This window comes from Agrobacterium sp. AGB01 (assembly GCF_014851585.1).
In the GTDB taxonomy this organism is placed as follows: Bacteria; Pseudomonadota; Alphaproteobacteria; order Rhizobiales; family Rhizobiaceae; genus Agrobacterium.
The window spans coordinates 979375-1036770 of sequence record NZ_JACVAB010000001.1; the positions used below are offsets into that span (position 1 = coordinate 979375).

The window sequence follows — 57396 nt, forward strand, 5'->3', positions numbered from 1 at the left end:
GCGGTAAAAACAGGTTAATTATTTCCTAATTTCCGAAGCGAGAAGCAATTTCTGACGCAAGTGTTGCACCTTCGTTACGGTATTGCTCTTCGGCCACCACGGCAGCCTGTGTGCATTCGGTATAAACAGCAGCAAATGAGCGGTATCCACGGTTGAAGGCGGCGGTCAATTTCTGCCGTCTTTCCGGTTCGTTGGCCGTTTCTGCGGCCAAAAGATCGCTCATCGCCTTGCGCCAGTCTTCCTTGACGTCCTTCTGACAAAGGTTGCGCAGGTAATGCACGGCACCTGTGACTTCGGCCAGACGTGACAGCTTTTGATCATAAGCTGTCGAGGCTGAATTGGCAGGCGCAGAACCTGATGGAGCAGAGCTCGACGGGGCTGACGGTTGCGCAAACGCACCCATGGCAACAAACAGCGTTGCGCAAAATGCAGACGATGCTGAAAGTCGTGACCGTGGTTTGCTCATTGTGGTTTCATGCCGCGATTCTGTAATGAGTGCAATTGCTTGGCCACGCGTTCACAGCATTCCAGAACGCTTGGCGGAACCGGCAGATCGCGCACTTCCTCCACCGTGTACCAGCCGGGATCTGCCGCATCATCATTGGCAACCGCTTCTGCCGTATGGTCTGCTTCCACCAGAAATACCGACAGGAAATAGTGGCTAGAGGCGGCGCCGCTTGCCGTTTCAGGCTTCAGATCATAGGTGGCAAAAAGCTGTGGATTGCGCGCCTCGATGCCGGTCTCTTCCAACAATTCGCGCAGTGCCGCGTCTTCCGGTCTCTCACCCGGCTCTGCCTTGCCGCCGGGAAAGGCGAACATGTCGGCCGATGGCGGGTTCTTGCGCCTGACCAGCAACATGCGGTCACCGCGAGTGACGATTGCGGAAGAGGCGGGACGAGGCTGCGGCATGGAAAAGTACCTGTGCGTATGATGTCTGCGATACATGCTTAGTCGTTCAGGAAGCGCTTTGGAATGTCTGCATGGAAGGGAAACATTGCAAAACAGGGGCGTGCTTCGGCGATGACACGTTTTATCGACGGGCGATGCATCAGCCGTTCGAAATAGCGATCCAGTGCTGGTTTGCCCGGCCCGATAGGATGGACGATAGACGAATAGAACAAGGCAGGGGCACCAGAACAATCTGCCAGTGTGAATTCTTCCCCGCATATCCAGATTTTGCCGGTGAGTTGTCGTTCCAGCATTTCATAGGCGGTATTCAGGGTCTGCCGCGCTTCGTTCACCCCAAAGGCATCCTGATTGCCTTCCGGCCTTATTTTGTCCGTGACAATTTTCTGCATGGGAACGCTGATATAGAGGTCAAAGAACCGGTCCCATAACCGCGTTTCCAGCTGTGCATCCGGGGCGCTCGGCAATAGCCTTGTGTCGCCGGGGTAGTGCTGCTGCAAATATTCGATGATGATGCTGGTTTCACCCAGCACCTGATGACGCCGCTGGTCCTCCATCACCGGTATTTTGCCGACCGGCCAATGGTCGATAAGTTTTTGCGTGGACTGCGCGTCGGAAAAATCGATCAGTGATTTTTCAAACTCGGTGTCGTTCTCGTAAAGTGCAATCAGCACCTTGTGACAGAACGAGGCAAGCGGATGCATGTGCAAGGTGAGTGTCATCGCTCGGGTTTCCCAAGATTGCACCTGGACTGGTGTGTTTTAGCAGCAGCCCCAAACCGCTATCATAAGCGGGGAATCACTATGTCTTTCGTGTGACGCAACATCTCATCCGGGCCGAAAACCGAACCAATGAAGATTTATCTGATCTATGCCGCCGCCGCATTGGCCGAAATTGCCGGATGTTTTACCTTCTGGGCATGGCTGCGGCTGGAAAAATCGGCGCTATGGCTGGTACCAGGCATGGTCGCTTTGGCCGCCTTTGCGTGGTTGCTGACATTGGTGCCGTCTGAAGTGGCGGGGCGGGCTTATGCCGCTTATGGCGGCATGTATATTGTTGCCTCACTTTTCTGGTTATGGGGTGTCGAAGGCCAGTCACCTGACAGATGGGATTTTGCGGGCGGCGCCATCTGCCTTGCTGGTGCCAGTCTCATTTTGTTCGGGCCGCGTGCCTGAGATCATTTTGCCGATGCCGTGACACTGGTTGCCGAAGGAAAATAAAATGTGCGGACGATTTGTATTGCTGGCAACGCCCGACGAACTCGCTGAGTTTCTAAGCCTCATCGAGCTTGATGACTTTCCCGCACGTTACAACATTGCCCCCACACAGCCGATCCTTGTCGTGGTAGAATCAGAAACGTCGCAGCCGGGCAGCAACCTGCCGAAACGGCAGGCGGTGCTGGCGCGTTGGGGGCTGTTGCCCGGCTGGCTGAAAGATCCCAGTGATTTTCCCTTGCTGATCAATGCACGAGCCGAAACCGCAATTGGCAAGGCGTCGTTTCGTGCGGCCATGCGCCACCGTCGTGTGCTTGTTCCGGCCAGCGGTTTTTATGAGTGGCGACGTCCTGACAAAGACGAGGGCGGCAAACCGCAGGCCTATTTCATCAAACCGAAACGCGGTGGTGTTGTTGCCTTTGCGGGTCTGCTCGAAACATGGTCATCGGCCGATGGTTCCGAGGTCGACACGGCGGCCATTCTCACCACCTCGGCAAATCGGTCGATCAGCCGTATTCATGATCGGATGCCTGTGGTTATTGCGCCGGAGGATTTCAGCCGCTGGCTGGACTGCAAGACGCAGGAACCACGTGAGGTGGCTGACCTGATGGTGCCAGCGGATGAGGATTTTTTTGAAGCCATTCCCGTATCCGACAAGGTGAACAAGGTCGCCAATGTCGGCCCTGATCTTCTTGAGCCGGTTGAAGAAACGCTTCCACAGAAGAAAAAGAAAACGGGGCCGGACTCTGGCCAAATGTCACTGTTTTAAACGGCGACATACCCTAATGCGCTTTGGCAAGCTCCGAAAAGCCGCTGAGAATGTCGAGGTCTGCAAATACCCGGTTTCGGCCATTGCTCTTGGCCATGTAGAGCAGTTGGTCGGCAGCATTCAGCTGGTTGTCGAAAGGCTCACCCTTTTCAATTTCGACAACGCCGAGTGATATCGTCACAGCGATTTCGGTGCCCGTCAGCTTTACGCCGGCGGTCTCAACGGCATGCCGCAGGTTTTCGCAAAATGAACGAGCCTGTGTTGCATCGAAACCCCTCAGGAAAATAGCAAATTCCTCACCGCCAATACGGGCGGGAAGATGTTTGTTTGTCTCGCAGCTTTCAGCCAGCAGGGCAGCAATATTTCTCAACGTGCGGTCGCCTGCATCATGGCCGTAGGTGTCATTGATCTTCTTGAAATGATCAATGTCGAGAATGGCAAGCGCACCTTTGCCATTGTTCTTTTGCAGATCCGCCATCATCAACTTGGTCTTCTCAAAGAAGGAGCGACGGTTTGGCAGGTTGGTCAGGTGGTCACGTTCGGCCAGATGCCGCAGGCGCTTTAACTGCTTCAGCGTCTCAATGTTGTTGTCGATACGGCATTGCAGTTCTTCCAGCACAAACGGCCGGTAGATGAAGTCCGATGCGCCAGCTTTCAAAAAGCTTGCTGACAGCAGGCGGTCCGTCGAGGATGACACGCCGATAATGCGCAGGTCTTCCGAGCTGCGATATTCGCGAACCTTACGGGTCAACTGATAACCGTCCATGTCTGGCATGTGGTAATCGGTAATCACCAACTCGATTGTCTCATCTTCTTGCAGAATATCGAGTGCCTGTTTGCCGCTGAGGGCTTCTATAACGCGAAAGTTCTGCCGTTCGAGTATTTCAACCAGCCCGGAACGGGCAGAGCGAGCATCATCCACAACGAGAACGGAAAACAGCCGGTTGGTGATAATCCTCTCAACTGTTTTGATGACAGCATCCACCGTCCGATGGCCGTCCTTGATGATGTAGTCGATGATCTTCTTTTCGGTGTAACGCTTGCGCGCCTGTTCATCGAATGTCGCGGTAAACACGATTGTTGGAATTCTGGCGGCCGAAAGCAACCCAAGAATCTCGCCATCAGGTGCGTCAGGCAAGTTCAAACCGGTCAAGGCGATGGTGAATTCGTGGTCGGCAATCAGCGCAGCGGCCGCGCTCATCGTATCGCAATGAATGACCTCGGCACTGGTTTCGCCTTCCAGCCGTTGCTTCAGCAACATCGACAGCGCAATGGAATCTTCGACCAGCAAGATCTTGTGGGGCAGGGCGTTCACGTCAGTATAGTGCGCATCCCGGTTATCCCGTACGTAAGACATTGCATTCCCCCTGGCCGTTACTCTTCACGAGTCAGATAATGAAGGTGGATTACCAATATCTTAGGATAACTTAACACGGACGAAAGGTCGCAGCACTTTCCAATTCGTATGTGCGGTTTCTCAACGTATTTCCAGAAACCCTCGACGCGGGGCTTGATAATGCAGCTGGGAAGCCAGTAGTAAATTTGTCATTGTCCAATGATGCAGAGCCCGCCTCGCGGATGGTTGAGAGCCCCGCTTAAATTTCAGGAAAACAGAGATATGCCGCCTTTAATGTCTGCCAGCCTTGCCGGTTTTCTTTTGGGAGGTTCGCTGATTGTCGCAATCGGAGCCCAGAATGCCTTCATTCTGCGACAGGGGCTTATCCGCAATCATGTCTTCCTGCTGTGCCTGATCTGCGCGCTGTCCGACGCCTTACTGATTGCCGCAGGTGTTGCTGGCCTTGGAACGCTAGTGTCGCAGTCACCCATTTTGATTGCGGTGGTGACGCTGGGTGGTGCGCTCTTTCTGGCATGTTACGGTTTTCTGGCTTTCCGCCGTGCCTTGAAGCCGGGCGTCATGCAGGCAGATAATTCACGAGGGCTGGGCCTGCGCGCGGCGGTCATGACCTGCCTGGCATTCACCTTCCTTAACCCGCATGTCTATCTGGATACTGTGGTTCTGCTGGGCAGCCTGTCAGCGGCCTACGAGGGAAGTGCGCGTGTCGCCTATGGTGCAGGTGCGGTCGTCGCATCATTCGTGTGGTTTTTTGCCTTGGGATACGGCGCGCGTTATCTGGCGCCGTTATTTGCCCGTCCATCCGCCTGGCGTGTGCTGGATGCCATTATCGGCGTGGTCATGAGCCTCTTGGCTCTCAGTCTTCTGGTCCGGTTCGTAAAGCAATTCGTGCTGTAAAAGCAGTGGCGGCAGGAAAAGGTGCTGGCTCACCAGAGTGAGCCGGTATTCCTGCGGATCAATCAGGCCTTTTTGGCCGGTGCTTGGGCTGGCTTGCTCTTCTGCATCATCGATGCGGCGGCAACAGCTTTCAGACCCAGTGGCTTGTAGTGGCTGTTCAGATCAGGTTTCGGCGTCGGGTTGGTAGTCTTGTTTTCACTCATTGTCTCTCTCCTCGAATAGTCCATGGTCTTGATATTTGGCAGATTCGTTGCCGTGTTGTTTCATGACCAATCATGACAAATTCGAGGCGATTACAAATCAATTGAAGATTGCAGCCTGCGACAAATCGTGCGCGGATGCTGTCAATCTTCAATCAGAGGTACCTTTTTTCTCTCAGATACCGCGGTCTAGGCCGTCACCGCTATCGCCGTGACTGTCCTCTTCGATTGTCAGGGTGCCATAGCGCTTGTGCCAGACGCGGGCACTGAACGGCAGGAAGAGGAGATAGGCTGCAACGGTCACCGCCAGCACTTCCCAGGTAAAGCTCATCAACAATGCAACATAGAGCACGACGATCAGCATCAGCGGCAGAACGATGTCGCGCCGAATACGGGTTTCGGATTTGCCAGACCATACCGGCAGGCGGCTGATCAACAGATAACCAATCAAAACTGTGTAAGCGCTGGCAACATAGGAAAAGGGCGCCGTTGGCGGCATGCCGAGAAAACCGAGATAGACCGGCAGCAATACCAAAAGTGCGCCCATCGGGGCTGGGACACCGACAAAGAATTCATTCTGCCAGGGTGCCTTGATTTCACGTTCAATCATCACGTTGAAACGTGCCAGTCTAAGGCCCGCGGCAATGACGTAGATCAGGGCGGCAATCCAGCCGAAGCTGCGGGCCTGATCCAGCATGAAGGCGTAGAGCACAAGCGCCGGCGCAACACCAAAATTGACGATATCGGCCAGCGAATCCATTTGTGCGCCGAACTTGGAGGTCGCCTTCATCATGCGGGCCACACGTCCGTCGATACCATCGAGGAACGCCGCCAGCAGAACCATGCCGACTGCCAATTCGAAGCGGTTTTCGAAGGCAAGCCTGACACCGCTAAGCCCCGCACAAATCGCCAGTACCGTGATCAGATTGGGAATGACCAGCCGCATGGGGATTTCCCGCAGGCGTGGCCCACGGGCATTATCCTGCCCATTCTCGTGTTTGCCGTTCGGTGCCGGTTCTGCGGGGGTAGAGGTTTGCATGAAGGCGTCCTTGCGGTTATCCGTCAGTTGCGGCGGCTGATGACCGGACCCTTGGTCGCGGCAAATTCAGCGAGAACCGTTTCACCGGCAATGGCGGTCTGGCCGACAGACACGCGCGGCTCGGTGCCGGCTGGCAGGAAAACGTCAAGACGCGAACCAAAGCGGATAAGGCCAAAACGCTCACCGGCATCTACAGGCTCGTTTGGCTTGACCCAGCAGACGATACGACGGGCAACCATGCCGGCAACCTGCACGACGCCGATCTGGCCGTGACGGGTTTCGATAACCAAACCGTTGCGCTCGTTGTCTTCGCTTGCCTTGTCGGCTTCAGCGTTGAGGAACAGGCCTGGGCGGTAGGCGATATTGACGATGCGGCCACGAACCGGTGCACGGTTCACGTGGCAGTTAAAGACGTTCATGAACACCGAGATGCGCAGCATCGGCTCTTTGCCAAGCTCCAACTCATGCGGCGGAACAACCATCTGGATTGCGGAAACCTTGCCGTCTGCCGGGCTGATGACGAGGTCATCATCCTGCGGCGTGACGCGCTCAGGGTCGCGGAAGAAGTAGGCGCACCACAGGGTCAAAACCAGACCAACCCAGAACAGCGGCTCGGCAATCCAGCCTAGCACCAGCGACGCCACGAAAAAGGCAGCGACGAAAACGTAACCTTCCTTATGGATCGGTACGATGGTGTTACGAATGGTATCGAACAGGTTCATAGGTATTTTTCTCCGATTTTTATATTTCTTGCATGCCGCCCGGAAGCATCGATTGTTTCCAACGTGCGCGCCAAACCAGACCCATGCTGACTACAGGCAAAAGGCCGGATGGGCAATGCGTCAGACCAAAGCATCAACGGTTTGTGTGTGCTCTGCCTGCGATAATAAGGGGATAATAGGGATTATCTCCCCATGTCGCAAATTACCGCATGTCTCCCAAAAGTGGTTTACCGGTTTTGGGGTAAAGACATGCCGCAGACAAGAGCGCGGAGGCGCATGTCTCCCAAAAGTGGTTTCCCGGTTTTGGGATAAAGACATGCGGCAGGTCCGGCACAGGTCACGTTGCTGTCGCAAGGTGGTTCAGTGTGCCGGTGTTCCCCGGTCGACAATGCCGAGGTCGTCGGTCTCGCGCACCTGACGCAAGCGCTCTTCGGCACGGCTTGCTTCGCGCTGGCGATCCCACATTGATGCATAAAGACCATGGGCCGCGATAAGGTGAGGATGTGTTCCGCGCTCAACGATGCAACCATCCTTCAGCACGATGATCTCGTCGGCATGAATGACCGTCGACAGGCGGTGCGCAATGACCAGTGTCGTGCGGTTTTGCGAGACGATATCCAGTGCACTCTGGATTTCCTGCTCAGTATTGGTGTCGAGCGCCGATGTTGCCTCGTCAAGAATGAGGACAGGCGGAGCCTTGAGAATGGTTCTGGCAATGGCAACACGCTGCTTTTCACCGCCTGACAGTTTCAGGCCGCGTTCGCCCACCATTGTCTCGTAACCCTGTGGCAAGCGTTCGATAAAGCCGCTGATCTGCGCGGCGTCAGAAGCAGCCTTCACGTCGCTGTCAGCGGCAGACGTGCGGCCGTAACGGATGTTGTAAGCAATCGTATCGTTAAACAGCACGGTGTCCTGCGGTACGATGCCAATGACGGAGCGTAGGCTCTTCTGCGTCACGTCACGGATTTCCTGCCCATCAATGGTGATCGTGCCATCCTGAATATCGTAGAAGCGATAAAGAAGTCGCGAAATGGTCGATTTGCCGGCCCCTGAAGGGCCAACAATTGCAATCGTCTTGCCAGCCGGCACGTCAAACGAAATGCCCTTGAGGATCGGACGGTCTGGGTCGTAGGCAAAATGGACGTCCTTGAAGGAAATCGCGCCACTGCCGATAATCAGTTCCTTGGCATGTGTGGCATCGGTAACTTCTGCTTCCACTTCCAGCAAATCAAACATCTGCTCGATGTCGGTCAGGCCTTGACGGATTTCGCGGTAGACGAAACCGATGAAGTTCAACGGCACGGATAGCTGCAACAACAGCGCGTTGATAAACACGAAGTCACCAATGCTCTGTTCGCCACGCTGTACGGCCAGTGCCGACATGACCATCATCACCATAGAGCCGATGCCGAAAATGACGCCCTGGCCGAAGTTCAGCCAGCCAAGCGACGTCCAGATGGCGGTCGCGGATTTTTCATACCGCGCCATCGCGCCGTCGAAACGGTTGGCTTCCATGTCTTCATTGCCGAAATATTTGACGGTCTCAAAATTGAGAAGTGAATCGATGGCCTTTGTATTGGCGTCGGTATCGCTGTCATTCATCGAACGGCGAATGCCAATGCGCCAGTCGCTGGCCTTCACCGTGAACCACACATAGGTCCAGACCGTGATGACTGTTACCAGCACATAGGTAAAGCCATAGGTCCACCACAGGATGACGGCGGTGAGCAGAAATTCGATGAAGGTCGGGGCGGTGTTGAGGATCGTGAACCGGACAATGGTTTCAATGCCCTTGGTGCCGCGCTCGATGATACGCGACAGGCCACCTGTCTTGCGCTCCAGATGGAAGCGCAGGGACAACTGGTGCATGTGCACGAAGGTCTTGTAGGCAAGTTGGCGCACCGCGTGCTGGCCAACGCTGGCAAACAGCGTATCGCGCAACTGGTTGAGGCCAACCTGTAACAGACGAGTAAAATTATAGGCGATGACGAGAGCGACCGCCCCCAGCAGAAATACCGGTAACAGGCTGGTCGCATCCTGTTTGCCATTCAGTGCATCTGTTGCCCATTTGAAGAAATAGGGAACAAGGATCAAAACCAGCTTGGCAGCAACAAGAAACAATGTGGCCCATACCACTCGCATCTTGAGGTCGGTTCTGCCATGCGGCCACATATAGGGCCACAGGTTCACCAGTGTGTTCAGCGGATTGCTGGAATCCGCGGAGATAGTTTTTTTCTTGTCTTGCTGCATGTTCTGGCTCCGACCACTGCCGAAAGGCCGACAGCATAACGGCGGCTGTGATAGCCGCCGTTGAGTGCGAAATAAGTGCTGAACTTGACGATTGCAATCCTACCGGAGGATTTTACCGCCCTTAGCCACCGGTCAAACGCTTGCGGTGCAGTTCTTCTGCATTCGGCAGTGCCTTGTCAGGCAGGCCGAAAATCTGGCCGGGCTCAATCAGGTCAGGGTTTTGGATCTGGTCCTGGTTGGCAAGGTAGATCGTGGTGTAACGAACGCCCTGTCCGTAAACGCGGCGGGAAATCTGCCACAGCGTATCACCACGGCGAATGATGACGGCATTTTCATTATGGGCAAGCGGTGCCTGCTCAAATGTCTTGGGGCCTTCATTGCTCTGTGGAACAGGCTCGGAGGTCAGTTCGGCAATGCGGGCTGCAAGACCTTCAAGGGCATTGCCGACGGCTCTTACGTCATTCGGCAGCTTGTCAAGAACAGCAGCAATCTCGCTGGCACGGTTTGCCGTTGTACCAACAAAAGCTGCGAAACCTGCCTCTGCAGAGGCCGCTGCACGGAACTCCGACAGGGACTTCAGCGCAAACGAGGTGGCGGAACGAGCCGCAACCATCTGTTCCATCTGCGGTGTCTTGCCGTCAGCATATAGCGCCTGCAACAGACCGAATGCCTTGGCGACTTCTTCGCGCAGGTTCTTGAACACCGAAACATCGCTGAGCGGGCTTTCGGCGGCCGCTGTGCTGGTGGCCGCAGCAGCACCGGGCTGTACGGTCACGGCAACCTGTTCGCCCTCCGGGCGTGCAAATGGAACATTGACTCGCACCAAAACCTTGCCGGTGCTGTCGAGCATTTCGGTGCTGACGGTGTGGTTGCCGACGCTGAGATCAATCGTGCCTTCAACGACAAAGCTGCCAGACGCCAGCGTGGTTGTGGTGCCAATTTCCTTGTCATCCACCAGTGCGCGGATGGTAGAACCGGCAGGAGCCGAACCGGCAACGAAAATCTTGTCGCCTTCGAATTCAACTGCGGTGACCTGAATAGCTGCCTTCTCGCTTGTGCCTGCATCGGTTGGCGCTGTTCCGTTAATTGCAGGTGGCTGTGCTGCAACTTCGTCGGAGCCGGCAGGAAGACCGGGCAGGGCCGCGGTTTCAGCTGGTGTTGCCGCTTCGCCCGTGGCAGGCGTGGCTGGTACGGTTGCTGCCGGTGTCTGCTCAGGCAGGGTCAGCAAGCGGCTCGCTTCGCCAGGCTTGGTGACCATGGCCAGCAGGTTGCCTGCCTTGTCTTTCGGAACAGAAACCGTGGCGATTTCATCAGACTGCAGAACCTTTCCGTCCTTGTCTGTGCTGCGCAAGATCAGCTGATGATCGCCAGGAGGCAGCGGATTGTCGAGAACGGCCGCAAAGTCTCCGCTCTGGCCGATGTCGGCCTTGGAGATGACCTGACCATTGTTGAGAATTTCGAGTACCGAACCGGCCTTGGCCTTGCCGGCGATAACGGCAGAGCCATCCGGCTCAACGCGCAGCACGTCAAACACCGGAAGGTCATTGGAAGACTGCTGGTTATCTGCCGGTGCCGCAGCAGGGGCAGATGTCGGCGCGACAGGTGCGCCATCATCGGTACCTGCAAAAATACCAGCCAGACGGCCGATCTGTGCGGCAGCATCCTTGGCGCTGACTGGCAGCTGACGCAGGAACGTTCCAGCACGCTCGGCTGCTGCACGCGCCGTGGTGATCAGTTTGGATGTCGTGTCATCCAGTGTCTCGGGAATATCGACGTCAGACAGCTCCTTGAGCGCAGCTTCGACCTTGGTGCGGGCTGTGGCGTAGTCTGCATCAGACGGGATGGCGCCATTGGCAAACAGGCCGGTCATCTGGTTGATAGAATCCGTTGCAGAGGCCGCAAGGCGTGCAACCTTGTCGGCAACCTTGGAGGTTTCTTCCGCTGCATCGTTAAGAATATCGGACGCACTCTGGCCGCCCAATTCGACGGCATCCTTGACGGCAGTGCCCGCATTGTTGATGGCATCACCAATCGGCTTGCCGTCCTGCGATATCCGTGGAAGCACAAAGAACACCATGAGCAACGTCGCTACCGCGAGCACGATAAGCGCCAGTAGGCCGGCCCGTTTGTTTTTCATCCTTTGAGTCTCCGGATATGTCTCTTTTCTATCAATCGGAATTGCTAGCTTTTTCCACCCCTATACACAAGCGTTTGCAAGGGAAAACAGCGTTTTCGGGCAATTCATTCACCCATATTTTCTTGACGGATGACGAAAGGCATTGTTCCTTCGGTCCATGACCAGTGAAAAACATTCGATTCGATCCATCTGCGTATATTGCGGCTCTCAACCCGGTCGTGATCCGGCCTATATGGAAGCCGGTCGCGCGCTTGGAAAAGCTATAGCCGACAACGGTCTTCGCCTCGTTTATGGCGGCGGCACAAAGGGCATAATGGGCGCCGTTGCAAGCGGCGTACTCTCCAATGGTGGCGAAGTGACCGGTATTATACCGGAGTTTCTTGTCGACATGGAGGCGACCCGCCATTCTCTCGGACAATTGAACGAGTTGATTGTCACCAAGGACATGCATGAACGCAAACACAAGATGTTTGAACGTTCAGACGCGTTCGTCACCTTGCCGGGCGGTGTTGGCACTTTGGAAGAGATCGTGGAGATCATGACCTGGGCGCAACTTGGCCGTCACGCCAAACCGATGGTCTTTGCCAATATCAACGGTTTCTGGAATCCGATGCTGGAGCTTATTCGCCACATGCGCGACGAAGGGTTCATTCACCGCGCCCATATGCTGAACCCGCTGGTGATTGACGAAATCAAGGATATCGTTCCGGCTATCATTGAACGGGCAACGGCACAGGCTAACCCGGATGGCGATAGCTCGGTTATCTCCCAGCTATAACAAGCACTTTACAAAAATGACTTTCCTGCCTCGTGGAAGACAGGAAAGTCTCATGCTTTAGCGGCCTTTGAGCTGCCGCAGCATGGCGAATGTATAAATCACCAATGCAGTCCAGATCAGGCAGAACGAGACCAGTTTGGCCGTGCTGAAATGTTCGTTGAACAGGAACACCGCAATCAGGAAGACGATGGTCGGCGCGATATATTGCATAATGCCGATGGTCGAAAGCTGCAGCAGCTTGGCGCCATTGCCGTAAAGCATCAGCGGTATGGCCGTCACGGCACCAGCAACCAGAAGCAGGATCGTGTCACTGGAGCTATCGGCCAGGAAATGGCCGCTGCCCGTCATGCCAAGATAGATCATGTAGCCAATGGCAGCCGGGCTGAGCAGCAGAACCTCGAGCAAAAAGCCCTGATTGGCGCCAACCGGCAGTGTCTTGCGGAAGAAGCCGTAAAAACCCCAAGAACATGTCAGGCCAAGCGCTACCCACGGCATGGTGCCAGCATCCCAGGTCAGGATCACGACGGCGACCGCGGCAAGAGAAATGGCTGCGATCTGCATGGGAAGCAGACGTTCTTTCAGCAGCACCGCGCCGAGAAAGATGCTGAACAGCGGGTTGATGAAGTAACCCAGGGCCGCATCGATTGCGTGACCGGCACCAATCGCCCAGACATAAATGCCCCAGTTGATGGTGATCAGCGTTGCCGTCATGCAGGCAAGCAGAATGGTGCGCGGCGACCGAAAGGCCGCCTTGAGGTCCTTGGTCTGGCCCAGCACAATCAGCACGACGGCCGCAATGGGAATCGACCAGAGAACCCGGTGGGCCAGCACTTCTGCTGGTGAGATATGCGCCACTGCCTTGATGTAGAGCGGCAAAATACCCCACAGAAGATAGGCGCTCAACGCAAGGCTGAATCCGCGCGTGCTTTCGCTGCGTGGTGCAGCGGGGGTGATGCGTTCGATTTCCATTGGGGTTTCCTGCCGGATTTTTTTATTGAGAACGCAATAGTCCAGTCCGGCAGAATAAGCCAATTCATTTCAGTGAACCATCGATCAGCAAAGCTTCACCGTGCTGACACACGTTCAGGCCGTTATTTGCCGGCAAATTGGTCAAGGGCGCGGATGGTGCGATCCAGAATGCCCGGTTCTGAGAGCGCGTGTCCCGCACCTTCGATGACATGAAGCTCCGCCTTCGGCCATGCCTTGGCCAATTGCCAGGCATATTTCAGCGGGCAGGGCATGTCGTAACGACCATGTGCGATGACGCCGGGAATGTCTTTGAGCTTGTGGGCATTCCGCAACAGCTGCTCTTCTTCAAGCCAGCAGTTGTTGACGAAATAGTGGTTCTCCAGGCGCGCAAAGGCGATGGCAAATGTATCGTCACCGTGTTTGGCCAGAAGATCGTCGCTGGGCAGCAGGCATATGGTGGCACCTTCCCACTGGCTCCAGGCTTTGGCGCATTCCAGTTTCTTGGCCTCATCGTCGCCAGTCAGGTACCGGTGATAGGCCAGCATCAGGTCGCCACGTTCCTGTTCCGGAATGGGCGCAATGAATTTTTCCCAGCGATCGGGATACATCTCCGAGACGCCGAACTGATAATACCAATCCATCTCCGGCTTGGTCACGGTATAGATGCCACGCAGGACCAATTCACTAACGCGGTCTGGATGGGTTTCGGCATAGGCAAGTGCCAGTGTCGAGCCCCATGACCCACCGACCACCAGCCATGTGTCGACACCGACCATCGCACGCAGACGCTCGATGTCATCAACAAGGTGCCAGGTCGTATTGGCTCCCAGATGGGCGTGCGGTGTCGAGCGGCCACAGCCGCGCTGGTCAAACAGAACGACATCGTAGAGCGCCGGGTCGAAGATACGCCGCTGCATGGCGTTGACGCCGCCGCCTGGGCCGCCATGTAGGAAAACCGCCGGTTTTGCGCCGGGTGTGCCGACCCGTTCCCAATAGATCGTATGCCCGTCACCGACATCCAGCATGCCCGTCGCATAGGGCTCGATCTCGGGATAGAGGGTACGAAGGTCATTGCTCATGCTTGGTCCTCTGGCGGCCAGACTTCAGTGTCATGGTCGGGATGCTGGAAAGAAATGATGGTGGCTTCATCCACGCTCTGCTGGACCGACGGTTTTTCAAAAAGATGGTCGATCCATGGCATGCGATGTTCGAAATTGACCTGAACCTGTGGCTCCAGCACCTCTGGCGTGTCGAACGCGCCAATGGCCAGCTCTACACCGCCGGGGTAATGATAGGTCAGGGGCGTGCCGCATTTTTCGCAGAAGCCACGGTGGATCTTGGCAGAAGACCGGAACAGCTTTGGCTGACCACGTGTCCATGTCAGATGGGCCTGATCGGCGCTGACAAGCGCACCGAAAAAATTGCCAAACTGTTTCTGGCACATGCGGCAATGGCAGATTGATGGTCGTCCGATCTTGCCCGCATGAAACCGCACTGCGCCGCACTGGCAGCCACCGGAAAATCCGCTCTCTTGCATGATGCGCCTTTGCTTACTTCAGGACTACATAGGTTATGACGGCACTAGTCACGATCACGATCAGAGCGCCCTTGGCAATCACCCCATAGAGCAGCCACGTGGGCATTTTCATGCGTGTATCTTGCGTGGTCATGCTTTTGTGTCTGGCCAATTTGTCGTGTCGTGATCAGGGTGTTGGTAAGATGTCAGATTGACCAGATAATCCACAGAGGTCAAATCTTCCTCGGTCGCGACGGCATGCAGGCGGTGCAGATCGTCCACAAAGCCAACCTTGTTTTCGACACCCCACTGGATAACAGGCGGCAGCAAGGACGGATTGTCGAAGGCACCGGCGGCAATGGCCATGCCATCAGGCGCTTCATAGGTTAGCGGTGTGCCGCAGTCGGCACAAAATCCGCGCTTCACCACATCGGATGACTGGAACCGTTTCGGTTCACCTCGCGTCCAGCTGAAGTTCGCTTTTCGCACCGACACCAGCGGCGCATAATAAGCGCCAAATGCCTTCTGGCACATGCGGCAATGGCAGATGGAGCTGTCTTTCAGGTCACCCTCGGCACGAAAACGTATCGCGCCACACTGGCATCCACCGGTGTAAATCGTCATGGCTGGCTTCCTTGTTTCATCCGCAAAGCATGAAGACTAACATTGTCGATATCTTGCAGGACATCGTTGTTCCAGAAACGCAGGACGGTCGATCCGTGTTGCAGTTCAAGTTTCCTATATTACTGATCATCGCTCATCCGAGCGATGATCTATTGAAGATCGAGCCGGACAGGGAAGGCGCTGTTAGCGCTTTAATTCCCAGGTCGTCACCCGTTCGCCAGTTTCCTTGTCCTTGCCGTCCTTGAGCTGAATGCCCTTTTCAGCAAGCTCGTCACGAATGCGATCCGCTTCAGTGAAGTTCTTGGCTTTCAGCATTTCAAGGCGCAATTCCACCAGCGAATCGATAGCCGCAGCAACGGCTTCATCCACTTCCGCCTTCTTTGGTAAGACACCGAGAAGGGCCGCACTGGCAGCAAAGACCGCGATCTTTGACCGGTCGGCGTTGGCGGCCTGCGCCAGAGCATGCAACGCCTGTACGGCAGCAACCGTATTCAGGTCATCGGCAAGCGCATCCAGAACCGTTGCGTCAGGTGTGGCATCGCCCGGCTCAGCCGCTGGCCACTTCGCCAGCAACCGTTCGGCCTCTTCCAGTCGCTTGACCGAGAAGTCAATCGGCTCGCGGTAATGGGTCATCAGCATGGCGAGGCGCAAAACCTCGCCCGGCCACTGCCGGTCGCCGAATTTGTTGGTATGCAACAATTCGTAGATGGTGAAGAAGTTGCCGTCCGACTTGGACATCTTGCGGCCTTCAACCTGCACGAAGCCGTTATGCATCCACAGATTGGCCATCACATGCGTGCCATGCGCGCAACGCGACTGGGCAATCTCGTTTTCATGGTGCGGGAAAATCAGGTCGAGACCGCCGCCGTGAATATCGAAAACTTCGCCGAGGTAACGGCCGGACATTGCCGAGCACTCAATGTGCCAGCCCGGACGACCACGACCCCACGGGCTTTCCCAGCCGGGTTCGTTATCGCTGGACAGCTTCCACAAAACGAAATCGGACGGATGTTTTTTGTGAGCATCGACGGCAACGCGGGCGCCAGCTTGCTGCTCATCCAGCGGTCGCTTAGACAACTGGCCGTAGTCGGTCATCGAATGGGTGTCGAAAAGCACTTCACCGCCCGCATTGTAGGCATGACCGCGGGCAATCAGCTTTTCGATGATATCGATCATCTGGGCGATATTGTCGGTCGCACGCGGCTCGATGGTGGGCTCGAGATTGCCAAGTGCAGCAACATCCTGATGGAACTGCTCTGCGGTCTTCTGGGTCACCGCATGAATGGCGTCATTGAGCGGCAGGTGCGGGTAGTCACGCAGCGCACGCGCATTGATCTTGTCGTCGACGTCGGTGATGTTGCGGGCATAGGTGACATGCTTCTCACCATAGACATGGCGCAGCACACGGAAGAGCACGTCAAACACGATTACGGGCCGCGCATTGCCAATATGGGCAAAGTCATAAACGGTTGGGCCGCAGACATACATGCGCACGTTCTGTTCATCGATAGGCGCAAATGCGGCCTTTTCGCGGGTCAGGGTATTATAAAATTTCAGGTTCATTTCAAATTCTCCCGAACAGAACCGTAACTGGCGCGGGTGCGTTTGTCATCTTGCCGTTGAGAAGATGCGAAACAGCCGGGCCGGTTTGGAGACTAGATAACGTGCTTTGAGTGACGTGACTGTGCAGGTGTCTGCACAAAATCCGCTTAGCTGTCTGAACAGGAACATCGTGCGCCGCGAACATCAAGAATGATCTTCGAGTCGATGTCGCAAACCGTATCAAAACCATGGTTGAAGGGCGCCATTTTCATGGTCAGCCTTATGGCGCGCCCGATAGATTTGGTCAAGAGCCTGCAACCTTGCTGCGGTGTCATGCCTCCTGGAACAGGTCTCCACTTGGGAGGTATGTTTTGGCAGGTCTTATTCCGGCAGACGGTAGTCCAGGAACTTGTTGTCACGCACAGAGAAAAGCTTGCCGGTTTCGGTCTGCTCAGGTGCCAGCAATGGCAGCAGGGTCTTTGCAACATCGGACGGTGTCGGCAGCGTCGACGGATCTTCGCCTGGAACCGCCTGCGCGCGCATGGCAGTGCGTGTTGCACCGGGATTGACGCAGTTGATGCGTAGCGCAGTCTTCTGCGTTTCTGCAGCCCATGTGCGGCCGAGCGCTTCCACAGCAGCCTTGGAGGCGGAGTACGCGCTCCAGAACGGGCGACAGGAATGGGCAACGCCCGACGACAGCAGGATGGCGCGACCGGCGTCAGATTTGATGAGCAGCGGCTCCACCGAACGGATCAGACGCCAGGTCGAGGTGACGTTGATGGTCATGACCTTTTCAAAGACTTTCGCCTCGATATGGCCGATGGGGGAAATCACACCCAGCACACCGGCATTGGCCACCAGAATATCAAGCTTGCCCCAGCGTTCGTTAATGGAGGCGCCAAGACCATCGATGGCATTCATATCAGCGAGATCGAACGGCACCAGCGTGGCCGAGCCGCCTGCGGCCTGGATGGCATCGTCCAGTTCCTCAAGTCCGCCAACCGTACGCGCGCAGGCGATGACGTGCGCGCCAGCTTTTGCCAGTTCCAGTGCGGTGAAGTAGCCGATGCCGCGTGAAGCACCAGTTACCAGTGCGATCCGGCCAGTAAGGTCGATGGTCATGTGTCTCCCCCGAAGAGTAAATCAGTCTGTGACTGCCGTCTTATGAGGAAGCGACATGGGCGGCAATAGGCCAGAAGGTCGCAAAGCAACTGCCACAAACAAAAAGCCCGCGCAGTGGGCGCGGGCTAAAGCTTGGTTTATCAGCCGTTGCTGGCCAACATCGATATCTTGCTGCCCATGGCCTCGCCGTTCTGATCGAGAAGGCGGGTCGGGTAATCACCCGTGAAGTAATGATCGGTGAATTGCGGACGCGCATTGTTGCGGTCCTCACCACCAACGGCGCGGTACAGGCCGTTGATCGACAGGAAGGCCAGCGAATCCACGCCGATGAACTTCGCCATGTCCTCGACATTGGCGTACTGGTTTGCCAGCAGCTTGTCGGCGTCAGGCGTGTCGATGCCGTAGAAATCCGGGTGGAAGATCATCGGGCTGGCAACGCGGATGTGAACTTCCTTGGCGCCGGCTTCGCGGATCATCTGTACGATCTTGACCGAAGTCGTGCCACGGACGATGGAATCGTCGACCAGCACAACGCGCTTGCCTTCAATCATTGCACGGTTGGCAGAGTGCTTCAGCTTGACGCCGAAAGCGCGGATCTGCTGGGTAGGCTCGATGAAGGTGCGACCAACATAGTGGTTACGGATGATGCCGTATTCGAACGGAATGCCGCTTTGCTGGGCAAAACCAAGCGCTGCAGGCGTGCCACCATCCGGCACGGGCACAACGACGTCACCTTCGACCGGGGCTTCCTTGGCCAGGTTCATACCCATGTTCTTGCGGGTGGTGTAAACGTTGCGACCGCCAACCACGGAGTCAGGGCGTGCAAAATATACATATTCGAACAGGCACAGCCGTTCCGGCTGCGGCTTGCTTGGCTTGCGGGCGTCGATAGTGACCGAACCATCCGGCTGCACTTCGCAAATGATCACTTCGCCGTTTTCAACATCGCGCACGAACTTCGCGCCGATAATGTCGAGCGCACAGGTTTCCGAACAGAAGATCGGCTTGCCGTCCAGTTCACCCATGACCAGCGGGCGAATACCGGTGGGGTCGCGTGCGGCAATCAGCTTGGTGCGTGTCATGGCCAACATCGAATAACCGCCTTCCATCTGACGGATTGCGTCGATGAAACGGTCAGATGTTGAGCTGTGGCGCGAACGGGCGATTAAGTGCAACACAACTTCGGTATCGGAGGTCGACTGGCAGATTGCGCCAGTAGCGATGATCTGTCGACGCAGGGTCAGGCCATTGGTGAAGTTGCCGTTATGGGCAATCGAAATACCGCCTTCTTCCAGTTCGGCAAACAGCGGCTGCACGTTTCGCATCGCCACTTCGCCAGTGGTAGAATAACGAGTGTGACCAATGGCGATATGGCCAGGCAGGCGGGCGAGGGTTGCAGGGTCGGTATAATGATCACCGACCAGACCCATATGGCGTTCCTGATGGAAGCGCTTGCCGTCGAAGGAAACGATGCCGGCGGCTTCCTGTCCACGATGCTGCAAGGCATGCAGGCCAAGAGCGGTCAGCGTAGCTGCGTCCTCATGCCCCAAAATGCCAAACACGCCACACTCTTCATGCAGCGTGTCGCCATCGATAACATCTTTGATCGTGGAATGCGAAAGCGGCTGGTTCATGCGTCTTGCCTTTGCTCCCTACAGTACCGTGCCTCATCTCATAAAGCGTTCGAGGTACTGTAATATTTTGATCTTCGCCCAACCTTCAAATAGTCGTGATTTGAAAGTCATGCGCCCAAAAAACAAAGACCTGACCGGTGAAATATTTCTCCGGGAAGGTCCGTTACTGCTCTGTTGAAAAACCATACCACATGTAAGGCGTCTTGCGTATCACGCAAGACGCAACACAGTGTCAATTGTTTGTTGCCGGTGCGTTGGTTGCAGGGGCCTCTTCAGAAGGCGCCTGTTCCGTTGTCGCGTCCTGATTACGGCCCATGATACGATCAAGAACTTCCGGCTCGATGTTGCTTGGCAGCACAGCTTCCAGCTTCTGCACCAGCATGTCGAGGAATGGCTTGGACTTGGCCTGGGTCATCCATGTCGGCTGGATCTTGACGTCAACCAGCCAGTTCCAGAATGCCAGTGCAACGACCAGCAGCAGAAGGCCGCGGGCCACACCGAACAGGAACCCAAGCGTACGGTCCAGCGCGCCGATGCGGCTGTCGATGATGAAGTCGGCAATCTTGGACGTGATGAACGAAATAACGATCAGCGCAACAAGAAAGACCACACCTGCCGAACCGGCAATCGCGATGCGGTGGTCATTGGTGTAGTTGTTGGCGTAAGGCACCAGAACCGGGTAGAGATAGTAGGCGGCAGCAGCCGAACCAACCCAGCTTGCTATGGACAGAACTTCGCGGGAAAAACCGCGCACCATGGCCAGAACGGCTGAGAAAAGTACAACGGCGAGAACAATACCGTCGAAAATCGTGATGGGCATATACCAGCTCCAAAGGTCGCGGGGCTTTATCAAAGCACCGTCTTGCCTGTTTGCGATCCTCTTACACCACAGGCTTAGCCAGCGAAAGGATCAATATTCATCTTCCTCAACCTGTTTGAAGCGGTTGGCGGAACCTGCGATGCGCGCAACGAGATCCGGCAGGCTTTCAATTTCTGCCCATCGGCCATTGCCGGTTTTAGGCAATTCCGCCGATGCTGTTGGAAGCAGCGCCTGGGTAAAGCCCAGTTTTTCCGCCTCCTTTAACCGCTGCACCGTGTGCGAAACGGGTCTTACCGCTCCTGACAGGCTGACTTCGCCGAAATAAACACAATCGGCCGGAAGGGCAAGACCGGCAAGCGACGAAACCAGTGCGGAAGCCACAGCCATGTCGGCGGCCGGTTCCGAAATGCGGTACCCGCCGGCGACATTGAGGTACACATCGTGCTGGCCAAGTCGCACCCCGCAATGGGCTTCCAGTACCGCCAATATCATCGCAAGGCGTGACGAATCCCAACCGACAACGGCGCGGCGCGGTGTGCCGAGAGAGGTGGCTGCCACCAGCGCCTGCACTTCAACCAGGACAGGGCGGGTGCCTTCCATGCCGGCAAAAACCGCAGCGCCCGGGGCTTTTGCGTTGCGTTCACCCAGAAAAAGCTCCGATGGATTGGAAACTTCCCGCAGTCCCTTGTCGGACATTTCGAACACGCCGATTTCATCCGTCGGTCCGAAACGGTTCTTCACCGTCCGCAGGATCCGGTAGTGGTGACCGCGGTCGCCCTCAAAATAAAGCACCGCATCCACCATGTGTTCGACGACACGCGGACCGGCAATCTGGCCTTCCTTGGTCACATGGCCAACAAGCACCATGGCGGCACCGGTCTGTTTGGCAAAACGGATCATCGCCTGTACGCCGGTACGTACTTGGGTGACTGTGCCGGGTGCCGAATCGGCGGTGTCGCTCCACAGGGTCTGGATGGAATCGATAATTACCAGATCCGGGCGCTTGCCTTCGGAAATTGTCGCCAGAATATCTTCGACATTGGTTTCTGCCGCCAGCAGGACATCGGTTTGTGCCGCACCCAGACGCTGCGCACGCAGACGAACCTGTGCCACTGCCTCTTCACCTGACACATAAATAATGCGCTGGCCGCGCCGGGAGAGGGCTGCGGCGGCCTGCATCAGCAGCGTCGATTTACCAATACCGGGATCGCCACCGATCAACACTGCTGAGCCGCGGACGAAACCGCCACCGGTGGCGCGGTCCAACTCGTCCATGCCGGTTGCAATGCGCGGTGCTTCTTCTGATTCCCCTGATAGTGCCGTCAAAGCGACCGGACGACCTTTCTTGGGTGTTTTGCCAGGCCCTGAGCCGATGCCACCCATCAGGTCATCTTCAATGATGGTGTTCCACTCACCGCAACCTTCACACTTGCCAACCCAGCGGGTGTGCACCGTGCCACAGTTCTGGCACACGAATTGGGTTTTGGTCTTGGCCATGCGATTGTGGCTCCCGGCAGTATCTTGAATGAGAACAAATAAAGAACTTAATGCCGGGATAAACGCCTGCCGTCGGCTTTGCAAGCCTGTTGTTTAAAGGCGGTGCGGTTTTAATTATTCGCCGTCGAACAAATACTGCCGCTCATAGCGTAGACCAAGACCCGTCAGCATTTCATAGCCGATGGTTCCTGCCGCACGCGCGACCTCATCCACCGGTACATTTGAGCCGAACAGTTCAATGTAATCTCCAGCGCGCACGGCATTGTCAGGCACATCGGTGACATCGAAAATGGTGAGGTCCATGGTCACGCGACCGGCAACTGGTACCCGGTGGCCGTTGATGAAACCATAGGCGCCACCATAACCCATTTCCCTCAAAGGAATGCCGGAACCGGAAAGCGAACGCTGATAACCGTCGGCATAACCGACTGATGCTATGGCAAGGCGGCTGGCGCGCTTGAGCAGGAAAGTGCCACCGTAGCTGACGGTCTGTCCTTCACCGGCTTCACGCACCTGAATGATACGGGCTTCCGCCTTGGCGACCGGGCGCATCGGATTGTCCACGTCATTGACGGCTTCGCCACCGTAGAGCGCGATGCCGGGACGGGTCAGATCGAAGTGATAGTCTGGACCCAAAAATATTCCAGCAGACGCTGAAAGGCTTGATTCGACACCTTCGAAAGCAGCGCTAACCTTACGGAATGATTCAAGCTGTGCCTTGTTCATGGCAGAAGAGGGCGTGTCCGCCGATGCGAGGTGAGATAGCACGAGAACCGGGTCGAAGCTGGCTGGCCGCGAGATATCGTCGGCCAGAAACAGTGCCTCATCCAGCGGCAATCCAAGACGGTTGAAACCGGTATCGACATGAAGGGCGAAGGGATGATCACCCCGTTCGGCAAGGGTCGACATCCAGAAGGCCAGTTGCTCTTCCGACGCGACGACAGGCACAAGATCATTGTTGAATAAATGAGCTTCCTGTCCCGGCCAGATGCCTGACAGCACGAAGATACGGGCCTCGGGAGCGTGCGGACGCAGCGTCACGCCTTCGGCAACTGTTGCCACGAAAAAGTCCCGTGCCCCGGCGTGGTACAGCGTGGTGCCGCAATCTTCGATACCCATACCATAGGCGTCGGCCTTGACCACCGCGGCGGTCCGCGCCTTGCCGGAGCGTTTTTTCATGTCGCGCCAGTTATCCGCCAGTGCACCTAGATCAACGGTCAGCCGCAGCGGCGCATGCTCGAATTCGTCATAATCGGAAAGGCTTTCGTCGAAATCGGTCATGCTGTCTCGCAATGCTGCTCATAAACTATTTGCGCCAAAGCCTATCACTTTTGTTCAAGACGGTAATGACGGATTGATTTATTCTTTCACTATGCACAGCGTTTCGCAGAAACAGGCCCTTGACGATATGCCGCTTGCCACGACGGAAACCACACGTTTCTGGCGCGACAGGCGGTTCAGGGATATGGAGTGCCTGAGCGCGACTTTCCTGACGCATGAATATTCCCCGCACGCGCATGAGACCTTCAGCATTGGCGCCATCGAATCCGGCTCGCAGATATCGACGATCAATGGCACCCGAGAGCAGACTGGCCCCGGCAATCTTTACCTGATCAATCCTGGCCAGATCCACGATGGTGCTCCGGGAGGTGAAGGTTATCGCTACCGGATGATCTATCCCGACATGGAGTTGTTGCAGGAGGTGATTGAGGACGTGACGGGCAGGGCGTTTCATGGCACGCCGTCTTTCCCGCGCTTTTTGCCAAAAGACCCGCAAATGGCCGCCGCGTTCCAGATTGCCCATCAGCGGCTCGAGCAGAAGTCCGGTGCGCTGGAGGCCGATGAAGGAATGTTCAGCGTACTGGCAGAACTATTTCGTCGCCACGGCAGCACGATCATCCTGCCGGTGGAAACGCGCGAACGCACCGCAGTTTACCGGGTAAGGGATTATCTCACTGACAATTGCGAGATCGACATCGGGTTGGAACAACTGGCGGCCATTGCCGGGCTCAGCCGCGCGCATTTGATCCGGGCGTTTCGTAAAGAGTTCTACATTACACCACATGCCTATCTGACGGATGTGCGTATTCGCAAGGCGCGTCGTCTGTTGCGGCTGGGCTATAATCCCGCCGCTGTGGCACTGGAATGCGGATTTGCCGATCAGGCGCATTTCACCCGCCACTTCAAAGCGCGCACCGGCATTACGCCGGGTCAGTTCCGCGCTGCCTGAGACCAAATCGTCTGGCAACGGTTCTGGGCTGTTCTCGGTCCCCATCACTTTTGTTCAAGACGCACCCATCATCCTTCTCTACCTGCCATCTTCCAGAATATCGGAGATGATGATGGCAAAGATTGTGAAGTCGGGTGACATGCTGGCGGGGTTGCGGGCCGCAGCGCCTCTTTTGGTGGCGATGGTACCGATTGGCGCGGTGTTTGGTGCGGTCGCGGTTTCAAAGGGGCTGTCGGCACTCGAGGCCTGCCTGATGTCGCTGTTTGTCTTTGCCGGCGGCTCGCAGTTCGTTGCCATGGATTTATGGACCCATCCGGCAAGCTGGGTGGCGCTCGGTTTTGCCGCTCTGTTGGTCAATCTGCGCCACGTGCTGATGAGTGCGTCCATCGCCTCGAAGCTCGATGGGTTCAGCGGCTGGCGCAAATATGCCGCCATGCTGGTACTGACGGACGAATCGTGGGCGTTGTCAGAATTCCGTGCGATGACGGCCAGGCTGACACCGGCCTTTTTTGCCAGTGCTGCGCTATCGATCTACGCCGTCTGGAATGTCTCGACACTGGCTGGCGCCTTGCTTGGCTCGGTCATGGGCGACATGACGGTGATCGGGCTCGACTTTGCCTTTCCCGCCGTGTTCATCGTGTTGCTGATGGGGTTCTGGAAGGGCACCGAAACCGGACTTGTGCTGCTGGCCAGTGCGCTGACCTCATGGGTGACACACCTCTACATTCCCGGTGCCTGGTACATTGCCACGGGCGCACTTGCCGGGCTGGCCGTGGCAGCCTTTGGACGGACGGAAACTTTGCCGGATGAGAACAAGGCTGATGCGGAGCAACCAGCATGAGCCTTGATACATCAACATTTTTTGCCATCCTTGCGATGATGGTCGCAACCGTAAGCACCCGTATGGGCGGTTTGCTACTGGTCCGCTACACCAATCCCGGCCCACGCATGAAAAAGGCGCTGTCATCGGTGCCACCAGCGGTGCTGATGGCCGTGGTGACGCCAACCGCCTTGTCAACCGGTACGGCGGAAAGCATTGCCTGTCTGGTAACGGCTGTGGCCGCACTTCGCCTGTCACTTCTGCCGGCGGCTTTTGCCGGCGTGGCAACGGTCGCAGTCCTGCGTTCAATCGGTTTTTGAAACCCTAACATCAGGCTGCTACGGGTTGAAATGCCCGCTCGCGACCTTTACTGCGGTTATTCACCTTGAGTTGTCTCAACCTGGGGAGTGCCGTTTATGCGGAATAACTACAGGGCTGCAATCGGGCCGCTTCTTCGCATTTATTCTGACTACTGGAAGAATGCCCGGCTGTCGATTTCCCTTCTTGTCGTGACTATCCTTGCGGGATCGATACTGGCTGTCACAGGCCCTTATGTCTTTTCCCGGCTGGTGGACGATCTGCCGGATACGCCGGTGCGCTGGATGCTGGCCTTTACCTTTTATGCGCTGCTGACAGCCGGTGCCATGGGCGTGCAGCGCTGCACGCAATACATGGCCGTCATCCATTCCGAACGGCTGGATTACATCGCTGCGACCGGTTTCTTCGAGCGGATCATCAACAAACCGCCATCGTTTTTTACCGATCACAATCCGGCAGAAATCCAGTCGGCGCAAACGCAAGGCGCATCAGCAACATCCATCTTCATGCAGATGATGTTCATTTCGTTTTTGCCTGGGATTTCGGCTTTCCTGTTTGCAACGCTGATGCTGGGCGCGGTCATCAGTTTTGACGTGCTGCTGATCGTATGTCTCTACGGTGCGATCTTTATCGGTCTGACACTGGTCTCCAACCGCATCACCGGTCCCTATCTCGAAAAGGCCATTGATGCCGGACAGCAGAATGCCGGTTTTGTCGGTAATGCCATCAGCATGATCGAACCTTTGCGGCACACCGCCAGTACGGAATGGATGAAGGCACGCTTTGCCGAAAGTGCAGGTTCGATCTACGACAATTGGCGGCTCTATTCGCTGCGCCGTATCGTGTTCGTGGCAATGATTTCGCTGGCGCTGGCTCTGCAATTCATCATCACCTTCTACCTGCTTTTGCCACGCTATGAACAAGGGCAATTGTCCGTGGGTGACATCGTGCTGTTCAACATGCTGTTGTTGCAGCTGAATGTGCCGTTTGAGCTGATTGGCCAGTCGATCAACGAAACAGTCAGGGCGCTAGCCCGTTTTGCGCCCTTTGCCCGCATGTGGAATGCACCGGAAGAGGAAAGGGCGGGCGGGGAGGCCGGACTGGTTCTGTCGCAGGGCGTGATCGAATTTGAGGATGTCGGTTTCCGCTATGAAAATGGACGCGGCGTTGAAAATGTCTCGTTCCGTGCGTCGCCCGGACGGCTCACCTTTATCACTGGCGAAACCGGTTCGGGAAAATCGACCCTGTTCAAGCTGCTGCAAAAAACCATGCTGCCGCAAAAGGGGCATATCCGTATCGATGGCCGCGATATTGCAACGATCGACCGAGATGACTGGTTTTCGGCGGTTGGCATCGTTCCTCAGGAAGTGCAACTGCTCAATGACACTCTCACCGCCAACATTGTTCTGGGACGTCCCTATGACGAAGCGCGGCTGCGCCGTTCAACCGAGCGTGCGGCGATCCTTGAGCGTATCGAGGCCATGCCACAAAATTTCGAAACCAAAGTTGGAGAGCGTGGCTTGAAGCTGTCGGGAGGGGAGCGCCAGCGCATTGCCATTGCACGGGCGCTTTATGCAGAGCCGGTCATTCTGTTGCTGGATGAGGCAAGCTCCGCGCTTGATGATGAAACCGAACGCGAGATCATGGACCAGTTACGCAAGGTCGATGCCGACATGACCATCATTGCGATCACCCATCGCCAAAGCAGTATCCGTCCACAGGATCAGGTCATCGCTTTGCCTTCAGGCGTTAAAGCAGAATGAGAGCGTTATCCCCGATATTCGGAATCAATTTCTGAGAGCGCCAGCTCAAGACATTGAAAACGAAACGCCCCGCTGAAAAGCGGGGCGTTTCGTATCAGTGTTCTTCGTACTGGCTGAAGGATGGGTCGGCCAAATCCGCAAAGCGGGTGAATTCCGACTGGAAGGCCAGTTTAACGGTGCCGGTCGGTCCGTGACGCTGCTTGGCGATAATCACGTCAGCCGTGCCCTTCACCTTGTCGAACAGTGCTTCCCACTCCGCATATTTCGGATCATCCGGATCACGCGGTTCCATGTTCTTGACGTAATATTCCTCACGGAACACGAACAGCACAACGTCGGCATCCTGCTCGATCGAACCAGATTCACGAAGGTCAGAGAGCTGCGGCCGTTTGTCTTCGCGGCTTTCCACCTGACGGGACAGCTGTGACAGCGCGATGATCGGAACGTTCAGTTCCTTGCCCAGCGCCTTCAGGCCCGTGGTGATCTGGGTGATTTCCTGCACGCGGTTTTCACCGCTTTTGCCGGAGCCGGTCATCAGCTGAATATAGTCGACTACCAGGCAATCAAGGCCGCGCTGGCGCTTAAGGCGACGCGCACGTGCCGACAGCTGGGCAATGGAGATACCACCGGTCTGGTCGATATAAAGCGGAACCTTCTGCATCATCTGGCTGCAGGCAACCAGCTTTTCGAAATCGGCTTCGGTGATTTCACCACGGCGGATTTTCGAGGATGACACTTCTGTCTGCTCGGAAATGATACGTGTTGCCAGCTGTTCGGACGACATTTCGAGTGAGTAGAAACCGACGACGCCGCCGTTCTTGGCCTTGAAGGAGCCATCCGGCTGGATTTCCTGCTCGTAGGCAGCTGCGATATTGTAGGCAATGTTGGTGGCAAGCGAGGTCTTGCCCATACCCGGACGACCCGCAAGCACGATAAGGTCAGAACGCTGCAAACCGCCCATACGGCCATCAAGAGAGTGGATGCCGGTGGAAATACCCGACAGGTTGCCGTCACGTTCAAACGCCTGGCCCGCCATGTCGATGGCCAGCGATACCGCGTCATTGAATGACTGGAAGCCACCGTCATAACGGCCGGTTTCCGCCAGTTCGAACAGGCGGCGTTCGGTATCTTCAATCTGCGTCTGCGGTGGCATGTCGAGCGGCGCGTCATAGGCAATGTTGACGACATCCTCACCGATCTGGATCAGCGCGCGGCGCAGCGCCAGATCGTAGATCGCGCGGCCATAGTCTTCCGCGTTGATGATGGTCACGGCTTCGGCAGCAAGGCGCGCAAGGTACTGCGCAACGGTCAGATCACCCACCTTGTCATCAGATGGCAGGAAGGTCTTGATCGTTACCGGGTTGGCAGTCTTGCCCATGCGAATGATGTCGCCGGCGACTTCGAAAATCTTGCGGTGCAGCGGTTCATACAGATGAACCGGCTTGAGAAAGTCCGAAACGCGATAATAGGCGTCATTGTTGACGAGAATAGCACCCAGAAGGGCCTGTTCGGCTTCAATGTTGTTTGGCGCTTCGCGGTAATGCGGTTCGGCCGGGGAGACCGGGGCGATCTTTCGTGCTGCATCATTCATTGTCTAATGGTCTCCCTGTATCTGCGTCTCATGTGCGCTAACACAGCCGTCCGAAAACCGGGGTGCGGGTTTCGGAAAGCAGCAGACGCAAATGCATTAATTATCGCGTTGGTACATCCAGCTTGACACACACGCTCACTTAACGATGTGGCGGTACCGGCCGGGACAGTCAATGATATAGTTGCAACACTGCCAAACAGCCGCATTTCAGGGGGATTTGGGCGATCACATTTTATGTTGTCCCCATCAATCCACAGCCCTTTCGGCGTTGAGTGCAAAACCCCAAAACGAATCAAACCGCGTCAGCCTTGAATTTATGGCATGGCTGCCACGTCAGCAAAGCATCTTGAAAATCGTCAGTATCACGTATAAATAGGCAATAAATAAGTAGCATGCTAATTATAAGGAAGTCATATCGTGTCGCGACAAACCGACAAGGAGCAACTGCTGGATGAAATGTCATCCTTCAATCGCAAGCTCAGGACGTTTTTCGATGCGCGGGTAGGCGAGCAGGGGCTAACACTGGCGCGGACGCGGGTGCTTTTTGCTCTGTCGCGCCGCGGATCATTGACCCAGAAGCAGCTTGCCGAAGAGCTTGAGATTGAAACGCCTACTCTGGTGCGCGTTCTCGATGGTATGGAAAAACAGAACCTCATCGAGCGCCGTGAAGAGGCCGGCGACAGGCGCGCCAAGCGCATTCACATGACACCGGAAGGCGAGGCGACTGCCGCCACGGTCAATGCAACGGCTGCGGATCTGCGCAAGCGAATTACCACCGACATTTCTTCTGAAGATATTGCCACCACGCTTAAAGTCGTGCGTAGTCTTATCAGCAATATTCAGGCTCTTTCTTCAGGTGAGGAAGACAGATGAGCACGAGCGGTACATTGTCTGCGCAGGCTGAGGATGAGGCATCGCCCGCAATTGCGGATCAACAGGTCGTGGTCGCAGAGCCACCACCTGTGGCACCCGCTCAACCACCTGAGAAATCCCTGCCGGAAAAATTGATCTATATCGCCGCTGGCCTGCTGTTTTTCGTTACGCAGGGTCTGGGCATGAATATCGTCACGGCCAACATGTATCAGCTGCAGGGCGAGTTTTCAGCTACGGTTGCCGAAGTCGTCTGGCTGTCTGCTGCCTATATGGCGCCCTATGCCAGCCTGTCGATCGCGCTGTTCAAGATCAGGGCACAATATGGTCTGCGTCCCTTTGCCGAACTGAGCATTATTCTGTTCGTCGTGGCCTCCTGTCTCAACCTGTTTGTCACAGACCTGCATTCGGCGATTGTCGTGCGCTTTGTCAGCGGCATGGCGGCGGCACCGCTATCGTCGCTCGGCTTTCTCTATATCCTTGAAGCCTATCCGGCGCACCGAAAATTGTCTTTCGGTCTCTGCACGGCGCTCACTGGCACGCTGTTGTCTGCGCCTATTGCCCGCATCATCTCTCCCTCACTGATGGAGATCGATGGCTGGCGATCGCTTTATACGATGGAACTCGGCGTGGCGCTGATTGCGCTGCCAGCCATCTACCTGCTGCCTTTGACAGCACCACCTCGTGCCAAGATTCTCGAGCGTGTCGACGTGTTGAGCTATCTCTTTCTGGCTACGGGCCTTGGCTGTCTGGCCTTCTTCTTCTCGCTTGGTCGGTTTTACTGGTGGCTGGAAGCAAGCTGGCTGGGTCTGTTGCTTGCGGCTGCCGTCGTCTGCCTGACCTGCATGGCCTTCATCGAATTGCACCGCAAGAATCCGATGATAGACTTGCGCTGGATATTCTCGCGCCAGAACCTGCATATTGCCGCTGTTCTGATTATCTTTCGTGCCGTGACCTCAGAACAGTCGACCACGGCCGTCAGCTTCTACCAGCAGCTGGGCATCATGAATGACCAGACGGTAACCCTCTATGGCATCATTCTGCTGGCAACGATCCTTGGTGGCGCGTTCTGTGCCTTCCTGATGGTAACGAAATATGTTGATACAGCCCACGTCATCGCGCTCAGCCTGATTGCGATTGGTGCTTTTCTGGATAGCCAGGCGACAAACCTGACCCGGCCGGAACAGATGTATTTCAGCCAGGCGATGATTGCGGGAGGTGCTGCAATGTTCTTGCCGCCTGTCATGGCCAAGGGATTTGCCAGCGCCATGGCCAAGGGCTTGCCCTATCTCGTCAACTTCATCGCCATCTTCCTGTTCACGCAGATCAGTGGCTCTTTGATGATGACGGCGGCACTCGGCAGCTTCGTGACGATCCGTGAGAAATTCCATTCGAATATTCTGTCGGAACATATCGTCCTGACCGATCCGAATGTTGCGCTGAGAATATCGCAGCTTGCCTCGTCATACGGCAAAGTCATTACCGACAAGACCCTGCTCAACGCCGAAGGCGTATCGATGCTGGCACAGCAGGTAACGCGCGAGGCCTATGTGCTGGCCTATGCCGATACCTTCCTGCTCATTTCCATGGTGACCGCCGCTGCGCTGGTCATGCTTCTCATCCACCTCGCGTGGAACAGGATCAAGCCTACGCTGATGCCTGCTGAACCCGCCACGGCACCCCAGAACTCATAACGCCAGAATTCATAACGAACGAGTCAGAAAATGCTCAAGAAAATATTCACCCCGGTTTCCCTTATCGTCCTCATGGCTGGCCTGACGGGTCTCGGCATGGTGCTTTATGCATGGCGCCTGCCACCCTTTTCCAGCTCGGTAGAAATGACTGACAATGCCTATGTCCGTGGTTATGTCACGATGCTCAGCCCGCAGGTCAGTGGTTACATCGTTGATGTGCCCGTAAAGGACTATCAGGACGTCAAGCAGGGCGACATTTTGGCCCGCGTCGATGACCGCAGCTACGTGCAGAAACTGTCGCAGGCCAAGGCGACACTGGACGGCCAGAAGGCATCCCTTGCCAATTCCGACCAGAAGGAAAATGCCGCTCGCGCCAATATCTCTTCCAGCGAAGCGTCGATTGAAAGTGCGCAGGCCGCGCTCAAGCAGGCACAGCTGGCTTCCGACCGGCAGGACAACCTGACCAAAAGCGGTGTTGGCACATCCAGCACGCAGGAAGAGGCGCATGCCACGCTTGAAAAGGCCAAGGCGGCGTTGTTGCAGGCCAAGGCAGCGCTCGAGGTTTCCAATCAGGATCTGCAGACCATCATCGTCAACAGGGGGTCGCTTGAAGCGGCTGTTGCAAGCGCCGAAGCCAGTGTCCAGCTGGCAGAGATCGATCTCGGCAACACTGTCATTCGCGCCCCGCGTGACGGCAAGGTCGGTGAAGTTGGCGCACGGCTTGGCCAGTATGTCACGGCAGGCACACAGTTGATGGCGGTCGTGCCAACCGACGTCTGGGTCATCGCCAACTTCAAGGAAACCCAGCTTGCCGGCATGCAGGTGGGGCAACCGGTTTCGATTTCCGTTGATGCCATGCAGCGCAGGGAAATTCGTGGGCATGTCGAGCGTTTCTCGCCGGCTGCCGGTTCGGAATTCTCTGTTATCAAGCCTGATAACGCGACGGGCAACTTCGTGAAGATTGCCCAACGCATCGGTGTGCGTGTGGCGATTGATCCCGGCCAGGATATGACTTCTGAGCTGTCACCGGGCATGTCTGTCGTGGTGCGAGTGGACAAGAGCAAGGCTCCGGAAGCGGTGCACAGCGTCTCCAACTAAGTGGAGAAAGGTCTGCCGCTCCCCGCCGGGGAGTGTCTGCTGCGATCGTCACGCAGACGATCGCATACTCTCAGTGCCTGAGTAACGATCGGATGCCACAGTTACCCAAAAACGACAAAACCCCGGATGTTGCCATCCGGGGTTTCTTTTTCAGCCCTGAGGCTGAAATTCTTATTCGTTGTCGAAGTCGCCTTCGGCTTCTGGATCGAAGAAGTCTTCTGGACGCAGAGCATCTTCGTCAACGCCGTAGATAGCGTCAGCAGAGGTGAGGCTTTCGCCCTTTGCCTGACGTTCAGCTTCTTCAGCAGAACGAGCAACGTTCAGCTCAACCGAGATTTCAACTTCGGAATGCAGGTGCAGGAGAACGTTGTGAATGCCGATGGTCTTGATCGGTGTGTTCAGCTCAACCTGGTTACGACCAACGGTGAAGCCTTCTGCAGACAGGATTTCAGCAACGTCGCGAGCAGCAACGGAACCGTACAGCTGGCCGGTTTCGCCTGCGGAGCGAACGACGATGAAGGACTTGCCTTCGAGTGCTGCTGCAACCTTGTCGGCTTCAGACTTGCGCTCGAGGTTACGAGCTTCGAGCGTTGCACGCTCAGAGTCGAAACGGGTCTTGTTGGCAGCGTTGGCGCGCAGAGCCTTGCCCTGTGGCAGCAGGAAGTTACGTGCGTAACCGTCGCGAACCTTGACGATTTCGCCCATCTGGCCGAGCTTGTTGATGCGTTCGAGAAGAATGACTTCCATCTTCTTGATCCTTTCTTGTTTTAATTGTTGGTTTCGTTCGTTGTGTCTGTTTTCCGCATCGGAGTAAGAGAAATCGTGCTGCGCACGTCGCTCATGCCGATGACGAGAATGATGAGCAGCGGCAACATGAAGACCGCCGAGAGATAAGCAAGCAGCAGAACCGGCAGACGCCAGTCCTTGCCGCGTGTCCGGTAATGCAGCGACGCATAACCCGACATCAGGAAACCTGCGCCGAATGTTCCTGCGATAACCGCACCACACATGGCGATGACCCCGCCAAGGAAGGTTGCGACGATACCAGCAAGGAACACGAATACCGCGTTGCGATGCATGCGAAGTGCTGCCGGAATGTCCTCACGTGGGCGAAGGCCCTTGCCGAAAGAACCAACCAGGCGGCTGGCAAAATAATAGGCTGCAAACAGCAGCATAACCCAAAGAGCACCCTGCATGATTGGCAGCATCAGCACCATTAGAGACTTCGTCTGGGCAAGCGCCAACTGGTCAGGGGAGAAGGATGGTTCCTGCGCCGTGACCGAAGACATCATCAGGTCAACCATCTGTGACACCAGTTCTGGGCCGTAACCGATGATCGAGCCGAGAATGATAACGGCAATGCTGATGGCGATGCACAGATGCAGGATGATGCCGGATAGTGGGTACCAGGCAAGCAGGTCTTCAGGACCGCCGATTTCCGATGCCGGGCGCGCAAGATTGGCGTGGTGCGAAATCCAGGCAGCAGGTACCAGCGTGAAAATCGCCAAACTCAGCACAGCTAACATCGGAGCCATCAGTGACCCGACAACGCAAGCGGTAATAACGGCGATAATGGAGGCGCGATTGCCCCAGCCGAGGCCGGCAATGAAAACAGGCATTGCGGAGGCGGCGTAAAGCAGGAACGCTAAAGACGGCTGTCTGCTTGCGCCCAGTGTCAGAAACACGGCGGCAATACCGGCAAGAATACCGGAAATCAGCACTGTCTGGTTCAACTTTATCACGTCGCTGTCCTGCTTCTATAGCAGTTAGAGGACCGTCTTTAAAAACGTCGTCCCCAACATGGGTTTTATGTCTGGTATCGATCCGCGCCCAACGCGGAAGGAATTCGAAGCTGCGACCGACTGATTAAAAGTCAGTTGCGCTGTAGAAAAACGAGGCTGCACAACGTGCAGCCTCGTCTTGAGTTCATTACGCTACAACGTATGGCAGCAGGCCGAGGAAGCGTGCACGCTTGATCGCCTGAGCGAGTTCGCGCTGCTTCTTCTGGGAAACGGCTGTGATACGGGAAGGAACGATCTTGCCGCGCTCGGAAATGTAGCGCTGCAGAAGACGGATGTCCTTGTAGTCGATCTTCGGAGCGTTAGCGCCGGAGAAGGGGCACGTCTTGCGACGGCGGTGGAACGGGCGGCGTGCCTGAGAAGATGATGCGTCAGCCATTGTTTTTCTCCTTAACGCTTATGCACGGTCTGTGCGCGGACGGGGAGCGCGTTCGAAGCCGCCTTCACGCGGGCCACGATCAGAACGCTCTGGACGGTCGCCATCACGACGTGGACGGTCGTCACGGTCGCGCTTCTGCATCATAGCAGACGGGCCTTCCTCGTGAGCTTCAACAGCGATGGTCATGTAACGAAGAACGTCTTCGTTGATGCGCATCTGACGCTCTACTTCGTGGATAGCTGCTGCTGGTGCATCGATGTCCATCAGGGCGTAGTGAGCCTTGCGGTTCTTCTTGATGCGGTATGTCAGGGACTTGAGGCCCCAGTTCTCGACTCGGCCAATCTTGCCGCCGAACGATTCGATAACGCCCTTGTACTGTTCTACGAGTGCGTCAACCTGCTGGGCGGAAATGTCCTGCCGAGCAAGGAAGATGTGTTCATAAAGAGCCATAATAGCTTGCCTTTCTTGCGTTTTGTTCTCACCCGGTTACGGCGCTAAGCCTCAACGACTGGTCTTGATCGGGAAAACCCGTTGCAAGAAAAGTGTTGTTCGAGACGGTCGAGAGCGGAGACACGGGAGGCCGGAAAAACCTTATGGTTCCTGCTGTTTCGAAAACGAAACCAGCCCTCCGTTCAGCCACCAGCCAGTAAGACCGGATGTTGCGAACAGCGCGCTTATACGCATTTCTGGCCGTATTGCAAGACTTCGCAGCAAAAAGGCGGTGCGGAAGTGCCTTTAAGACGCTGGGTTCAACGTGAGGTCTTCAATTTTCCATGCTTGAAGTCTTCTTTTACGAAAGTGGTGACGTCTGCTTTTTCCATTTGCGCAGGCGACTACGGGCGTTGGCGTAGGGTGATGCCGTATTGAACTGGATCATGCGACCCAGGCTCCATTTGCCGTACCACGGGCGGCCATACAAGGCGTCATCATCCAACGAGTGAACGAGAGACATCAACTCTTGATGTGTGGTTTCAAAGCGCAGCAACAATGGCACATAGGATAGAGAATCATAGTCGCGGTAGAACTTGGCTGCGAGTTTGCCGAGTTCATTCCATTTATATCCGGTTTCCGGAAAATCGGGTTCTTCACCGGCAGCACGTAACCTGTACCATTTGAGAACAAGTTCGCCCCAGCCGGTCAGATAGGCCACCAGATCTTTCACGCTTATAGTCGTGCCTTTGGCGTGACCTTCCAAATCGGACGTGGTCGCCAAGGTCTGAGGTATAGAAGCAAGCTCGGACAGCAGTTTTACGAAACCGCTCTCCATGGCGTTTAAAAGCTCTGCCTTGGTCTGCGGTACTGCCATGCCTGATGCCTTCGGCGAATTAAAAAGCGCGGTAACTGCGCTGAGCTACCGCGCTTTTATGGGATCAGATCGGCATCGGGTACAGGCGGTGTATTGCCGCAATGCCCTTCAGCACGTCGTCGGAAAGTGTCACGTCCTTGGCAGCGACATCTGTTTTCAACTGTTCCATCGTCGTCGCGCCAATAATGCAAGACGCCATGAACGGACGTGTCAGTGTAAATGCGATCGCCAGCTGTGCTGCATCCAGTCCGTGCTGGGCAGCAAGATCGAGATAGGCTTTGACAGGTGCCTCCTGAAGAGGCTGAAGACGGCCGCCGATATCGGTGTTGATGGTGCCGCGCGAACCGGCCGGTCGGCCGCCGTTCTGGTACTTGCCGGTCAAAATGCCGCCAGCCAGTGGCGAATAGGCCAAAAGGCCGACATTCTCATGGTGGGCAACTTCAGCCAGGTCGAGATCGAATGAACGATACAGCAGATTATATTCATTCTGAATGCTGGCGACGCGCGGCAGGCCCTTGGCCTCTGCCAGATCGATATACTTCTGTGTGCCCCAGGCGCTTTCATTGGACAGGCCGATAGCACGGATTTTTCCGGCTTTCACCAGTTCACCCAGTGTGTCGAGCTTTTCATTGATCTCGGCAAGTGTGCGGACAGTGTCCTGTCCCGAAGCATCAAAACCCCACGCGCCGCGGAAGTGATAGGTGCCGCGGTTTGGCCAATGGACCTGATAAAGGTCGATATAGTCTGTGCGCAGGCGCTTCAGGCTGGTGTCGACGGCCTCGCGAATGCCATCAGCATCGATATCGCGACCGTTACGGATATAAGGACGGCCGGAACCGGCAACTTTCGTGGCCAGAACGACATCCTTGCGTTTGCCGGTTTTCTGGAACCATGTGCCGATATAGTCTTCGGTAAGGCCCTGCGTTTCGGCCGAAACCGGTGTCGTCGGGTACAATTCGGCGGTGTCGAAGAAGTTCACACCGTTTTCCACGGCATAATCCATCTGTTCGTGCGCTTGCGCTTCCGTATTCTGCGTGCCCCATGTCATGGTGCCAAGGCAGATTTCCGACACGGAAATGCCCGTGCGCCCGAGGGTGTTGTATTTCATGAATGAAATTCCTGACGTGATGAAAGAAAAGGGAAGGTCTTGGAATTTAGGAAGGAATTGCGCTGGCGCAAGTCAAAAATATTGGTTCTGGTAACCGGGTATAAAACCGCAAGGACTTGTGAATCCGCAGTTTCTAAGCGGCATCGCACTTGACTCCGTACGTCATTGCGTGAATTGGAAAGCAAAAAATAACCGAAAAAACAGGAAATACCTCATGAAAATCGCTTTCACCTTTCCCGGACAGGGCAGCCAGTCCGTTGGCATGGGCAAGGATCTTGCCGAGAATTTCGCTGAAGCTCGTGCGGTTTTTGAAGAAGTTGACGAGGCTCTGGGACAGAAGCTTTCCGACATCATGTGGAATGGCCCGGAAGAATCCTTGACGCTGACGGCAAATGCCCAGCCTGCGCTGATGGCTGTTTCCGTTGCGGTCATGCGCGTTCTGGAAGCCAAGGGCCTGAACCTTGCCGACAAGGTTTCCTTTGTTGCCGGTCATTCACTCGGTGAATATTCTGCGCTATGCGCTGCCGGTACATTCTCGCTGGGCGACACCGCCCGTTTGCTGCGCATTCGTGGCAATGCCATGCAGGCTGCGGTTCCAGTTGGTCAGGGCGCAATGGCGGCCATCATCGGTCTCGAGCACGGTGATGTCGAAGCGATCTGCAAGGATGCGGCCGCTGGCGGCATCTGCCAGATTGCTAATGACAATGGTGGTGGCCAGCTGGTTATCTCCGGCTCAAAGGCTCCTGTTGAACAGGCGGCTGCACTGGCCTCCGAAAAGGGCGCAAAGCGCGCCATCATGTTGCCAGTCTCCGCACCGTTCCATTCGGCACTGATGGCGCCGGCTGCTGACGCCATGCGCGAAGCGCTTGCCAACGTGACAAAACATAACCCGGTCGTGCCGGTTGTTGCCAATGTGCGCGCAGCCCCGGTGACAGATGCGGAAGAAATCGCCAGACTGCTGGTCGAGCAGGTGACGGGTCAGGTTCGCTGGCGCGAAACCGTTGAGTGGTTCGCCGCCAGTGATGTGACTCAATTGTATGAGATTGGCTCCGGCAAGGTGCTAACCGGTCTGGCAAAGCGTATCGACAAGACGGTTTCTGGCACTGCAGTGAATACTGCAGCCGATATTGACGCCGCCATTGCAACGCTTCTTGGCTGAATGCAGCGCGCATTTTGAGATAAGGATAAAAACATGTTTGATCTGACTGGCCGCAAAGCACTTGTTACCGGCGCAACCGGTGGCATCGGCGAAGAAATCGCCCGTATGCTGCATGCGCAGGGCGCAACGGTTGGCCTGCACGGCACCCGCGTCGAAAAGCTTGAAGCGCTGGCTGCTGAACTTGGCGACCGCGTGAAGATTTTCCCGGCAAACCTTTCCGACCGCGACGAAGTCAAGGCGCTGGGCGAAAAGGCTGAAGCTGAGCTGGGTGGCGTCGACATTCTGGTCAACAATGCCGGCATCACCAAGGACGGCCTGTTCGTGCGCATGAGCGACGAGGACTGGGATAATGTTCTCGAAGTGAACCTGACAGCCATGTTCCGCCTGACGCGCGAACTGACGCATCCGATGATGCGCCGCCGTTTTGGCCGTATCATCAACATCACCTCGATTGTTGGCGTGACCGGCAACCCGGGCCAGGCAAACTACTGTGCCTCCAAGGCCGGTATGATCGGCTTTTCGAAGTCGCTGGCGCAGGAAATTGCAACCCGTAACGTCACCGTCAACTGTGTTGCTCCAGGCTTCATCGAATCGGCCATGACCGGCAAGTTGAACGATAAGCAGAAAGAAGCCATCATGGGTGCCATTCCCATGAAGCGCATGGGTACTGGCGCCGAAGTCGCGTCGGCTGTTCTGTACCTTGCTTCGAATGAGGCTGCGTACATGACCGGACAGACGTTGCACGTCAACGGCGGCATGGCGATGATCTAAAGCGTTGTTTCTTCGCATGTCGTTTGCAAACGTCTTTGCGCGACATGCGTTACGCCCGCAGGCATTGTCAGGCTCAAATAGTCTGTAGAGTGCGGTGTGCGGCGCGATTTTCAGTCTTTTCGCCCGAATGAAACCGTGTTAATCGGGCGAAGACTGTGAACAGTTGTCCCGTCGGGAACAGGCGATGGTTGCTCTTTTTTGTGACTATGGCTAGCCTTAGGCGGGGTGAAAGGGTTTGCCCTCGGTGCTGGATTTGAACAGCGCATGCGGGTGTTAACAGGGCAGGGTGTCGCAAGGCAGCCCTTCAAGGATAAAGGTCGAGGAAACCGACATGAGCGATATCGCAGAACGCGTAAAGAAAATTGTAATTGATCATCTTGGCGTTGACGCCGAAAAGGTTGTTGAAGGCGCAAGCTTCATCGACGATCTGGGCGCTGACTCGCTCGACACGGTCGAACTGGTTATGGCCTTCGAAGAAGAATTCGGCGTTGAAATCCCGGACGACGCTGCTGACTCCATCCTGACGGTTGGCGACGCTGTAAAGTTCATCGAAAAGGCTCAGGCCTAATCGATCAGAATGAGGGAGGGTGAGAGCCTTCCCGCCTTGGCCCGGCTAAGTTCCGGGCCAAAGTTTTATCATGGACATGTGAATTCTATATAGGTGGAGCGTTGGCGATGAGGCGTGTCGTTATCACCGGTACCGGCATGGTATCTCCTCTTGGATGCGGAACTGAAGTAACGTGGGAACGGCTATTGGCCGGCCAAAACGGTGCCCGTCTCGTAACTGAATTCGAAGTCGAAGATCTTCCGGCAAAAATTGCCTGCCGCATTCCAGTTGGAGATGGCTCCAACGGAACGTTCAATCCAGATGACTGGATGGAACCGAAAGAGCAGCGCAAGGTCGATCCTTTTATTATTTATGGCATGGCAGCCGCCGATATGGCGTTGAACGATGCTGGCTGGCACCCGGAAACGGACGAAGACCAGATCATGACTGGTGTTCTGATCGGTTCTGGTATTGGTGGCCTCGATGGTATTGTTGAAGCGGGCTATACATTGCGTGACAAGGGTCCGCGTCGTGTTTCACCATTCTTCATTCCTGGGCGACTTATCAATCTTGTTTCCGGCCAGGTTTCCATTCGCCACAAGCTGCGCGGTCCGAACCACTCCGTTGTAACGGCGTGCTCCACCGGTGCGCATGCCATTGGCGACGCTGCCCGTTTGATCGCACTAGGCGACGCGGATGTGATGGTGGCCGGTGGTGCTGAATCACCTGTTTGCCGCATTTCGCTGGCCGGTTTTGCAGCCTGCAAAGCCTTGTCTACACAGCATAATGACGACCCACAAAAGGCGTCTCGCCCCTATGACCGTGACCGCGATGGTTTCGTGATGGGTGAGGGTGCCGGTATCGTTGTTTTGGAAGAACTGGAACATGCCAAGGCACGCGGCGCAAAGATTTACGCCGAAGTGGTTGGCTACGGCCTGTCCGGTGATGCCTTCCACATCACCGCGCCATCTGAAGACGGTGACGGCGCATATCGCTGCATGTCCATGGCACTGAAGCGTGCCGGCCTGACGGCTGCCGATATCGACTACATCAATGCCCATGGCACATCGACCATGGCTGACACCATTGAACTGGGTGCGGTTGAGCGCCTGGTCGGTGATGCGGCGTCGAAAATCTCCATGTCGTCCACCAAGTCGGCCACCGGCCACTTGCTGGGCGCGGCCGGTGCAATCGAGGCGATTTTTGCAACACTGGCAATCCGCGATAATATCGTGCCGCCAACGCTGAACCTCGACAATCCCGATGTCGAGACGAAGATTGATCTCGTGCCACACAAGGCGCGCAAGCGTGACGTGAACGTTGCCCTTTCGAACTCCTTCGGGTTTGGTGGCACCAACGCCTCGCTGGTGCTGCGTCGTTACGAAGACTAATCAAATCTTTCGTGACTTGCCGTTTGTAGCGGAATCAATCAAAAAGCGATGAACATCGCGGGCCGGAAACCAGATGCTTTCCGGCCCGTTGTTTATTCCCATGGCATGTTATTGCAGTTTTTACGCGTAACGACCTCGAAACATGGGCAAATTTGTGCAGACTGCCTGCCGAACCTGTTTTTGCCGCATTGGATGGTCACATAGGCCATTTTGGAATGCAGAACTGAAAAGGACCGCCGGTGAGCGATACGAACCAGAACAATCAGTCGCCTTACGGACGTGATGCCTCAGGCGAAAACAAGACTGGCCCGATCATTCCCAAATCGCCGACCGAAGCTTTGCGCCCGGAAAAGGTTCCAGCCCCACCAAAGCGTTCGCGCAAGGCACACGGACAGTTCATCGTTTTCCTGAACTTCCTGATGAGCCTGGCGGTTATCGGCTGTATCGTCGCTGTTGGCGGTTTCTATTACATGATCAACACGTTCCAGTCGCCGGGCCCCTTGGCCACCAACACGCACTTCATCGTGCGCAATGGCGCAAGCCTGTTTGACATCGCCAACAATCTTGAGCGCAGCGGCATTATCGATAACAGCCGCGTGTTCCGTTACATGACCGATAGTATGGGGAAGGGCCAGCGCCTGAAGGCCGGTGAATACGAGATCAAGGCCAATGCCTCGATGAAGGAAATCATGACCCTTCTCGAATCCGGCAAGTCCATTCTCTATTCCGTGTCGCTGCCGGAAGGCCTGACCAGCAAGCAGATGTTTGATCGCTTGCTGAATGACCCGGTTCTGGAGGGTGATCTGCCTGCAGCAATTCCTGCTGAAGGAAGCCTGCGGCCTGACACATACCGTTTCTCGCGCGGCACCAAGCGCCAGGAAATCGTGTCGCAGATGCAGGCGGCCCAGAAGGGATTGATTGAACAGGTATGGGCCAAGCGGGATGCCGATCTGCCAATCAAGACAGTTGAAGAATTCGTCACGATGGCCTCCATCGTCGAGAAGGAAACCGGCAAGGACGACGAGCGCGCCCATGTCGCCTCGGTATTCATGAACCGTTTGCAGAAGGGCATGCGCATCCAGTCTGATCCGACCATCATTTATGGTCTGTTCGGCGGTGACGGCAAGCCGGCTGATCGTCCGATCTACCAGTCGGATCTGAAGAAGGAAACGCCTTACAATACCTATATCATTCGCGGCCTGCCGCCTGGCCCAATTGCCAATCCTGGCAAGGCCGCACTGGAAGCTGTTGCTAACCCGTGGCGCACGGAAGACCTGTATTTCGTTGCCGACGGCACGGGTGGTCACGTGTTTGCAAAGACACTGGATGAGCACAATGCCAATGTGCGCCGCTGGCGCAAGATTGAGGCGGAACGTGCTGCCGCCGGTGGCACCGCGGAAACCGCCGTTGACGGTCAACCGGGTGGCGCTGAGGCGGAAAAGCCTGCCAACTGATTGTTTGTTACGGGCGCCTGCAGGAAAACTGCAGGTGCCTTTCCTTTTGAGTACGCCAAACAAAAGATAGGGCATTTCCGGTGAGCGCCAGTCACCTGAAATGCCTTAGCCATGAGGGCAAGATGACATTGCAATCCATGACTGGTTTTTCCCGCAGCGAAGGCAACAGTGGTCGCCACCGGTGGGTCTGGGAGCTTCGTTCCGTAAACGGCAAGGGGCTGGATATGCGTCTGCGTCTGCCGCCCGGCATGGAGGTTCTGGAGGTCGAGGTAAGACGGCTTGCCGGTGAAAGCCTGGTGCGTGGCAACATACAGGCTTCACTGTCAGTGTCCGTGACCGACAATCGCCTTGAGGCCGTCGTCAACCGCGAAACGCTGGATGCGGTGATGATGTTGAAAACGGAGCTTGGCGGCATCATTGCTGATGGGCCGATGAGCTTTGATACGCTGCTGTCGATCCGCGGGCTTATCGACTTCCGCGAGGCGGAAGACGACGAAGACACGCGTACCAAACGCGAGCAGGAATTGCTGGCCGGTTTTGGTGACGCTCTGACGAAACTGAAGGAAATGCGAGAGCGCGAAGGTGCGGCTCTGTTTACGGTCCTGAGCAGCCATATTGACCGTATCGCTGAGCTGGCAGCCATCGTGGAAAACGATCCTTCCCGCCAGCCGGACAAGATTGCAGCGCGGCTTTCCGCGCAGCTGGCACAGCTTGGCGATGGTGTGCACGGGCTGGACCGCGACCGTCTGCATGCCGAGGCAGCCCTGCTGGCCACCAAGGCGGATCTGCGCGAAGAAATCGATCGTCTCGGCGCCCATGTGGTTGCCTCGCGCGAATTGTTAAAAAAAGGCGGCCCTGTTGGTCGCAAGCTCGATTTTATTGCACAGGAATTTAACCGGGAATCGAATACCATCTGTTCCAAATCGAACGCCGTTGCCGTAACGGAAGCGGGTATCGAATTGAAAGTGGTTATCGACCAGTTCCGTGAACAGGTTCAGAATCTGGAGTAGACATATGGCACCGGTGAGCAACTCTCCCGACAAGATCGCCCGCAGAGGGCTTATGCTGGTGATCTCGTCTCCTTCGGGGGCAGGCAAGTCGACGATTGCCCATCATCTTCTGGAAGATGATCCAACGCTTGGCATCTCCATCAGCGTGACGACGCGGCCCAAGCGTCCAAGCGAGATCGCCGGCAAGCACTATCACTTTGTGACCATCCCGCAGTTTGAGCGCATGCGCGAATCCGACCAGTTGCTGGAATGGGCCGAGGTTCACGGCAATTTTTACGGCACGCCACGCGAACCTGTCGAAACGGCAATGGCCGAAGGGCGTGACATGCTGTTCGATATCGACTGGCAGGGTGCCGAGCAGTTGCAGGACAAAATGTCGGCCGATGTCGTGTCGATTTTCATCCTGCCGCCAACCATGACGGAATTGCAGTCGCGTCTTCATCGCCGCGCTGAAGATACCGAAGAGGTCATCCGCACGCGCCTGTTGAACTCCCGCTCTGAAATCGAACATTGGCGTGACTATAACTATGTCATCGTCAATGATGACCTCGACAATGCCTTCCGTTCGGTCAAAAGCATTGTCTATGCAGAACGCTTGCGCCGCGACCGTCGCCACGGCATGTTCGAATTCGTCACCAAGCTGCTGGAAGAAGAACCTAAGCTGTAAAGGTGTCGCAGGAAGGCGACACATTTGCTCACCTTTCTGATCCAGATCACTTCAGTATGATTTTTGCGATGTATTCTCCTGGCTGTGAAATCACAGCATACAGGAGAATACCATGAAAGCTGCGCGCTGGCACAAAGCCAGAGATATTCGCATTGAAGACGTGCCGACACCTGTGCCCGGTCCGGGCCAGGTCAAAATCAAGGTCAAATGGACCGGGATTTGCGGTAGCGACCTTCATGAATATGTCGCAGGCCCGATTTTCGTGCCGGTTGATAAACCCCACGCCGTCAGCCACGAGGTCGCCCCAATCGTGATGGGCCATGAATTCTCTGGCGAAGTTGCTGAAGTCGGCGAAGGTGTCACCAAGGTCAAGCCAGGCGACCGTGTGGTGGTTGAGCCAATCCTGTCCTGCGGCAAGTGCCCCGCCTGCCAGCACGGCAAATACAATCTTTGCGAAGACCTCGGTTTCCACGGCCTTTCCGGCGGTGGCGGCGGGTTTTCGGCCTACACAGTCGTTGGTGAGCGCTGGACACACAAGATGCCCGAAGGCCTGTCCTTCGAGCAGGGCGCGCTTGTAGAGCCTGCTGCGGTGGCATTGCATGCCGTCCGTCTCTCCAGCCTCAAGGCAGGCGGTACAGCCGCCGTATTTGGTGCTGGCCCTATCGGTCTTCTGGTCATCGAGGCACTGCGCGTCGCCGGTGCAACATCGGTCTACGTTGTCGAACTGTCCGAGCAGCGCGGCGCCAAGGCCAAGGAGCTGGGAGCAACGGCAGTGATCGATCCGTCCAAGGAAAATGCAGCAGCGCGTATCAAGGAACTGTCCGGTGGCGGTGTCGACGTGGCGTTTGAAGTGACAGGCGTTCCAGCCGTGCTGCAGCAATGCATTGATGCCACCCGCTATGAAGGTGAAACGGTTATCGTTTCGATCTGGGAAAAGGAAGCCAGCTTCCAGCCAAATACGGTTGTTCTGAAAGAGAAGACCCTGAAGGGCATCATCGCTTACCGCGATATTTTCCCGGCTGTCATGGACCTGATGGTGCAGGGATACTTCTCGGCCGAGCGTCTGGTCACCAAGCGCATTGCACTGGATGATATCGTTGCCGAGGGTTTTGAAACGCTGGTGAAGGAAAAGACCCAGATCAAGATTTTGGTTGAGGCACCAGCCTGATATCACGCAATCTTCCCGCGTGGCTTTTTGCCGGACCTACTGCGTTCAAACCTGCGGCATTGTTTCTTGCCGCAGGTCACAACCCCATAACAGGGAACTGGTGACAGATTTTGATTAGAGGGCGTTGGCGATCGCCACGAACTCTTCCACCGATAGCGTTTCTGCACGGCGTGTGGCGTCGATACCAACTTTTGCGAGCAGTGTTTCACCGCCCAGCGGTTTCAGGCTCTGGCGCAACATCTTGCGGCGCTGACCGAAGGCAGCTTCTGTTACTTTTTCCAGCCTGGCCGCGTCACATGGCAAAGGATTGGTCTTGGGCAGAAGATGCACAACTGTCGAGTTGACCTTCGGTGGTGGTGAGAAGGCCTGTGGCGGCACGTCAAATGCCATTTCCGACACCGTTCTCCATCCGGTCAGGACGCCGAGACGCCCGTAATGATTGTCACCCTCTTCGGCGACAATACGCTGGCCGACTTCCTTTTGGAACATCAGCGTCATCGACAGCCAGTAGGGCGGCCACACAGGTGGCAGCAGCCAGTTGAGCAGCAGTTGCGTTCCGACATTGTAGGGAAGGTTGGCAATGATGCGCACCGGCTCGCCCGCTGGTACCAGCGAGGCGAAATCAGTCTTGAGCGCATCACCCTCGATGACTTCAAGGCGACCGGGATAATGGTCTGAGATTTCTGCCAGAACCGGCAGGCAGCGCGCGTCGCGCTCCACTGCGATTACTTTCTTGGCACCAAGCGACAGGATGGCGCGGGTCAGGCCACCGGGGCCGGGACCAACCTCAAACACCGTGACGCCTTCGAGAGGGCCAGCGGTGCGGGCAATCTTCTGGGTCAGGTTGAGGTCGAACAGGAAGTTCTGTCCCAGCGCCTTGCGCGCATCAAGGCCATGTCGCTGTATGACGTCACGCAGTGGCGGAAGTTCGTCAATGCCCGCCATTATACCGTTGCCGCCTTCTGGCGTTCCACAAGCTCGGAAGCGAGGTTTAGCGCGGCAACAAGGCTGCTTTCGCTTGCCATGCCCTGACCGGCAATTCCGAAGGCTGTGCCATGGTCCGGTGAGGTGCGAATGAACGGCAGGCCCAGCGTGACATTGACCGAACCGTCAAAACCCAGCGCCTTGGCAGGAATAAGCGCCTGGTCGTGATACATGCAGACTGCAACGTCATAACGTTTGCGCGCTGAATCATGGAACATGGTGTCGGCGGGCAGGGGGCCAATGGCCTCGATACCTTCATCACGCAGCTGCATGGTGGCCGGATGCACGATGTCGCGATCCTCATGGCCAATTGCGCCATCTTCGCCCGCATGCGGGTTAAGACCGGCAACAGCAAGCCGTGGTGACGCGATGCCAAACTTTTCTTTCATGTCCTTGGCGACAACCCGGCAGGTGTCGACAATCAACTGCTGCGTCAACTGGGCAGCAATGTCCTTGACAGGAATATGGATGGTCACAGGCACGACCTTGAGCTTCGGTCCGGCAATCATCATCACGGGGAAGACCTGCTTGCCAGCAATCTGCAACGAAAGATCGGCCAGAAATTCCGTATGACCCGGGAAACCGAAACCAGCCTTGTAGAGGATCGACTTTGCAACCGGGTTTGTCACGATCGCCGCCGCCCGTCCCTCAAGGCACAGCTTGACGGCAGTCTCTATGCATTTGATCGTCGCAAGAGCGGATGCTTCGTGCGGCTCACCGGCCTGCACGGCAAAACCTGCGGGAATATCGAGCACGGGAATGGCCTTGTCGAAAACGCTTGCCGCATCTTCTGGTGTTGCATCCTGCACCGCGACACTGACGCCGATCACCGCTGCCCTGCTTTCCAGCACGGAGCGGTCACCGACATAGATGAATGGCTTTATGCCGTTCTGCGAACGGTTTTTCCATGCTGCAATTGCAATATCAGGACCAATCCCGGCGGGGTCGCCCTGCGTCAGGGCAAGCGGAAGTTCAAGAGCAGCCACGTATATTCCTCAGACTCAGTTATTGACGATCTGAGCCTTTTTCCGCAACTCATCAAGATATTTCTTTTCGTTGGGATTATCGCCATTCTGCTCTTTGGTCAGGTCTTCAGCGCGGAAAACGACTTCTGCAGCGAAGTCATCCGACACCTGGCGTTGTTTGCAGATCGCGAGGTATTCGACGCCCTTTTCCGTGACGCGGGTAGCGGTGGTGCCGCCCTCCTTGGTCTTTTCAATCAGCGGCTTCCAGTCTGGCGGCAGCTCAGGCGCCAGAATGCGGCCGAGATCGCGAATGGACACATCCATCATCGTGGCTGCAAAGGTCTTGGCCTGTTCGCAACCCGGGTATTTGGAACGGGATGCTTCGGCTTCCGACTTGCGCTTGCCGGTAATTGACTGACGTTTTGCCTCAGGTACGACAAAGATGATCTGCTGCAGGAAATATTCCGTGGTGACCGGCTTTTCCTTGCGTTCCATCATGCGTGTGACCAGGTCCTGGTTGGACATGCGGCCGGAGCTGCCATAACGGGCATTGACCAGACGAGGCCAGCTCATCTGCACGGCGATAAATGCCTTGAAGTGTTCAGCAGTTACGCCGGACTGCGACAGGATCTGTGTCAGCTGGGTCGGGTTCATCTTGTTGCTGGCAGCAAACCGGGCAAAGGAAGCATCCACGGCTTCCGTGCTGACCGACATGCGCATGCGCGCGATTTCTTCGCGCTTCAATGCCTCGTCGATCATCTGCTCTCGTGCCAGCTTGTTGAGGTCACCCTTCTGGCGCTGCAGCTTAAGGAAGGCGACGCGTTTGGCAATGTCGCTGCTGGTAATCGGGTTCTTGTTGACAACCACAGCCACAGAGCTTGCGGCAGCATTTGCATCAAATGAATGAGGTGCAAGGAACAGGGGCAGGGCCAAGAGAGCCGTTCCGAGTGCCACAGTACGTAATGTGGCCTTGCCGAAATTCATCATGTCCTTCTCCTTATCCCCGAAGCGGATGAGCTTCGCCCCTGAATATCACGATTTATGCTGCCTGTTATTGTAAGGCGCCCGTATATATCACCGCTTATGCTGAAACAGCAACGGTTGCAAAGCGTTATTCCTGCCCGCAGGATTTGGCAAAAGCGTGGCGTTGCCGTGCTCGCATTCGATAATCGAGCAAAAACCGGCATCGACAAGGCGATACCGGTTTAAAAATGTCGTCATCAGTCGGTTGAACCGATGTTGATGTCGCCCAGCGTACGGAAGCTGAGGCGTGCGCCGATCGACCAGTCATTCGCGGCCTGGCGCTGCGAATTGATTGTGCCGACGTCGGTATATGCAACGGTCAGGATCGTGCATTCGTCCTGATAGGTGATGCCGATTTTACGCTCACTGGAGAACTTGTTGTTCAGATCGTAGTTGATCGAACCGAACAGCGACCAGTTGTCGTTGACCTTCACGCTACCTGCGGCCTTAACAATGTCACGGTCAAACACGTAGCCATAGTCAGGCTGCGCCTTGACCTGGGTGTAGCTGACCTTGGCGCTGAAACGACGGTCAGTGTAACCGACGCCGGTTTCAGAACGCTCGATCTCCAGATCATCCTTGTCGAAGCGAAGGCTGGTCGACAGAGTGAGGCCGATTGGGGCGTCGATTGCCGCCATGGCCACATAGTCGGAGCGATCTGTTTCGAGGCCGGAATTGGCACCTACATTGAGCAGGTCCGGGCTTGCAAACGAGTTTTCGCCAGCCAGAAGGAACGACTGTCCAGCCACGGCGCGGATGCCATAACCATTATCAAACGTACCGTTGTAGCGAATGCCGAGATTGGCACGGGTGCCGCCTTCGATGCGGTCGAAACCGCTGAACTTGTCGCGTTCGAACAGGTTGGTTGCGTCAAACACGAATGCCTGGGCATCTTCGTTTGGCAGGCCGCCACCATATTGTTCATTTGGACGAACAAACAGCTGCGCAATCGGCTCGATGACGTGACTGCTGCTCGTACCCGAGATCAACACGGGATAACGAACTTCAAGACCACCGGTGACCATTCCGCGCAGCGTCGCGTCAGAACGGAAATCGCCGTCATAGGTCGAAGGTGCTGTCATGTCGTTCCAGCTTGCATCACCGCGTGCGGCGAGAAGTGGAGTGACCTGCAGGCCGCTATCGAAGGTAAATGTCCGCTTCCACTCAGTTTCGGTGGTGAAGCGCGAATACGTACCTTCAAGTCCGTTACGGCGCTGGCTACCGTCGAGTGTGTAGATGTCCTGCTCAAGTCGTGTCAGGCTGGTGAAGTTTGTCGTAACCGACAATTCGCCGCCATAAACATCCTCAGGGGCATACCATTTGTAGTCAAGCGATGGATGAATGATCGCCTGCTTGCGCTCTTCTGTCTCAGCCTCGTCGCGGTCCTGAATGTTGAAATAGTAGCCATTCAGATCGAACGAGTTACGCGTACCTTCACCGGTCAGGTAGATGCGGTTGGTCTGGGTAGAACCGCTATATCCAGACAGTTCGTACGTACGCGAGAAGTTGTTGTCGGTCTGGACCATCACGTCCCAGCCGAATGACCAGCGCGGATTGATTTTGAAATCACCCTTGGAGGCGATCATGCCGCGGGTGTCATTTTCCGCGTCACTGGTGCCCAGCGTAAAGGCATCAGAATTTTTCTGGTTGATGCCAGCCATGTTAACGGTGTGGCTGCCATTTTCGAACCGCTGGCGGATTTCTGCCTGAAGCAGGAGGCCCTGGTTCGTGTAGTAATACGGCGTAATCGTCGCATCGGCTGTATCGGACAGGACCTGGAAATACGGAACGCCAATACCAAAGCCAAGATTGTCCGTCACGCTCATGCGCGGGAACAAAAAGCCGGACTTACGCTTTACCGTATTATCAGGAACGACCATGAAGGGGAGGTAGGCAATCGGTTTGCCGAACAGTTCAAAACGGGCCTTTTCCAGACGTACGGTGTGCGTCTTGCCGTCCTGAACTACACGTTCTGCCTTGACCTGCCACAGCGGTGCCTTGTCTGGGCGCTGGGCGCACGGAAGACAGGCTGTATAAACACCATTGTTCAAGACGGTGGTGTTTTCGTCGATACGCTCGGCGCTTTCGCCGGCAATACGGGTATTGTCGGTTGTCTCAACACGCAGGGAATTCAGGAAGCCTTGCGAGAAGTCATCTGTAACATCAAGTTCATCGGCGTAGATCTTGTTGCCGTCAGGTTCGATCAACTCGATGTTTCCACGTGCGATAACGCGGCCAGTCTTCTGGTCGTATTCAACTTGCTGGGCGACCATGCGGTAACCCGTATAATGCATACGTACGCCACCCGTCGCGATAACGCGCTCGGAGTCACGATTATAGGTCAGTTGATTTGCTGTAAGCAGGAGTTTCGAATCATCTGTGTTTTCCGTTGTGACAATGCCATCTTGGGCAAAGGCCACCGGAGCAGATGATATGTACGCGCACACAGCGGCACCCGTCAGAAGGGCCGCCCATAGCCGTCTGATATTCCCGCGGTCATATACCGCCACTAGCCGTCCTCCTGATGAAGCAGCACTGTTGCCCCTAACGCGACCGCCACGATGACTGGTACCCAGACCGCGACGAACGGCGGGATCACGCCACTACTTCCGAATGCCCTTACGAGCACGGTTATTACATAAAGCACGAAGCCGGAAACTATTCCACCCAGAATCACCGAGCGGGATTGAGCGAACCGGCTGAATTTTAACGATACTGTTGCTGCAATCAAGGTCATGGCGACCAGCAGTAACGGCATCGAAAGCATGAAATGATATTGTGTCTCGAGTGCCTTTGACGACAGACCGAACGAACGCGCAATCTCGATTTTTCGAGAAATATCAAAGAAAGCAACGGTTTCCGGCTGCGACATACGCTCTTGCACGAACTCCTGTCTCAAATTGGTGCTGATTTTTGCGCTTTGAAGGAAGCTCGGAATTTGTCCTGGCTGTGTCTGATACACATCAGTAAGATTCCAGTAACCATCCTCCAACTTTGCTGTGCGTGCGTCCTGCCGCATGGTGATGTTGCCGTCCGTATCAAAATGGATCAGCACGGCATCATTGAGCAGGGTGCCACCGTCCTCGAAGCTCTTCGAGCCGATGATTGTGTCCTGTCCGGCGCTGGTTTGACGCAGCCACGGGATCATGTCCGACTGGTGTACGCTGCCACCGCTGTTGCGCCATCCGGCTTCCATCGTCAGGGACTGACGCTGGCCCCAGGCTGCAAGCGGGTTGACGATGGTCATCGTGGCAACGCCCATAAGGGCAGCGCCGATGATGAACGGCATCATGAACTGCCATACGGAAATACCAGCAGCGCGGGTAACAACCAGCTCATAACGCCTGTTCAGCGAAATCAGCGTCGTCATGCCAACAAACAGCGCGATGAACGGAATGGTCTGTTGCAAGATCAATGGCAGACGCAGTGCCGTCAGACCGAGCGCCGCAGGCACCGAGTATCCCGGCAGGCCGGAAAGGCGTCTTGCCGTTTCACTGAAGTCGGCAAGGAAAATAATGCCGGAAACGCCAAGCAGAAACCACACCATGGTGATCAGGTAACGGCTAAGGAAATAACGCGACAGCGTGTTGAAGATCATGCGCTGGCACCTCCCTTGTCAGAGGTAAAGCGCTTGACGACAGAGCGGCGCAGCTTACCCAGACCGTCGGCGAGAGCAGAAGGCAGGCGCAACTTGCGGCCGGTCGCCAACAAGTACATGGCAATAGCACCGCTCAGCACCGGAATGGCGTAAACGAATGGAATGAAAGCCGCGTTCTGTTTCACCTGATTGGTGAAATAGAAACCGAGCCAACGCAGCATGAAGGCAGTGATCAGCGCCGCGACCATCGGATGCATGCGTGCTTCACGGTGCGAACGCGCGTCGGCTGCAATGACCAGCGAGATCAACGCAAAGACGACTGGAAACATCCAGTCGGACAGTCTGCGGTGCAGTTCTGAACGGAAGTTTCCAGGCGACTTCTTATAGGAATCGGACTCGACATCGGGAGACAGAAGGAATGCCAGGCTGCTGTCGCTTGCGGCAAATGTCTGCTCTGTCTTGCTGCTTTCCGACATGGTCGACAGGTCGAAGGCATAGGACATGAACTTGACGATGGACACTTTGCCATCAGGCGTCTTCTGCTGCACTTCACCATCACGCATTGTGAGCGAGGTGCCACCGGCGTCAATAGCGCCTTCCTTGGCGTAATAGATCAGGTCGAAATTCGGGTCGCGCCGGTCGGCAACGAACAAACCACGCAAAACGCGGCCCTGTCGTGCATCGATCTGTACATACAATCCGTCCTGAATGGTGCGGAAGGTCTTTTCTTCGATCACTGAAGACAGAAGATCTGCGTAAGCCGTTGCCACCATCTGTCGCGCCGTGCTGCGGGCAGGCGGCTCGATGAAATTGGTAACCACGAATGAAAATGCGCCGAGCACAACCGCCAGAATAAGAACCGGCCGAAACAGGATGCTGCGCGGCGAACCGGCTGCATCGATGATGGCCAGCTCGGAATCATTGTTCATGGCTGTCATGGTCTGCGTGATGCCAATCACCAGCGCAAACGGCAAAACAACCGGAATAAGTGTCGGCAGAAGCATGGTTGCCAGCGTGGCAAACGAACCCATGGACTGGCCAGTGTCCGTCACAAGGTTGATCCGCTGAAGAACCTGTATCGTCCAGATAATTGCCAGGACCGGAAGCAATGCGGCCAGAAACATCTGGCTGGTGCGTTGCATTATGTATTTTTCAAGTAGCGTCATTCCGGTCCCTGAAGACGTTTTGGCTTCATTCCCTTAAGGGAAGTTCGGCTTATCTAATCGCATCGAACGGCATTGGCGACTCCATGCCAGTCACAAATCCGTTTTATAAAACCTTTTTTTACGGACACTGTGTCTTTTCGTCCGCCGCTTATGGCGCGTTTTTGCTTGCCGCAAGCTTATGTGGATAATTCATATAGGTTGAGCGCAATGAAACATCAAAATGACCGTTTCGAGATGGATTGAACATTTGCGCTGGTCAATTAAAAGACGATGATCGGCCACCCGGTTTGATCTTCTGGTTGCGCCACCCATATGGTGCCTGAACACAAACCGGTCCTTAAACGATTACGTACGAGCAGGAAAATCATGTCCGCCAAGTTCAATATCTCTTTCGCCAAATCTGCTGCCCTTGAAGATGCCGTTGCCGTATTGCTGCAAGCGGCAGGGGAAGATGCGCCCGCCGGTGCCCAGCAGGCTGATCCCGGTGGTGTGATTCCGAAGGCGGCGAAGATTGCAGGCTTTTCGGCCAAGTCGATGAGCGTGCTCGATGTGATCGCGCCGCATAATTCCGATGCCGACCGCATTGTGGTGCTGGGTCTCGGCAAGGCCGGAAAGCTGACCCCCCATGACTGGCTGCGCGCCGGTGGTGTCGCTGCCGCCAACTTCAAGAAGGCCAGCAAGGTCGTGATCTATGCCGATGCACCAGGCGTGGATGTGGATGGTGAAGCTGCAAGCGGCATCGCGCTTGGCCTGCTTCTGCGCGCCTATTCGTTTGACGCATACAAGACCAAGAAGAAGTCAGACGATGAAAAGACATCGAAGACGGTTGAAATCACCATTGTAACGACAGCGCATGACGCTGCCGAAAAGGCGTTCAAGACGGCGCAAGCCGTCGCCGAAGGTGTCAATCTCGCCCGCGAACTGGTCAACCTGCCACCAAACGTGCTCGGCCCAGAAGAATTTGCCGACAAGGCTGTTGAACTGCAGAAGCTCGGCGTCGAAGTCGAAATCCTGGGCGAAAAGGAAATGAAGAAGCTCGGCATGGGCGCATTGCTCGGCGTGGCTCAAGGTTCGGTTCGGCCCCCACGTCTCGCAGTCATGCAGTGGAAGGGTGGCTCGAAGAAGGATGAGCCGATTGCCTTCGTCGGCAAGGGCGTGGTGTTCGATACCGGTGGTATCTCGCTGAAGCCAGGTGCTGGCATGGAAGACATGAAGGGCGACATGGGTGGCGCTGCGGCCGTGACCGGCCTCATGCATGTGCTGGCGGCCCGCAAGGCCAAGGTCAATGTAGTTGGCGTCATCGGTCTGGTTGAAAACATGCCTGACGGAAATGCCCAGCGTCCGGGTGACATCGTCACCTCCATGTCCGGTCAGACAATCGAAATCATCAACACCGATGCCGAAGGTCGCCTCGTGCTGGCTGATGCGCTCTGGTACACCAATGACCGATTCAAGCCAAAATTCATGATCAATCTTGCCACTCTGACCGGTGCGGTCACGGTTGCTCTTGGCAATCTGCAGGCTGGTCTGTTCTCCAATGATGATGAACTGTCTGCCCGCTTGAGCACTGCCGGTGACGTGACCGAAGAAAAACTGTGGCGCCTGCCGCTCGGCAAGGACTATGACAAGATCATTGATTCCAAGTTTGCCGACATGAAGAACAGTGCTGGACGTCTGGCCGGTTCGATCACTGCTGCCCAGTTCCTGAAGCGTTTTGTTGGTGACACGCCTTGGGCGCATCTCGACATTGCCGGCACCGCAATGGGTTCGCCATTAACCGAGATCAACCAGTCCTGGGGTTCCGGCTACGGTGTGCGTCTGCTGAACGAGCTGGTTAGCGCCCACTACGAAGATTGATGATCATCGTACCGCCCAAGGGCAATACCCCTTGGGCGGTATGTTATACTGCGATTTGAAGCATAATGAATAAAGGCGTGGGCATTCCGATGACGGAAGTTCTTTTCTACCATCTAACGGAATCGAAACTCGAGGATGCTCTGCCGCCTTTGCTTGAAAAAAGCCTGGAGCGCGGATGGAAAGTTGTGGTCCAGACCGCCGCTGATGATCGACGCGATGTACTCGACACGCATCTGTGGACATTTCGCGATGACAGTTTTCTGCCGCATGCCACCGAAGCGTCGGATGAGGCTGCAAACCAGCCGGTTCTGCTGACGTCATCTCCTGACAACATCAATCAGGCCAGTGTGCGCTTTATCGTTGATGGTGCCGAACCACCCTCGATTGATTCCTATGAACGTATCGTCTTCATGTTCGACGGATACGACGCAACCCAGCTTGAGGGCGCACGCGCCCAGTGGAAAAAACTGAAAGGCGAGGGGCATAACCTCACCTACTGGCAGCAATCGCCCGAAGGTCGCTGGCAGAAAAAAGCCTGACGCTTGCGCCGTATCTGCCTGACAAGGGCAGTTTTATCGGCAGCGGTACGGTGCCGACCTAATATATCAATGGAAATAATTACGGGTTGTTTCTCGGGTGGAACGAGACCCTAGTCTGCTGATAAATCTTTGTTTAATTTTGTAGTCACGGCTAATGTTTGCTGGTCGTGAGCCTTGCTTGAGGGAAGTCATCTCCTCGAATTGGGCGGGAGAGGAGACATAATGGGTCAAACCGTTCCAGTGCCGGAAAACGAAACTGAACGATTGATGGCCGTACGTTCGATACTGCCTTTTGGAATTGAAGCGACTCCTGAACTTTCTGCCCTGTCTGAACTTGGGCAAAGTGTGTTCTCAACAACCCGGGCTGCGGTTCATATCGTGGATGAGGATTGGCTGCACATTGCTTGCCAGGCCGGTATGCCGTTTTCGGACTGCTCTCGCGATATTTCGATTTGCACCAAAGTTATAACTACCCAAAAAACGTTGATCGTACCCGATCTGAGCGTGCACTCTGAATTGAAGGACTTGCCCTATGTGAAGGCCGGGCCTTGCCTGCGGTTTTATGCAGGCGTGCCGATCGAGCTTGACGCAGGGCTCGTAGTGGGGACTTTCTGCATTGTTGACACGCAACCTCGCCAGCTTTCACCCAATGAGGTTGAAAGCCTCCAACGGTTTGCTGTGTTGGCGGCAGCACTGTTGCGGTTGCAGCGCGCTAATTTCACCATGAGCCTAGCCGAACAAGATTTGAAAACGGCTGCCATGACCGATCCGTTGACAGGGTTCTTTAACCGCAAGGCGCTTGACCATCTCGTGACGCTGCAGCTCAATGCCGCATTGCGCGACGACCAGTTCTTTGGTGCGCTCTACCTCGATATGGATGGCTTCAAGGCGATCAATGACACGCTCGGCCACAGCGCTGGTGACACGGTATTGCAGGAAGCTGCCATACGTATACGCGAGACGGTTCGCGCCGAGGATGTGGTGATCCGTGTTGGTGGCGACGAGTTTGCGATCTTTATTCCAAGGCCGGTTGGTCCAGAGAAGCTGGGCGAACTTGCAGACCGGTTGCTGGTGGCATTCCGCGAACCCTTCGATGCCGATGGAGAACATCTCGTTCATGCCCGATTGAGCATTGGCGGCGCCATTGCGCCAGAGGCAGGACGTGATTTGGGAACCTTGCTGCGCACCGTCGACAAGGCGCTGTATCAAGCCAAGGCCGAAGGCCGCGACCGCTTCGTCTGCCGCACGAACTGATCAAACTCAGTCGGGGTCTTCCGCGCCACGACCGATCGCGGCGCGGAAAAAACATATCAATCGTAGAAGGAATCCACGAACTTGTGACGTCCGAGCAGGAATGCATCGGCAACATGGGTCAGTGGCGCCAGATCGACATCCGACTGCTTCGCCTTGATGATCTCGGCAAAACGTTCGTAAAGCGCCGGATATTCCCGTTCCGGTTCGGCAAACTTCAACTCGCCGTTGATCGACAATTTCGCGCCGCCTTCAGACAGCACCATCTGGCCAGCGTCGGTTTCGGCAACAATGTCCCAGCTCTGCTTTCCGGTCTGGCGCCAATCAAATTCGGCGTGCACATCAAGGCCGGTCACGTCGGCAAAATGGATGTCGGCGGCAATTGGCGCATCACGGTTTTCCGGAAACTCGAGCGTAGCCTTGGTGATGAACAAGGCGCGCGGCAGGATATGGGTGATGATCGACAGGGCATTGATGCCGGGGTCAAACACGCCAAGGCCGCCAGCCTGCCAGATCCATGCCTGGTTGGGGTGCCAGTGGCGCACGTCTTCTTTCCAGATCACATGAACGCTGTTGAGCTTGGTGGAGGCGAGGAAGGACTTGGCAGCCTCTACAGCGGGGGCATAACGCGAGTGCCAGCTTGCAAACAGTGAAAGACCCTTGGAATCGGCAATGCGCACGAGATCCTGCACTTCCGACAGGGTGGCGCCCGGTGGCTTTTCAAGGAAGACGTGTTTGCCAGCCATCAGCGCCTTGTGTGCGGCTTCGTAACGGTACTGTGGCGGCATGCACAGCGATACGGCCTCAAGCTCAGGCACGGCCTCCAGCAATGCGTCGATTGTGCCGTAGGAAGGAACGCCTTCAACAGTGCCGTGACGGC

The 57396-nt window shown here is 55.9% G+C and carries 55 protein-coding genes and 1 pseudogene (1 of these 56 only partly in view); 22 read left to right on the top strand and 34 right to left on the bottom strand.

The genetic code is table 11. The features are described 5' to 3' along the window. Positions 1–25: 25 nt before the first annotated feature. From IB237_RS04620 to IB237_RS04630, 3 genes are read right to left on the bottom strand one after another with little or no spacing between them, the layout of a single operon-like run. Positions 26–403: a TIGR02301 family protein gene (locus tag IB237_RS04620; RefSeq protein ID WP_246787688.1), complete on the bottom strand. Its 378-nt coding sequence runs from the start codon at positions 401–403 to the stop codon at positions 26–28. A gap of 59 nt (positions 404–462) precedes the next feature. Then, positions 463–909, bottom strand: a complete 447-nt coding sequence (locus IB237_RS04625) for an NUDIX hydrolase (protein ID WP_192487401.1) — start codon at positions 907–909, stop codon at positions 463–465. 38 nt (positions 910–947) lie between these two features. After that, positions 948–1628, bottom strand: a complete 681-nt coding sequence (locus tag IB237_RS04630) for a glutathione S-transferase family protein (protein WP_192487402.1) — start codon at positions 1626–1628, stop codon at positions 948–950. A gap of 129 nt (positions 1629–1757) precedes the next feature. Here IB237_RS04630 and IB237_RS04635 point away from each other — a divergent pair, with 129 nt between their 5' ends. Further along, on the top strand, positions 1758–2081 hold the full coding sequence (locus tag IB237_RS04635; RefSeq protein ID WP_192487403.1) for a YnfA family protein: 324 nt from the start codon (positions 1758–1760) through the stop codon (positions 2079–2081). A 46-nt stretch (positions 2082–2127) separates the two neighbouring features. Next, positions 2128–2889 (top strand): SOS response-associated peptidase, encoded by a 762-nt coding sequence (locus IB237_RS04640; protein WP_192487404.1) that lies wholly within the window; start codon positions 2128–2130, stop codon positions 2887–2889. Between the two features lie 13 nt (positions 2890–2902). Here the strand turns inward: IB237_RS04640 and IB237_RS04645 are convergent, their stop codons facing one another. After that, positions 2903–4246 carry a diguanylate cyclase gene (locus IB237_RS04645; RefSeq protein WP_371815232.1) on the bottom strand — a complete coding sequence of 448 codons (1344 nt, stop codon included), beginning with the start codon at positions 4244–4246 and terminating at the stop codon, positions 2903–2905. A gap of 261 nt (positions 4247–4507) precedes the next feature. Between IB237_RS04645 and IB237_RS04650 the strand changes: the two genes are divergently transcribed. After that, complete coding sequence (locus IB237_RS04650; RefSeq protein ID WP_192487405.1) at positions 4508–5140, top strand: LysE/ArgO family amino acid transporter; 633 nt, start codon at positions 4508–4510, stop codon at positions 5138–5140. Positions 5141–5202: 62 nt separating this feature from the next. Here the strand turns inward: IB237_RS04650 and IB237_RS04655 are convergent, their stop codons facing one another. The 5 genes and pseudogenes from IB237_RS04655 to IB237_RS04675 form a co-directional block, all read right to left on the bottom strand. Beyond that, the gene (locus tag IB237_RS04655; RefSeq protein ID WP_192487406.1) at positions 5203–5343 is read right to left on the bottom strand and encodes a hypothetical protein; all 141 of its coding nucleotides are present in this window, start codon (positions 5341–5343) and stop codon (positions 5203–5205) included. Between the two features lie 172 nt (positions 5344–5515). Further along, positions 5516–6379 carry a CDP-diacylglycerol--serine O-phosphatidyltransferase gene (gene pssA / locus IB237_RS04660; RefSeq protein ID WP_192487407.1) on the bottom strand — a complete coding sequence of 288 codons (864 nt, stop codon included), beginning with the start codon at positions 6377–6379 and terminating at the stop codon, positions 5516–5518. Between the two features lie 23 nt (positions 6380–6402). Further along, positions 6403–7110, bottom strand: a pseudogene (locus IB237_RS04665) (phosphatidylserine decarboxylase); the annotation flags it as partial. A gap of 351 nt (positions 7111–7461) precedes the next feature. After that, positions 7462–9351 carry an ABC transporter ATP-binding protein/permease gene (locus tag IB237_RS04670; RefSeq protein WP_192487409.1) on the bottom strand — a complete coding sequence of 630 codons (1890 nt, stop codon included), beginning with the start codon at positions 9349–9351 and terminating at the stop codon, positions 7462–7464. A 121-nt stretch (positions 9352–9472) separates the two neighbouring features. Continuing rightward, positions 9473–11488: a LysM peptidoglycan-binding domain-containing protein gene (locus tag IB237_RS04675; RefSeq protein WP_192487410.1), complete on the bottom strand. Its 2016-nt coding sequence runs from the start codon at positions 11486–11488 to the stop codon at positions 9473–9475. Between the two features lie 157 nt (positions 11489–11645). Between IB237_RS04675 and IB237_RS04680 the strand changes: the two genes are divergently transcribed. Next, a complete protein-coding gene (locus IB237_RS04680; RefSeq protein ID WP_192487411.1) occupies positions 11646–12266 on the top strand; it encodes a TIGR00730 family Rossman fold protein in 621 nt (206 codons plus the stop codon). 57 nt (positions 12267–12323) lie between these two features. On the opposite strand, the gene rarD is transcribed toward IB237_RS04680, so the two are convergent. The 11 genes from rarD to alr form a co-directional block, all read right to left on the bottom strand. Next, positions 12324–13235 carry an EamA family transporter RarD gene (gene rarD / locus IB237_RS04685; RefSeq protein ID WP_192487412.1) on the bottom strand — a complete coding sequence of 304 codons (912 nt, stop codon included), beginning with the start codon at positions 13233–13235 and terminating at the stop codon, positions 12324–12326. Positions 13236–13357: 122 nt separating this feature from the next. After that, the gene (pip, locus tag IB237_RS04690) at positions 13358–14314 is read right to left on the bottom strand and encodes a prolyl aminopeptidase (RefSeq protein WP_192487413.1); all 957 of its coding nucleotides are present in this window, start codon (positions 14312–14314) and stop codon (positions 13358–13360) included. Further along, positions 14311–14772, bottom strand: coding sequence for a GFA family protein (locus IB237_RS04695; protein WP_192487414.1), 462 nt, complete (start codon positions 14770–14772; stop codon positions 14311–14313). The genes pip and IB237_RS04695 overlap by 4 nt, the downstream gene beginning before the upstream one ends. Before the next feature lie 129 nt (positions 14773–14901). Beyond that, on the bottom strand, positions 14902–15375 hold the full coding sequence (locus tag IB237_RS04700; protein WP_192487415.1) for a GFA family protein: 474 nt from the start codon (positions 15373–15375) through the stop codon (positions 14902–14904). Further along, positions 15372–15479, bottom strand: coding sequence for a DUF559 domain-containing protein (locus tag IB237_RS26525; protein ID WP_192487877.1), 108 nt, complete (start codon positions 15477–15479; stop codon positions 15372–15374). The genes IB237_RS04700 and IB237_RS26525 overlap by 4 nt, the downstream gene beginning before the upstream one ends. A gap of 79 nt (positions 15480–15558) precedes the next feature. Further along, on the bottom strand, positions 15559–16938 hold the full coding sequence (gene cysS, locus IB237_RS04710; RefSeq protein ID WP_192487416.1) for a cysteine--tRNA ligase: 1380 nt from the start codon (positions 16936–16938) through the stop codon (positions 15559–15561). Positions 16939–17298: 360 nt separating this feature from the next. Beyond that, on the bottom strand, positions 17299–18039 hold the full coding sequence (locus IB237_RS04715; RefSeq protein ID WP_192487417.1) for an SDR family NAD(P)-dependent oxidoreductase: 741 nt from the start codon (positions 18037–18039) through the stop codon (positions 17299–17301). A 140-nt stretch (positions 18040–18179) separates the two neighbouring features. Then, positions 18180–19673 carry an amidophosphoribosyltransferase gene (gene purF / locus IB237_RS04720; protein ID WP_192487418.1) on the bottom strand — a complete coding sequence of 498 codons (1494 nt, stop codon included), beginning with the start codon at positions 19671–19673 and terminating at the stop codon, positions 18180–18182. Between the two features lie 232 nt (positions 19674–19905). Beyond that, on the bottom strand, positions 19906–20493 hold the full coding sequence (locus IB237_RS04725; RefSeq protein WP_192487419.1) for a CvpA family protein: 588 nt from the start codon (positions 20491–20493) through the stop codon (positions 19906–19908). A 90-nt stretch (positions 20494–20583) separates the two neighbouring features. After that, positions 20584–21990 (bottom strand): DNA repair protein RadA, encoded by a 1407-nt coding sequence (radA, locus tag IB237_RS04730; protein ID WP_192487420.1) that lies wholly within the window; start codon positions 21988–21990, stop codon positions 20584–20586. Positions 21991–22104: 114 nt separating this feature from the next. Then, a complete protein-coding gene (alr, locus tag IB237_RS04735) occupies positions 22105–23271 on the bottom strand; it encodes an alanine racemase (RefSeq protein ID WP_192487421.1) in 1167 nt (388 codons plus the stop codon). 127 nt (positions 23272–23398) lie between these two features. Between alr and IB237_RS04740 the strand changes: the two genes are divergently transcribed. The 4 genes from IB237_RS04740 to IB237_RS04755 all read left to right on the top strand — a co-directional run bounded on the left by IB237_RS04740 (position 23399) and on the right by IB237_RS04755 (position 27121). Then, positions 23399–24220, top strand: coding sequence for an AraC family transcriptional regulator (locus IB237_RS04740; RefSeq protein WP_192487878.1), 822 nt, complete (start codon positions 23399–23401; stop codon positions 24218–24220). A 112-nt stretch (positions 24221–24332) separates the two neighbouring features. Then, positions 24333–25061, top strand: coding sequence for an AzlC family ABC transporter permease (locus tag IB237_RS04745; RefSeq protein ID WP_192487422.1), 729 nt, complete (start codon positions 24333–24335; stop codon positions 25059–25061). Next, positions 25058–25360 carry an AzlD family protein gene (locus tag IB237_RS04750; RefSeq protein WP_192487423.1) on the top strand — a complete coding sequence of 101 codons (303 nt, stop codon included), beginning with the start codon at positions 25058–25060 and terminating at the stop codon, positions 25358–25360. Before IB237_RS04745 ends, IB237_RS04750 begins: the two co-directional genes overlap by 4 nt. A 96-nt stretch (positions 25361–25456) precedes the next feature. Continuing rightward, complete coding sequence (locus tag IB237_RS04755; protein ID WP_192487424.1) at positions 25457–27121, top strand: ABC transporter ATP-binding protein; 1665 nt, start codon at positions 25457–25459, stop codon at positions 27119–27121. Between the two features lie 94 nt (positions 27122–27215). Here IB237_RS04755 and IB237_RS04760 read toward each other — a convergent pair whose 3' ends face one another. Beyond that, on the bottom strand, positions 27216–28712 hold the full coding sequence (locus tag IB237_RS04760; protein WP_192487425.1) for a replicative DNA helicase: 1497 nt from the start codon (positions 28710–28712) through the stop codon (positions 27216–27218). Positions 28713–29129: 417 nt separating this feature from the next. On the opposite strand from IB237_RS04760, the gene IB237_RS04765 reads away from it, so the two are divergent. Genes IB237_RS04765 through IB237_RS04775 form a run of 3 tightly spaced genes read left to right on the top strand, consistent with a single transcriptional unit; the run spans position 29130 to position 32374 of the window. Further along, positions 29130–29585, top strand: coding sequence for a MarR family winged helix-turn-helix transcriptional regulator (locus IB237_RS04765; protein ID WP_192487426.1), 456 nt, complete (start codon positions 29130–29132; stop codon positions 29583–29585). Continuing rightward, a complete protein-coding gene (locus IB237_RS04770; RefSeq protein WP_192487427.1) occupies positions 29582–31276 on the top strand; it encodes an MFS transporter in 1695 nt (564 codons plus the stop codon). Before IB237_RS04765 ends, IB237_RS04770 begins: the two co-directional genes overlap by 4 nt. 30 nt (positions 31277–31306) lie before the next feature. Then, entirely contained in the window at positions 31307–32374 is a 1068-nt protein-coding gene (locus IB237_RS04775) for an HlyD family secretion protein (RefSeq protein ID WP_192487428.1), read from the top strand. Between the two features lie 171 nt (positions 32375–32545). Here IB237_RS04775 and rplI read toward each other — a convergent pair whose 3' ends face one another. The 6 genes from rplI to IB237_RS04805 all read right to left on the bottom strand — a co-directional run bounded on the left by rplI (position 32546) and on the right by IB237_RS04805 (position 36966). Then, positions 32546–33121 carry a 50S ribosomal protein L9 gene (gene rplI, locus IB237_RS04780; protein ID WP_192487429.1) on the bottom strand — a complete coding sequence of 192 codons (576 nt, stop codon included), beginning with the start codon at positions 33119–33121 and terminating at the stop codon, positions 32546–32548. A 20-nt stretch (positions 33122–33141) separates the two neighbouring features. Beyond that, entirely contained in the window at positions 33142–34116 is a 975-nt protein-coding gene (locus IB237_RS04785; protein WP_192487430.1) for a DUF2232 domain-containing protein, read from the bottom strand. A gap of 187 nt (positions 34117–34303) precedes the next feature. After that, the gene (rpsR, locus tag IB237_RS04790) at positions 34304–34552 is read right to left on the bottom strand and encodes a 30S ribosomal protein S18 (protein ID WP_192487431.1); all 249 of its coding nucleotides are present in this window, start codon (positions 34550–34552) and stop codon (positions 34304–34306) included. A gap of 18 nt (positions 34553–34570) precedes the next feature. Further along, complete coding sequence (rpsF, locus tag IB237_RS04795) at positions 34571–35002, bottom strand: 30S ribosomal protein S6 (protein ID WP_192487432.1); 432 nt, start codon at positions 35000–35002, stop codon at positions 34571–34573. A 340-nt stretch (positions 35003–35342) separates the two neighbouring features. After that, the gene (locus tag IB237_RS04800; RefSeq protein ID WP_192487433.1) at positions 35343–35858 is read right to left on the bottom strand and encodes a ClbS/DfsB family four-helix bundle protein; all 516 of its coding nucleotides are present in this window, start codon (positions 35856–35858) and stop codon (positions 35343–35345) included. 64 nt (positions 35859–35922) lie between these two features. Beyond that, positions 35923–36966: an aldo/keto reductase gene (locus IB237_RS04805; RefSeq protein ID WP_192487434.1), complete on the bottom strand. Its 1044-nt coding sequence runs from the start codon at positions 36964–36966 to the stop codon at positions 35923–35925. 214 nt (positions 36967–37180) lie between these two features. On the opposite strand from IB237_RS04805, the gene fabD reads away from it, so the two are divergent. From fabD to IB237_RS04845, 8 genes are all read left to right on the top strand, one after another. Further along, positions 37181–38125: an ACP S-malonyltransferase gene (gene fabD / locus IB237_RS04810; protein ID WP_192487435.1), complete on the top strand. Its 945-nt coding sequence runs from the start codon at positions 37181–37183 to the stop codon at positions 38123–38125. 33 nt (positions 38126–38158) lie between these two features. Next, positions 38159–38896, top strand: a complete 738-nt coding sequence (gene fabG, locus IB237_RS04815; RefSeq protein WP_192487436.1) for a 3-oxoacyl-[acyl-carrier-protein] reductase — start codon at positions 38159–38161, stop codon at positions 38894–38896. Positions 38897–39227: 331 nt separating this feature from the next. Further along, positions 39228–39464: an acyl carrier protein gene (locus IB237_RS04820; RefSeq protein WP_027507378.1), complete on the top strand. Its 237-nt coding sequence runs from the start codon at positions 39228–39230 to the stop codon at positions 39462–39464. A 107-nt stretch (positions 39465–39571) separates the two neighbouring features. Next, complete coding sequence (fabF, locus tag IB237_RS04825; protein ID WP_192487437.1) at positions 39572–40834, top strand: beta-ketoacyl-ACP synthase II; 1263 nt, start codon at positions 39572–39574, stop codon at positions 40832–40834. Between the two features lie 239 nt (positions 40835–41073). Continuing rightward, on the top strand, positions 41074–42288 hold the full coding sequence (gene mltG / locus IB237_RS04830) for an endolytic transglycosylase MltG (protein WP_192487438.1): 1215 nt from the start codon (positions 41074–41076) through the stop codon (positions 42286–42288). 122 nt (positions 42289–42410) lie between these two features. Continuing rightward, positions 42411–43298, top strand: a complete 888-nt coding sequence (locus tag IB237_RS04835) for a YicC/YloC family endoribonuclease (protein ID WP_192487439.1) — start codon at positions 42411–42413, stop codon at positions 43296–43298. 4 nt (positions 43299–43302) lie between these two features. After that, positions 43303–43965 (top strand): guanylate kinase, encoded by a 663-nt coding sequence (gene gmk, locus IB237_RS04840; protein WP_192487440.1) that lies wholly within the window; start codon positions 43303–43305, stop codon positions 43963–43965. Positions 43966–44077: 112 nt separating this feature from the next. Further along, positions 44078–45133 carry a 2,3-butanediol dehydrogenase gene (locus IB237_RS04845; RefSeq protein WP_192487441.1) on the top strand — a complete coding sequence of 352 codons (1056 nt, stop codon included), beginning with the start codon at positions 44078–44080 and terminating at the stop codon, positions 45131–45133. A 114-nt stretch (positions 45134–45247) separates the two neighbouring features. Here the strand turns inward: IB237_RS04845 and rsmA are convergent, their stop codons facing one another. The 6 genes from rsmA to lptF form a co-directional block, all read right to left on the bottom strand. Beyond that, entirely contained in the window at positions 45248–46078 is an 831-nt protein-coding gene (gene rsmA, locus IB237_RS04850; RefSeq protein ID WP_192487442.1) for a 16S rRNA (adenine(1518)-N(6)/adenine(1519)-N(6))-dimethyltransferase RsmA, read from the bottom strand. Further along, a complete protein-coding gene (pdxA, locus tag IB237_RS04855; RefSeq protein WP_192487443.1) occupies positions 46078–47103 on the bottom strand; it encodes a 4-hydroxythreonine-4-phosphate dehydrogenase PdxA in 1026 nt (341 codons plus the stop codon). The genes rsmA and pdxA overlap by 1 nt, the downstream gene beginning before the upstream one ends. A 15-nt stretch (positions 47104–47118) precedes the next feature. Further along, a complete protein-coding gene (locus IB237_RS04860) occupies positions 47119–48069 on the bottom strand; it encodes a peptidylprolyl isomerase (protein WP_192487444.1) in 951 nt (316 codons plus the stop codon). A gap of 233 nt (positions 48070–48302) precedes the next feature. Further along, positions 48303–50615 (bottom strand): LPS-assembly protein LptD, encoded by a 2313-nt coding sequence (locus IB237_RS04865; protein ID WP_192487445.1) that lies wholly within the window; start codon positions 50613–50615, stop codon positions 48303–48305. Further along, positions 50615–51703: an LPS export ABC transporter permease LptG gene (lptG, locus tag IB237_RS04870; protein WP_192487446.1), complete on the bottom strand. Its 1089-nt coding sequence runs from the start codon at positions 51701–51703 to the stop codon at positions 50615–50617. The genes IB237_RS04865 and lptG overlap by 1 nt, the downstream gene beginning before the upstream one ends. Then, complete coding sequence (lptF, locus tag IB237_RS04875) at positions 51700–52869, bottom strand: LPS export ABC transporter permease LptF (RefSeq protein ID WP_192487447.1); 1170 nt, start codon at positions 52867–52869, stop codon at positions 51700–51702. The genes lptG and lptF overlap by 4 nt, the downstream gene beginning before the upstream one ends. 366 nt (positions 52870–53235) lie before the next feature. Here lptF and IB237_RS04880 point away from each other — a divergent pair, with 366 nt between their 5' ends. From IB237_RS04880 to IB237_RS04890, 3 genes are all read left to right on the top strand, one after another. Further along, positions 53236–54726, top strand: a complete 1491-nt coding sequence (locus tag IB237_RS04880; RefSeq protein WP_192487448.1) for a leucyl aminopeptidase — start codon at positions 53236–53238, stop codon at positions 54724–54726. Positions 54727–54815: 89 nt separating this feature from the next. Next, the gene (locus IB237_RS04885; RefSeq protein WP_192487449.1) at positions 54816–55265 is read left to right on the top strand and encodes a DNA polymerase III subunit chi; all 450 of its coding nucleotides are present in this window, start codon (positions 54816–54818) and stop codon (positions 55263–55265) included. A gap of 222 nt (positions 55266–55487) precedes the next feature. Then, positions 55488–56519, top strand: a complete 1032-nt coding sequence (locus IB237_RS04890) for a sensor domain-containing diguanylate cyclase (RefSeq protein WP_192487450.1) — start codon at positions 55488–55490, stop codon at positions 56517–56519. 56 nt (positions 56520–56575) lie between these two features. On the opposite strand, the gene IB237_RS04895 is transcribed toward IB237_RS04890, so the two are convergent. After that, on the bottom strand, positions 56576–57396 hold the 3' portion of the coding sequence (locus IB237_RS04895) for a Gfo/Idh/MocA family protein (RefSeq protein WP_192487451.1). It continues 106 nt past the right edge of the window; the window shows 821 of its 927 coding nt (coding positions 107–927); its start codon lies off the right edge, out of view — the gene reads right to left on this strand; the stop codon is at positions 56576–56578.

Coding starts and splice junctions, on each gene's coding strand:
- IB237_RS04645 (WP_371815232.1), bottom strand. CDS start 4,246: ATGTCTTACGTACGGGATAACCGGGATGCGCACTATACTGACGTGAAC.
- IB237_RS04800 (WP_192487433.1), bottom strand. CDS start 35,858: ATGGCAGTACCGCAGACCAAGGCAGAGCTTTTAAACGCCATGGAGAGC.
- lptF (WP_192487447.1), bottom strand. CDS start 52,869: ATGACGCTACTTGAAAAATACATAATGCAACGCACCAGCCAGATGTTT.
- rplI (WP_192487429.1), bottom strand. CDS start 33,121: ATGGAAGTCATTCTTCTCGAACGCATCAACAAGCTCGGCCAGATGGGC.
- IB237_RS04635 (WP_192487403.1), top strand. CDS start 1,758: ATGAAGATTTATCTGATCTATGCCGCCGCCGCATTGGCCGAAATTGCC.
- IB237_RS04745 (WP_192487422.1), top strand. CDS start 24,333: ATGGCAAAGATTGTGAAGTCGGGTGACATGCTGGCGGGGTTGCGGGCC.
- IB237_RS04630 (WP_192487402.1), bottom strand. CDS start 1,628: ATGACACTCACCTTGCACATGCATCCGCTTGCCTCGTTCTGTCACAAG.
- IB237_RS04750 (WP_192487423.1), top strand. CDS start 25,058: ATGAGCCTTGATACATCAACATTTTTTGCCATCCTTGCGATGATGGTC.
- IB237_RS04860 (WP_192487444.1), bottom strand. CDS start 48,069: ATGATGAATTTCGGCAAGGCCACATTACGTACTGTGGCACTCGGAACG.
- IB237_RS04640 (WP_192487404.1), top strand. CDS start 2,128: ATGTGCGGACGATTTGTATTGCTGGCAACGCCCGACGAACTCGCTGAG.
- radA (WP_192487420.1), bottom strand. CDS start 21,990: ATGGCCAAGACCAAAACCCAATTCGTGTGCCAGAACTGTGGCACGGTG.
- rpsR (WP_192487431.1), bottom strand. CDS start 34,552: ATGGCTGACGCATCATCTTCTCAGGCACGCCGCCCGTTCCACCGCCGT.
- fabD (WP_192487435.1), top strand. CDS start 37,181: ATGAAAATCGCTTTCACCTTTCCCGGACAGGGCAGCCAGTCCGTTGGC.
- lptG (WP_192487446.1), bottom strand. CDS start 51,703: ATGATCTTCAACACGCTGTCGCGTTATTTCCTTAGCCGTTACCTGATC.
- IB237_RS04885 (WP_192487449.1), top strand. CDS start 54,816: ATGACGGAAGTTCTTTTCTACCATCTAACGGAATCGAAACTCGAGGAT.
- IB237_RS04880 (WP_192487448.1), top strand. CDS start 53,236: ATGTCCGCCAAGTTCAATATCTCTTTCGCCAAATCTGCTGCCCTTGAA.
- IB237_RS04805 (WP_192487434.1), bottom strand. CDS start 36,966: ATGAAATACAACACCCTCGGGCGCACGGGCATTTCCGTGTCGGAAATC.
- IB237_RS04890 (WP_192487450.1), top strand. CDS start 55,488: ATGGGTCAAACCGTTCCAGTGCCGGAAAACGAAACTGAACGATTGATG.
- IB237_RS04700 (WP_192487415.1), bottom strand. CDS start 15,375: ATGACGATTTACACCGGTGGATGCCAGTGTGGCGCGATACGTTTTCGT.
- IB237_RS04725 (WP_192487419.1), bottom strand. CDS start 20,493: ATGCCCATCACGATTTTCGACGGTATTGTTCTCGCCGTTGTACTTTTC.
- IB237_RS04680 (WP_192487411.1), top strand. CDS start 11,646: ATGACCAGTGAAAAACATTCGATTCGATCCATCTGCGTATATTGCGGC.
- fabF (WP_192487437.1), top strand. CDS start 39,572: ATGAGGCGTGTCGTTATCACCGGTACCGGCATGGTATCTCCTCTTGGA.
- IB237_RS04650 (WP_192487405.1), top strand. CDS start 4,508: ATGCCGCCTTTAATGTCTGCCAGCCTTGCCGGTTTTCTTTTGGGAGGT.
- IB237_RS04755 (WP_192487424.1), top strand. CDS start 25,457: ATGCGGAATAACTACAGGGCTGCAATCGGGCCGCTTCTTCGCATTTAT.
- cysS (WP_192487416.1), bottom strand. CDS start 16,938: ATGAACCTGAAATTTTATAATACCCTGACCCGCGAAAAGGCCGCATTT.
- gmk (WP_192487440.1), top strand. CDS start 43,303: ATGGCACCGGTGAGCAACTCTCCCGACAAGATCGCCCGCAGAGGGCTT.
- IB237_RS04625 (WP_192487401.1), bottom strand. CDS start 909: ATGCCGCAGCCTCGTCCCGCCTCTTCCGCAATCGTCACTCGCGGTGAC.
- rsmA (WP_192487442.1), bottom strand. CDS start 46,078: ATGGCGGGCATTGACGAACTTCCGCCACTGCGTGACGTCATACAGCGA.
- IB237_RS04770 (WP_192487427.1), top strand. CDS start 29,582: ATGAGCACGAGCGGTACATTGTCTGCGCAGGCTGAGGATGAGGCATCG.
- IB237_RS04835 (WP_192487439.1), top strand. CDS start 42,411: ATGACATTGCAATCCATGACTGGTTTTTCCCGCAGCGAAGGCAACAGT.
- alr (WP_192487421.1), bottom strand. CDS start 23,271: ATGACCGATTTCGACGAAAGCCTTTCCGATTATGACGAATTCGAGCAT.
- rpsF (WP_192487432.1), bottom strand. CDS start 35,002: ATGGCTCTTTATGAACACATCTTCCTTGCTCGGCAGGACATTTCCGCC.
- IB237_RS04620 (WP_246787688.1), bottom strand. CDS start 403: ATGGGTGCGTTTGCGCAACCGTCAGCCCCGTCGAGCTCTGCTCCATCA.
- pssA (WP_192487407.1), bottom strand. CDS start 6,379: ATGCAAACCTCTACCCCCGCAGAACCGGCACCGAACGGCAAACACGAG.
- pip (WP_192487413.1), bottom strand. CDS start 14,314: ATGAGCAATGACCTTCGTACCCTCTATCCCGAGATCGAGCCCTATGCG.
- IB237_RS04820 (WP_027507378.1), top strand. CDS start 39,228: ATGAGCGATATCGCAGAACGCGTAAAGAAAATTGTAATTGATCATCTT.
- fabG (WP_192487436.1), top strand. CDS start 38,159: ATGTTTGATCTGACTGGCCGCAAAGCACTTGTTACCGGCGCAACCGGT.
- IB237_RS04670 (WP_192487409.1), bottom strand. CDS start 9,351: ATGCAGCAAGACAAGAAAAAAACTATCTCCGCGGATTCCAGCAATCCG.
- IB237_RS04655 (WP_192487406.1), bottom strand. CDS start 5,343: ATGAGTGAAAACAAGACTACCAACCCGACGCCGAAACCTGATCTGAAC.
- rarD (WP_192487412.1), bottom strand. CDS start 13,235: ATGGAAATCGAACGCATCACCCCCGCTGCACCACGCAGCGAAAGCACG.
- IB237_RS04845 (WP_192487441.1), top strand. CDS start 44,078: ATGAAAGCTGCGCGCTGGCACAAAGCCAGAGATATTCGCATTGAAGAC.
- IB237_RS04715 (WP_192487417.1), bottom strand. CDS start 18,039: ATGACCATCGACCTTACTGGCCGGATCGCACTGGTAACTGGTGCTTCA.
- IB237_RS04740 (WP_192487878.1), top strand. CDS start 23,399: ATGCCGCTTGCCACGACGGAAACCACACGTTTCTGGCGCGACAGGCGG.
- IB237_RS04760 (WP_192487425.1), bottom strand. CDS start 28,712: ATGAATGATGCAGCACGAAAGATCGCCCCGGTCTCCCCGGCCGAACCG.
- IB237_RS04695 (WP_192487414.1), bottom strand. CDS start 14,772: ATGCAAGAGAGCGGATTTTCCGGTGGCTGCCAGTGCGGCGCAGTGCGG.
- purF (WP_192487418.1), bottom strand. CDS start 19,673: ATGAACCAGCCGCTTTCGCATTCCACGATCAAAGATGTTATCGATGGC.
- IB237_RS04775 (WP_192487428.1), top strand. CDS start 31,307: ATGCTCAAGAAAATATTCACCCCGGTTTCCCTTATCGTCCTCATGGCT.
- IB237_RS04675 (WP_192487410.1), bottom strand. CDS start 11,488: ATGAAAAACAAACGGGCCGGCCTACTGGCGCTTATCGTGCTCGCGGTA.